This is a genomic window from Sphingomonas endophytica (genome assembly GCF_014199415.1).
Classification (GTDB): Bacteria; Pseudomonadota; Alphaproteobacteria; order Sphingomonadales; family Sphingomonadaceae; genus Sphingomonas; species Sphingomonas endophytica.
The window spans coordinates 1-57,671 of record NZ_JACIJN010000004.1 but is presented as its reverse complement, the minus strand read 5'-3'; the positions used below and the strand labels follow the sequence as shown (position 1 = coordinate 57,671).

The 57,671-nt window shown below is 68.6% G+C and carries 49 protein-coding genes and 2 tRNA genes (1 of these 51 running past the window's edge); 23 read left to right on the top strand and 28 right to left on the bottom strand.

From position 1 onward, the window contains the following. The 3 genes from FHS97_RS07265 to FHS97_RS07255 form a co-directional block, all read left to right on the top strand. Positions 1 to 1,172, top strand: the 3' portion of a protein-coding gene (locus tag FHS97_RS07265) for a Do family serine endopeptidase (protein WP_184035745.1). Its footprint begins 364 nt before the window's first position; the window shows 1,172 of its 1,536 coding nt (coding positions 365-1,536); its start codon lies off the left edge, out of view; the stop codon is at positions 1,170 to 1,172. A gap of 312 nt (positions 1,173 to 1,484) precedes the next feature. Further along, a complete protein-coding gene (locus FHS97_RS07260; RefSeq protein ID WP_184035213.1) occupies positions 1,485 to 3,131 on the top strand; it encodes a helicase HerA-like domain-containing protein in 1,647 nt (548 codons plus the stop codon). A gap of 227 nt (positions 3,132 to 3,358) precedes the next feature. After that, complete coding sequence (locus FHS97_RS07255; protein WP_246346540.1) at positions 3,359 to 3,928, top strand: epoxyqueuosine reductase QueH; 570 nt, start codon at positions 3,359 to 3,361, stop codon at positions 3,926 to 3,928. 172 nt (positions 3,929 to 4,100) lie between these two features. Here FHS97_RS07255 and FHS97_RS07250 read toward each other — a convergent pair whose 3' ends face one another. Together FHS97_RS07250 and FHS97_RS07245 are read right to left on the bottom strand one after the other, a co-directional pair. Further along, on the bottom strand, positions 4,101 to 5,417 hold the full coding sequence (locus FHS97_RS07250) for a sensor histidine kinase (RefSeq protein WP_184035207.1): 1,317 nt from the start codon (positions 5,415 to 5,417) through the stop codon (positions 4,101 to 4,103). Between the two features lies 1 nt (position 5,418). Next, positions 5,419 to 6,096, bottom strand: coding sequence for a response regulator transcription factor (locus tag FHS97_RS07245; protein ID WP_184035204.1), 678 nt, complete (start codon positions 6,094 to 6,096; stop codon positions 5,419 to 5,421). A gap of 136 nt (positions 6,097 to 6,232) precedes the next feature. Here FHS97_RS07245 and FHS97_RS07240 point away from each other — a divergent pair, with 136 nt between their 5' ends. Continuing rightward, a complete protein-coding gene (locus FHS97_RS07240; protein ID WP_184035201.1) occupies positions 6,233 to 8,848 on the top strand; it encodes a sensor histidine kinase in 2,616 nt (871 codons plus the stop codon). A gap of 111 nt (positions 8,849 to 8,959) precedes the next feature. Further along, complete coding sequence (locus tag FHS97_RS07235) at positions 8,960 to 11,056, top strand: malate synthase G (protein WP_184035198.1); 2,097 nt, start codon at positions 8,960 to 8,962, stop codon at positions 11,054 to 11,056. Positions 11,057 to 11,138: 82 nt separating this feature from the next. Here the strand turns inward: FHS97_RS07235 and FHS97_RS07230 are convergent, their stop codons facing one another. The 4 genes from FHS97_RS07230 to acs all read right to left on the bottom strand — a co-directional run bounded on the left by FHS97_RS07230 (position 11,139) and on the right by acs (position 15,943). Further along, positions 11,139 to 12,071, bottom strand: a complete 933-nt coding sequence (locus FHS97_RS07230) for an alpha/beta hydrolase (protein ID WP_425506295.1) — start codon at positions 12,069 to 12,071, stop codon at positions 11,139 to 11,141. Positions 12,072 to 12,121: 50 nt separating this feature from the next. Beyond that, a complete protein-coding gene (locus FHS97_RS07225; RefSeq protein ID WP_184035193.1) occupies positions 12,122 to 13,096 on the bottom strand; it encodes a glycoside hydrolase family 43 protein in 975 nt (324 codons plus the stop codon). Positions 13,097 to 13,157: 61 nt separating this feature from the next. Beyond that, the gene (gene purU / locus FHS97_RS07220; protein WP_184035191.1) at positions 13,158 to 14,009 is read right to left on the bottom strand and encodes a formyltetrahydrofolate deformylase; all 852 of its coding nucleotides are present in this window, start codon (positions 14,007 to 14,009) and stop codon (positions 13,158 to 13,160) included. Continuing rightward, positions 14,006 to 15,943, bottom strand: a complete 1,938-nt coding sequence (gene acs / locus FHS97_RS07215; RefSeq protein ID WP_184035188.1) for an acetate--CoA ligase — start codon at positions 15,941 to 15,943, stop codon at positions 14,006 to 14,008. Before acs ends, purU begins: the two co-directional genes overlap by 4 nt. Before the next feature lie 109 nt (positions 15,944 to 16,052). On the opposite strand from acs, the gene FHS97_RS07210 reads away from it, so the two are divergent. Next, positions 16,053 to 16,136, top strand: a tRNA-Leu gene (locus FHS97_RS07210). 799 nt (positions 16,137 to 16,935) lie between these two features. On the opposite strand, the gene FHS97_RS07205 is transcribed toward FHS97_RS07210, so the two are convergent. The 3 genes from FHS97_RS07205 to FHS97_RS07195 are packed head-to-tail and all read right to left on the bottom strand — an operon-like array spanning position 16,936 to position 18,563. Further along, on the bottom strand, positions 16,936 to 17,382 hold the full coding sequence (locus FHS97_RS07205; RefSeq protein ID WP_184035185.1) for a cytidine deaminase: 447 nt from the start codon (positions 17,380 to 17,382) through the stop codon (positions 16,936 to 16,938). Beyond that, positions 17,375 to 18,049 (bottom strand): GH25 family lysozyme, encoded by a 675-nt coding sequence (locus FHS97_RS07200; RefSeq protein ID WP_184035183.1) that lies wholly within the window; start codon positions 18,047 to 18,049, stop codon positions 17,375 to 17,377. The genes FHS97_RS07205 and FHS97_RS07200 overlap by 8 nt, the downstream gene beginning before the upstream one ends. A 31-nt stretch (positions 18,050 to 18,080) precedes the next feature. Next, positions 18,081 to 18,563, bottom strand: a complete 483-nt coding sequence (locus FHS97_RS07195; RefSeq protein ID WP_184035180.1) for a UPF0262 family protein — start codon at positions 18,561 to 18,563, stop codon at positions 18,081 to 18,083. Positions 18,564 to 18,648: 85 nt separating this feature from the next. On the opposite strand from FHS97_RS07195, the gene FHS97_RS07190 reads away from it, so the two are divergent. Then, positions 18,649 to 20,136: a replicative DNA helicase gene (locus FHS97_RS07190; protein ID WP_184035177.1), complete on the top strand. Its 1,488-nt coding sequence runs from the start codon at positions 18,649 to 18,651 to the stop codon at positions 20,134 to 20,136. Between the two features lie 210 nt (positions 20,137 to 20,346). After that, on the top strand, positions 20,347 to 21,021 hold the full coding sequence (locus FHS97_RS07185) for a porin family protein (RefSeq protein ID WP_184035174.1): 675 nt from the start codon (positions 20,347 to 20,349) through the stop codon (positions 21,019 to 21,021). Positions 21,022 to 21,089: 68 nt separating this feature from the next. Here the strand turns inward: FHS97_RS07185 and FHS97_RS07180 are convergent, their stop codons facing one another. The 9 genes from FHS97_RS07180 to FHS97_RS07140 all read right to left on the bottom strand — a co-directional run bounded on the left by FHS97_RS07180 (position 21,090) and on the right by FHS97_RS07140 (position 33,674). Next, entirely contained in the window at positions 21,090 to 22,565 is a 1,476-nt protein-coding gene (locus FHS97_RS07180; RefSeq protein WP_343053391.1) for a DUF4403 family protein, read from the bottom strand. Between the two features lie 141 nt (positions 22,566 to 22,706). Next, the gene (locus FHS97_RS07175; RefSeq protein ID WP_184035171.1) at positions 22,707 to 23,720 is read right to left on the bottom strand and encodes an inorganic phosphate transporter; all 1,014 of its coding nucleotides are present in this window, start codon (positions 23,718 to 23,720) and stop codon (positions 22,707 to 22,709) included. Positions 23,721 to 23,738: 18 nt separating this feature from the next. Then, positions 23,739 to 24,383, bottom strand: coding sequence for a DUF47 domain-containing protein (locus tag FHS97_RS07170; protein WP_184035169.1), 645 nt, complete (start codon positions 24,381 to 24,383; stop codon positions 23,739 to 23,741). 186 nt (positions 24,384 to 24,569) lie between these two features. Beyond that, positions 24,570 to 26,873, bottom strand: a complete 2,304-nt coding sequence (gene treY / locus FHS97_RS07165) for a malto-oligosyltrehalose synthase (protein ID WP_184035166.1) — start codon at positions 26,871 to 26,873, stop codon at positions 24,570 to 24,572. After that, a complete protein-coding gene (gene malQ / locus FHS97_RS07160) occupies positions 26,870 to 28,732 on the bottom strand; it encodes a 4-alpha-glucanotransferase (RefSeq protein ID WP_184035163.1) in 1,863 nt (620 codons plus the stop codon). The genes treY and malQ overlap by 4 nt, the downstream gene beginning before the upstream one ends. 271 nt (positions 28,733 to 29,003) lie before the next feature. Next, positions 29,004 to 30,692 carry a malto-oligosyltrehalose trehalohydrolase gene (gene treZ, locus FHS97_RS07155; RefSeq protein WP_184035159.1) on the bottom strand — a complete coding sequence of 563 codons (1,689 nt, stop codon included), beginning with the start codon at positions 30,690 to 30,692 and terminating at the stop codon, positions 29,004 to 29,006. After that, entirely contained in the window at positions 30,689 to 32,785 is a 2,097-nt protein-coding gene (glgX, locus tag FHS97_RS07150) for a glycogen debranching protein GlgX (protein WP_246346525.1), read from the bottom strand. The genes treZ and glgX overlap by 4 nt, the downstream gene beginning before the upstream one ends. Positions 32,786 to 32,851: 66 nt before the next feature. Continuing rightward, positions 32,852 to 33,178, bottom strand: a complete 327-nt coding sequence (locus FHS97_RS07145; protein ID WP_184035156.1) for a DUF2934 domain-containing protein — start codon at positions 33,176 to 33,178, stop codon at positions 32,852 to 32,854. A gap of 88 nt (positions 33,179 to 33,266) precedes the next feature. Further along, entirely contained in the window at positions 33,267 to 33,674 is a 408-nt protein-coding gene (locus FHS97_RS07140; protein ID WP_246346524.1) for a DUF4126 domain-containing protein, read from the bottom strand. A 163-nt stretch (positions 33,675 to 33,837) separates the two neighbouring features. On the opposite strand from FHS97_RS07140, the gene FHS97_RS07135 reads away from it, so the two are divergent. After that, positions 33,838 to 35,286, top strand: coding sequence for a methyl-accepting chemotaxis protein (locus FHS97_RS07135; RefSeq protein ID WP_184035150.1), 1,449 nt, complete (start codon positions 33,838 to 33,840; stop codon positions 35,284 to 35,286). A gap of 192 nt (positions 35,287 to 35,478) precedes the next feature. Here the strand turns inward: FHS97_RS07135 and FHS97_RS07130 are convergent. Then, positions 35,479 to 35,554 (bottom strand) — tRNA-Lys (locus FHS97_RS07130). Then, positions 35,555 to 36,043 (bottom strand): 2-amino-4-hydroxy-6-hydroxymethyldihydropteridine diphosphokinase, encoded by a 489-nt coding sequence (folK, locus tag FHS97_RS07125; protein ID WP_184035148.1) that lies wholly within the window; start codon positions 36,041 to 36,043, stop codon positions 35,555 to 35,557. It abuts the tRNA gene before it with no gap. A 23-nt stretch (positions 36,044 to 36,066) separates the two neighbouring features. Between folK and FHS97_RS07120 the strand changes: the two genes are divergently transcribed. Further along, positions 36,067 to 36,723: a uracil-DNA glycosylase gene (locus tag FHS97_RS07120; RefSeq protein WP_184035736.1), complete on the top strand. Its 657-nt coding sequence runs from the start codon at positions 36,067 to 36,069 to the stop codon at positions 36,721 to 36,723. 103 nt (positions 36,724 to 36,826) lie between these two features. On the opposite strand, the gene aguB is transcribed toward FHS97_RS07120, so the two are convergent. Further along, on the bottom strand, positions 36,827 to 37,690 hold the full coding sequence (aguB, locus tag FHS97_RS07115) for an N-carbamoylputrescine amidase (protein WP_184035145.1): 864 nt from the start codon (positions 37,688 to 37,690) through the stop codon (positions 36,827 to 36,829). Positions 37,691 to 37,847: 157 nt separating this feature from the next. Between aguB and FHS97_RS17440 the strand changes: the two genes are divergently transcribed. Then, positions 37,848 to 38,645: a PEPxxWA-CTERM sorting domain-containing protein gene (locus FHS97_RS17440; RefSeq protein ID WP_246346523.1), complete on the top strand. Its 798-nt coding sequence runs from the start codon at positions 37,848 to 37,850 to the stop codon at positions 38,643 to 38,645. Between the two features lie 320 nt (positions 38,646 to 38,965). Here the strand turns inward: FHS97_RS17440 and FHS97_RS07105 are convergent, their stop codons facing one another. Beyond that, positions 38,966 to 40,300 carry a NupC/NupG family nucleoside CNT transporter gene (locus FHS97_RS07105; protein WP_184035142.1) on the bottom strand — a complete coding sequence of 445 codons (1,335 nt, stop codon included), beginning with the start codon at positions 40,298 to 40,300 and terminating at the stop codon, positions 38,966 to 38,968. A gap of 293 nt (positions 40,301 to 40,593) precedes the next feature. On the opposite strand from FHS97_RS07105, the gene FHS97_RS07100 reads away from it, so the two are divergent. The 6 genes from FHS97_RS07100 to FHS97_RS07075 all read left to right on the top strand — a co-directional run bounded on the left by FHS97_RS07100 (position 40,594) and on the right by FHS97_RS07075 (position 44,387). Next, positions 40,594 to 41,280, top strand: coding sequence for a queuosine precursor transporter (locus FHS97_RS07100; protein ID WP_184035139.1), 687 nt, complete (start codon positions 40,594 to 40,596; stop codon positions 41,278 to 41,280). Positions 41,281 to 41,332: 52 nt separating this feature from the next. Beyond that, complete coding sequence (gene argB, locus FHS97_RS07095; protein WP_184035136.1) at positions 41,333 to 42,226, top strand: acetylglutamate kinase; 894 nt, start codon at positions 41,333 to 41,335, stop codon at positions 42,224 to 42,226. Between the two features lie 67 nt (positions 42,227 to 42,293). Then, positions 42,294 to 42,605 (top strand): YggT family protein, encoded by a 312-nt coding sequence (locus tag FHS97_RS07090; protein ID WP_184035133.1) that lies wholly within the window; start codon positions 42,294 to 42,296, stop codon positions 42,603 to 42,605. Further along, entirely contained in the window at positions 42,602 to 42,904 is a 303-nt protein-coding gene (locus tag FHS97_RS07085) for a DUF167 domain-containing protein (RefSeq protein WP_184035729.1), read from the top strand. The genes FHS97_RS07090 and FHS97_RS07085 overlap by 4 nt, the downstream gene beginning before the upstream one ends. Next, on the top strand, positions 42,901 to 43,770 hold the full coding sequence (gene folD / locus FHS97_RS07080) for a bifunctional methylenetetrahydrofolate dehydrogenase/methenyltetrahydrofolate cyclohydrolase FolD (RefSeq protein WP_184035130.1): 870 nt from the start codon (positions 42,901 to 42,903) through the stop codon (positions 43,768 to 43,770). The genes FHS97_RS07085 and folD overlap by 4 nt, the downstream gene beginning before the upstream one ends. Next, positions 43,770 to 44,387: a MarC family protein gene (locus FHS97_RS07075; RefSeq protein ID WP_184035127.1), complete on the top strand. Its 618-nt coding sequence runs from the start codon at positions 43,770 to 43,772 to the stop codon at positions 44,385 to 44,387. Before folD ends, FHS97_RS07075 begins: the two co-directional genes overlap by 1 nt. 84 nt (positions 44,388 to 44,471) lie before the next feature. Here FHS97_RS07075 and FHS97_RS07070 read toward each other — a convergent pair whose 3' ends face one another. Next, entirely contained in the window at positions 44,472 to 46,271 is a 1,800-nt protein-coding gene (locus FHS97_RS07070; RefSeq protein WP_343053389.1) for an AcrB/AcrD/AcrF family protein, read from the bottom strand. A gap of 156 nt (positions 46,272 to 46,427) precedes the next feature. Here FHS97_RS07070 and FHS97_RS07065 point away from each other — a divergent pair, with 156 nt between their 5' ends. After that, entirely contained in the window at positions 46,428 to 46,877 is a 450-nt protein-coding gene (locus tag FHS97_RS07065) for a GtrA family protein (protein WP_343053388.1), read from the top strand. Positions 46,878 to 46,893: 16 nt separating this feature from the next. After that, positions 46,894 to 47,622 (top strand): class I SAM-dependent methyltransferase, encoded by a 729-nt coding sequence (locus FHS97_RS07060; protein ID WP_184035124.1) that lies wholly within the window; start codon positions 46,894 to 46,896, stop codon positions 47,620 to 47,622. A gap of 470 nt (positions 47,623 to 48,092) precedes the next feature. Here FHS97_RS07060 and FHS97_RS07055 read toward each other — a convergent pair whose 3' ends face one another. The 5 genes from FHS97_RS07055 to FHS97_RS07035 form a co-directional block, all read right to left on the bottom strand. Then, complete coding sequence (locus FHS97_RS07055; RefSeq protein ID WP_184035121.1) at positions 48,093 to 48,509, bottom strand: secondary thiamine-phosphate synthase enzyme YjbQ; 417 nt, start codon at positions 48,507 to 48,509, stop codon at positions 48,093 to 48,095. Beyond that, positions 48,509 to 48,880, bottom strand: a complete 372-nt coding sequence (locus FHS97_RS07050; protein ID WP_184035118.1) for a tRNA-binding protein — start codon at positions 48,878 to 48,880, stop codon at positions 48,509 to 48,511. The genes FHS97_RS07055 and FHS97_RS07050 overlap by 1 nt, the downstream gene beginning before the upstream one ends. Next, the gene (locus FHS97_RS07045) at positions 48,880 to 49,551 is read right to left on the bottom strand and encodes a glutathione S-transferase family protein (RefSeq protein WP_184035115.1); all 672 of its coding nucleotides are present in this window, start codon (positions 49,549 to 49,551) and stop codon (positions 48,880 to 48,882) included. The genes FHS97_RS07050 and FHS97_RS07045 overlap by 1 nt, the downstream gene beginning before the upstream one ends. 64 nt (positions 49,552 to 49,615) lie before the next feature. Next, positions 49,616 to 50,683: a LacI family DNA-binding transcriptional regulator gene (locus FHS97_RS07040; RefSeq protein WP_184035112.1), complete on the bottom strand. Its 1,068-nt coding sequence runs from the start codon at positions 50,681 to 50,683 to the stop codon at positions 49,616 to 49,618. Positions 50,684 to 50,742: 59 nt separating this feature from the next. After that, positions 50,743 to 52,824, bottom strand: a complete 2,082-nt coding sequence (locus tag FHS97_RS07035) for an alpha-glucuronidase family glycosyl hydrolase (RefSeq protein ID WP_425506293.1) — start codon at positions 52,822 to 52,824, stop codon at positions 50,743 to 50,745. A gap of 271 nt (positions 52,825 to 53,095) precedes the next feature. Between FHS97_RS07035 and manD the strand changes: the two genes are divergently transcribed. The 4 genes from manD to FHS97_RS07015 form a co-directional block, all read left to right on the top strand. Further along, positions 53,096 to 54,307, top strand: a complete 1,212-nt coding sequence (manD, locus tag FHS97_RS07030) for a D-mannonate dehydratase ManD (RefSeq protein ID WP_184035105.1) — start codon at positions 53,096 to 53,098, stop codon at positions 54,305 to 54,307. A gap of 202 nt (positions 54,308 to 54,509) precedes the next feature. After that, the gene (locus FHS97_RS07025) at positions 54,510 to 55,832 is read left to right on the top strand and encodes an MFS transporter (protein WP_184035102.1); all 1,323 of its coding nucleotides are present in this window, start codon (positions 54,510 to 54,512) and stop codon (positions 55,830 to 55,832) included. Between the two features lie 276 nt (positions 55,833 to 56,108). Beyond that, positions 56,109 to 57,320: an SGNH/GDSL hydrolase family protein gene (locus tag FHS97_RS07020; RefSeq protein WP_184035099.1), complete on the top strand. Its 1,212-nt coding sequence runs from the start codon at positions 56,109 to 56,111 to the stop codon at positions 57,318 to 57,320. A gap of 51 nt (positions 57,321 to 57,371) precedes the next feature. Next, on the top strand, positions 57,372 to 57,671 hold a 300-nt coding region (locus tag FHS97_RS07015), incomplete at its 3' end, for a dihydroxy-acid dehydratase domain-containing protein (protein ID WP_184035096.1).

Sequence of the window (57,671 nt, the reverse complement as noted above, 5' to 3'; positions counted from 1 at the left end):
CCAACAACCACGTCATCGCCCCCGCGGCAAAGGGCGCGACGGTCGAGTCGATCACCGTCACCTTGCAGGACCGCAAGGAATATAAGGCCAAGCTGATCGGCCGCGATCCGACCTCGGACCTCGCGGTGCTCAAGATCACCTCGCCGACCCCGCTGCCGTACGTGAAGCTGGGCGACTCGACGCGCGCGCGCGTCGGCGACTGGGTGGTGGCGATCGGCCAGCCGTTCGGGCTCGGCGGCACCGTGACCGCGGGCATCGTCTCGGCGGTGCATCGTTCGACCGGGCAGCCGGGGCCGTTCGACACCTTCATCCAGACCGATGCCGCGATCAACCAGGGCAATTCTGGCGGCCCGATGTTCAACCTGAACGGCGAAGTGATCGGCATCAACAGCCAGATCTATTCGCAGTCGGGCGGCAACATCGGCATCGGCTTCGCGATCCCGACGACCGAAGCCAAGCCGATCATCGCCACGCTGATGAAGGGCGAGGCGGTCAAGCGCGGCTATCTGGGCGTAGGTATCCAGCGCGTGAACGACGATATCGCCGGGGCGCTCGGCCTGCCGAAGGATCAGGGCGAGATCATCGGCCGCGTTGAGCCGGGTGGTCCGGGTGCCAAGGCCGGGCTGCGCTCGGGTGACGTCGTCGTTGCGATCAACGGCGAGGCGGTGACGCCGGATCGTACCCTGTCGTCACTGGTCGCGAATGCCGCGCCGGGTTCGACGATCAAGCTCGATATCATTCGTGACGGCAAGCGCCAGTCGATCAATGCGACCGTCTCGACCCGTCCCTCCGACGATCAGTTGAAGGTCATCAACGGCGAAGGCGATGATGACGACGGGCTGCCCGACGACGACAGCGGCGCGCAGGCGACGCCGGGGTCGAGTTCGCTCGGCATCTCGGTCCAGCCGCTCACGCCGCAGATCGCGCGCTCGATCGGCGTCGACTCGACCGTGCAGGGCGTGGTCGTCGCGGGCGTCGATCCATCGAGCGATGCCGGGCAGAAGCTGAAGCGCGGCGACGTGATCTCGTCGGTCAATTCGCAGCCGGTCCGCACCGGCGCGGATGTCGCGCGGATCGTCGCGGCCGCCAAGGCGGCCGGGCGTCCGTCGGTGCTGCTCAACCTGACGCGCGGCCGCCAAGTTAATGGCTTCTTGGCGGTAAAGATCAAATAAGTATTTCCGCGCCGTCCCAATATATATATTGGGACGGCGCGGTTTTTTCAGTAGCTGTCCCGGGCTTTACCTGAATATCTGTACCTTTTTTTGTGTTTCTGGCTTCGCTGTCGGGCACATGCAGGCGCCAGGCCAACCCCAGCAGGGAGCATGGCAGCTGGCAATTTGGGCGGAAGCGTTGGGCGCTAACAACGCTAGCGAGGAACATATTGTAAAAGATGTAATCTTTTTCACAATAGATCTCCTTGTTTGCCGGATGGCTAGCCCAAAATGTTGGGTTGCTTTTGGCCTGTCAATTGAAAGTGGTAAGCTATGGTAATCGCTACGTTTGCCAGCCAACTTCTAATTGGCGCGAGCGCAGGCGGAGCTGATCCGCAACGACTCGATCTCACACTGGCCAATCGCCACGGGCTGATCGCGGGCGCGACCGGCACGGGCAAGACCGTGACCTTGCAGGGGATCGTCGAAGGCTTCTCGAACGCCGGGGTCGCGTGCTTCCTCGCCGACGTGAAGGGCGACCTGTCGGGGCTGGCGATGCCCGGCGCGGCGACCGCCAAGACCCATGCCGCCTTTGCCGCGCGCGCCGCCGAAATCGGTCTGAGCGACTGGCGTTATGCCGACACGCCGGTGCAATTCTGGGACCTGTTCGGCGAACAGGGCCACCCGGTCCGCACCACGATCAGCGAGATGGGGCCGTTGCTGCTCGCGCGGCTGATGGGGCTGAACGCGGTGCAGGAGGGCGTGCTGACGATCGCCTTCCACGTCGCCGACGAAGAGGGCTTGCTGCTGCTCGACCTCGACGATCTGCAGGCGATGCTCGCGCATTGCGCCGAGCGCGCCGAGGAACTCACCACCCGCTACGGCAATGTCTCGAAGCAATCGGTCGGCGCGATCCAGCGCGCGCTGCTGCAATTGCGCGCGCAGGGGGCGGAGCATTTCTTCGGCGAGCCGGCGCTGGCGCTGGCGGATCTGTTCGGGACCGACGACAACGGGCGCGGACTGGTCAACATCCTCGCCGCCGACAAGTTGATGGCGTCACCGCAGCTCTATTCGACCTTCCTGCTGTGGCTGCTCGGCGAGCTGTTCGAGTTTCTCCCCGAGATCGGCGATGCCGACAAGCCGAAGCTGTGCTTCTTCTTCGACGAGGCGCATCTGCTGTTCGACGAGGCGCCGCCCGCGCTGCTGGACCGGATCGAGCAGGTCGTGCGGCTGATCCGCTCGAAGGGCGTCGGCGTCTATTTCATCACCCAGAATCCGATCGACGTACCCGACAGCGTCGCCGGGCAATTGGGCAATCGCGTCCAGCACAAGCTGAACGCCTTCACCCCGCGCGACCGCAAGGCGGTGCAGGCCGCCGCCGAGACGTTCCGCGCCAACCCCGGCGTCGATGTCGCGACCGCGATCACCGAGTTGCGCACCGGCGAGGCGTTGGTGTCGTTGCTCCAGCCCGACGGCGCGCCGTCGCCGGTGCAGCGCACGCTGATCCGTCCGCCGTCGAGCCGCGTCGGCCCGGTCACGCCCGAGGAGCGGCGCGTGCTGATCCAGACCGACGCGATCGGGACGAAGTACGACACGCTGGTCGATCGCGCATCGGCCGAGGAACTGCTCGCCGCCAAGACGCAGGAGTCGGCCGCCGCGGCGGCTGCGGCGCGCGCCACGACCGAGGCGGAAAAGGCCGCCGCGGCGCAGGCGAAGGAGGACGCGCGGGCGGCGCGTGAGGCGGATCGCGCCGCGCGTGAGGAAGAGCGCGCCCGCCGGGCGGCCGAGCGCGAGTCGGCGAACGATCCATGGAACCGCGCGATGACCTCGGCCTCGCGCTCGGCGTCGTCGGCGGTCGGACGCGCGGTGGCGAACGAGGTGACCAAGGCGGTGTTCGGCGGCTCGCGGCGCCGGTCGAGCGGCGGCGGGCTGTTGGGGCAGGTGGTGCGCGGCGTGCTCGGCGGGTTGATGCGGCGCTGACAGATCGCCCCGGACTTGATCCGGGGCCCCGCTTCTTCCTCGGGTCGACAGGAAGCGGGATCCCGGGTCAAGCCCGGGATGACGATGAGGTGGCCGTGACCTCGGGTCCATTTTCCGCTAAGGCGGCGCGCATGACGACCGACTACGACCGCCCGCTGCTCACCCCGCCCGACGGGCAGAAGAAGGTGCTGCTCCATTCCTGCTGCGCGCCCTGTTCGGGCGAGGTGATGGAGGCGATGACCGCGAGCGGGATCGACTATACGATCTTCTTCTACAATCCCAACATCCACCCCAAGGAGGAATATATCCTCCGCAAGGAGGAGAATATCCGCTTCGCCGAGAAGCACGACATCCCGTTCGTCGATGCCGACTACGACACCGTCAACTGGTTCAAGCGCGCGCGCGGGATGGAGTTCGAGCCGGAGCGCGGGCTGCGCTGCACGATGTGCTTCGACATGCGCTTCGAGCGGACCGCACTCTATGCGCATGAGCACGGCTTCCCGGTCATCACCTCGTCGCTCGGCATCTCGCGCTGGAAGAACATGGCGCAGATCAACGACTGCGGCGAGCGCGCGGCGGCGCATTATCCCGATATCGCTTACTGGACGTTCAACTGGCGCAAGGGCGGCGGTGCGGCGCGGATGATCGAAATCTCCAAGCGCGAGCATTTCTACCAGCAGGAATATTGCGGCTGCGTCTATTCGCTGCGCGACACCAACGCGCATCGCGTGTCGCAGGGACGCGAAGAGATCCGCCTCGGCGAGCTGTTCTACGGCGAGGAGGCGAAGGCGGAATAGCGGCGCGCGGCGCGTCGGCCCGGGCTTCGACAAGCTCAGCACGAACCCGGAAGGGGCGGAGATTAAGCCCCTCCCCTTCAGGGGAGGGGTTGGGGTGGGGGACTTCACCACACCCGCTACACGCACGAACTTGCCCCACCCCCGGTCCCTCCCCTGACGGGGAGGGGAGAGGTCAGGCCACCGGCACCGCGATCGTCGCGCGCAGCCCCGGCCGCGCATCCTCCAGCGACAGCGTGCCGCCGTGCATCCGGGCGATCGCCTCGACCAGCGGCAGCCCCAGCCCGTGGCCGGGGCAATGGCGGCTCGCATCCAGCCGGCCGAAGCGCCGCAACGCCGTCGCGCGTTCGGCGGCGGGGATGCCCGGACCGTCATCCTCGACGGTCAGCACCAACTGCGCTGCCGCCCGCGTCACCGATACGGCGACCCGCGCGCCCGGCGGGCTATGCGTCAGCGCGTTGCCGACCAGATTGAGCGTCGCCTGGGTCAGCAACTGGCGGTCGCCTTCGACCGCGCCATCCTCGAGCGGCCCGATTGTCAGGACGTGTCCGCTGTCCGCCGCCGTGGCCGCCAGCGTTTCGGCCACATCGCTCGCGACCGCCGCCAGCGCCACGGGCCGGAACGCCGTGCGCCGCTCGCCGCCTTCCACCTCTGAAATGCGCAGGATCGCCGAGAACATCGCGAGCATCTTGTCGCATTGGTCGAGCGCGGCCTCCAGCTCAGGGGTCGGGGTCTCGGCGACGATCAGCGCGAGCCGGCTGCGCAGCCGCGCGAGCGGGGTGCGCAGGTCGTGCGCGACATCGCCGCCGACGTGGCGCAGGCTCTCGACCAGCGCCGCGATCCGGTCGAGCATCCGGTTGAAGGTCGCCGCCTGTCGCGCGAACGCGCCGCTGCCCGGCTCGACGGGCACGCGCTGCGTCAGGTCGCCGTCGATGATTGCCTCGGCGGTGGTGCGCAATTCGCTGATCCGTCGCCGCACGATCGTGCTGAACGACACCGCGCCCGCGACGACGATGATGACGATCAGCCCGAAGCCGAGCGCATAGCTGCGCAGCCACACCGCCGCGAACCCGTCGATCGGTTCGGTCTCGACCAGGGTCACCAGGTGCAGCCCGCCGCCCGCTTCGCGGCGCTGCATCCGGAACGTCGCGGTGCCCGGCAGCATCCCGTCGGCGAGCGTCGAGAAGCCGGGCGGCACGCGCCCGGAAACCGTCACATTGCCGCCGAGCCGCTGCCCCTTGGCATCGAGCAGCTCGAAGCCGAGATCGCCGGTCTCGCGCTGCGCGGACAGGGCCGAGATCCGCGTGAGGATCGCCCCGGCATTGCCGCGCAGCGACTCGTCGAGCAGCGCGCGGCTGACCTCGTCGAGCCGCCGGTCGACCAGCGTTTCGATCGTGTGGCGCGACGCCGAGTAACTGGCATAGCCGGTCAGCGCGGTCGCGGCGCCGAACGCGCCCAGGAACAGCGCGGTCAGCCGCCCGAGCGACGCCATGCTAGGCGCGCAGCATGTAACCGACGCCGCGCTTGGTCGCGATCGGATCGTCGCCGCCGTCTGCGGTCAGCTTGCGGCGCAGCAGCCGCACCTGCGCGTCGACGATGTTGGTGCCCGGCTCGAAATCATAGCCCCAGACGCGCTCGATCAGCATCGCGCGGGTCAGATAGCTGCCGGCATGGCGGACCAGCTCGGCCAGCAGCCCGAATTCGAGCCGCGTCAGGTCGAGCGGTTGCTCGGCGCGCCATGCGCGATGCTGGCCGGGGCTGATGACGATGTCGCCGGCGCGCAGCATGTCGCCGTCGCCGGCCGCGGTCCAGCCGCGCGCGCGCAACAGGGCGTTCAGCCGCGCCTCGATCTCGGCGGCCGGCGTCGGCTTGACGCAATAATCGTCGGCGCCCGCGGTCAGCCCGCCGATCTTCTCCGCCGAACGCCCCAGCGCCGACAGCATCAGCACCGGCAGGTTGTGCCCGGCATCGCGCAACCGCTCGACCACGCGCACGCCGCTAAGTTGCGGCAGCATCGAATCGAGGATCATCGCGTCGAACGCATCGCGCTCAATCGCGGTCAGCGCGCTCGGTCCGGTTTCGGCGATCGTAACGTCATGGTCGCGCTGCGCCAGTTCGGCTTGCAGCGCGGCGGCATATTCGACGTCGTCCTCGACGATCAGCAGCTTCATGGTCGGTATCGCCACGTTGATGATTAGGCGCCGACACTATCCGATCGGCGTGCGCACTGCTATCATGCTTGCGGCGCCAACGGCTTATCTTGCCAAAGTTTAATGTTCGCGCCTTGCTGACGGGATGAAGCCAGTGATGACGCGACCGTTCGGCACCGGGGACATGGCGGACCGGATCCGCGCCTTCGACTGGTCGGCAACCGCGCTGGGTGCGATCGGCGGCTGGCCCTCCGAGCTGGTGACGACGGTCGAGACGATGCTGGCGATGCCGCGCCCGGCGACGCTGTTGTGGGGCGACACGCTGCTGCAGCTCTACAACGACGCTTATGTCGAGATCGCGCGCGAGCGGCATCCGGCGTTGCTCGGCACGCCGGTGGCGGAGGGCTGGAGCGACATCTACGATCAGGCGGTGGCGGAGCGACTGGCGACGGTGCGCGCCGGGCAGGCGGTGTCGCTCACGGGGCGCGAGGTGGCGGTGCGCGCCGCGGACGGACGCTTCGAGCGCCGCACCTTCGACATCATCTGGCTGCCGGTCCGCGACGCGCGCGGGGTGGTGGCCGGGGCATTGCAGCAGCTCGTCGAGGTCACCGATCATCGCCGCGCAACCGCGCAGCTGCGCGACAGCGAGGCGCAGCTGCGGATGATGGCGACGACCGGCAGCCACATGCTGTTCCGGATGAGCGCCGACTGGCACCAGCTGCTGCGGCTCGACGGGCGCGGGATGCTGCCCGATGTCGCGACGCCGATCGACGATTGGGTCGAGCGCTTCATCCCGCACGAGGATCGCGGCGCGGTGTTCGCCGCGATCGCGGCCGCGCTCGACGGGCCGGGGATGTTCGAGCTGGAGCATCGCGTCCGCTGCCCGGACGGCACGATCGGCTGGGTGGCGTCGCGCGCGCTGCCGGTGCTCGACGCCGCGGGGCGCGTCGCCGAATGGTTCGGGACCGGGATCGACATCACCGCGCGCCGCACCGCCGCCGAGGTCGTGCGGCGCAGCGAGGAGCTGCGCCGCATCGCGCTCGACGGCGGCGGGATGGGGGCGTGGCGGGTCGATCTCGCCGCGCGTGAGGTGCGCGGTGACGCGCGCTTCTTTGCCCTTCTGGGGATGCCGCCGGGCGACGCGCCGCAACCGGCCGCCGACTTCCTCGACCGGCTCTCGCCGCAGGCGCGCGAGACGGTCAACCGCTTCGTCACCCGCCGCATCCTGCCCGGCGAGGAGTTCGACGGCGAGCTGGAGGTCGTCGCCGGCGCGACCGCGGGCTGCTGGCTGCGCTGGCGCGGGCGCGCGGACGGGCCGGACACGCGCATCCTCCACGGCGTCGTCTTCGAGGTGACCGGGCAGCGCGAGGCGACCGAGCGGCTGCGCGAGCGCGAGGAATTGCTGCGGCTGTTCGGCGACGCCTCGCGCGACGCCTTGTGGATCCGCGATGCCGGAACGCTGCACTGGCGTTATGTCACGCCCGCGTTCCGGACGATCTACGGACAGCCGCGGCGCGTGGTGCTGAGCGGCGATCATTATCGCAACTGGCTGGCGCTGATCGTGCCCGAGGATCGCGCCGCGGTGGAGGCGGCGATCGCGCGCGTCCGCGGCGGCGAGCATGTCACCGTCGATTACCGCATCCGCTACGCCCCCGACGCCACGACGCGCTGGCTGCGCACCACCGAATTTCCGATCCGCGATGCGGGCGGCCAGGTGGTGCTGATCGGCGGCATCACCGCCGACATCACCGTTTCGCGCCACGCGCGCGAGGCGCTGACGCGCAGCGAGGAACGGCTGCGCAGCGCGGTCGAGATCGGCCGCATCGGGCTGTGGGACTGGAACGTCGCCGGCGACGAGGTCCATTGGTCGGCCGAGCATTTCCAGCTTCAGGGCTATCCGGTCGGCGCGGTCGAGCCCAGCTATGCCGCGTGGCTGGCGCGCGTCCATCCCGACGATCGCGCCGAGGCCGAGACGCGGATGGCCGAGGCGATGCGCGGCGGGCGGCCTTATGCGCAGGAGTTCCGGGTCGTCCACCCCGATGGCGCGATCCGCTGGCATTCGGCGCGCGGCCGCTTTTTCTTCGACGAGGCCGCGCAGCCGGTGCGGATGGTCGGCGCGATCATCGACGTGACCGAGCGGCGCGTCTGGGCGGAGCGGCAGCAGGTGCTGATCGCCGAGCTCCAGCATCGCACCCGCAACCTGATCGGCGTGGTGCAGGCGCTGGCCGACAAGAGCGCGCGGTCGAGCCGCGACGTGCCCGAATTCCAGCAGCGCTTCGGCGACCGGTTGCAGGCGCTGGTGCGGGTGCAGGCGTTGCTGTCGCGGCTGTCTGACGACGACCGCGTCACCTTCGACGATCTGCTCGACGCCGAGATGGCGGCGCTCGACGGCGAGGCGGCGGCGGTGGTGCTCGACGGGCCGAAGGGGGTGCGGCTGCGCTCCTCGACCGTCCAGACGCTGGCGATGGCGCTCCACGAACTCGCGACCAATGCGGTCAAATATGGCGCGCTCGGCGCGGCGGGCGGGCGATTGTCGATCAGCTGGACGGTCGCGCCCGGTGAGGACGGCACGCCGTGGCTGCACATCGACTGGCACGAGACCGGCGTCGCGATGCCGCCCGCCGGCACCGCACCGCTCGGTTCGGGAGAGGGGCGCGAGCTGATCGAACGCGCGCTGCCCTATCAGCTCGGCGCGCAGACCTCGTTCGCGCTGGGGGCGGACGGCGTCCGCTGCCGGATCGCGATCCCGGTCTCGCGCCGTGCCGCAGCCTGACCACGGCGGCGGGGTCGGGCGTTCCTCCCCACGGCAAGGCGTTTCGCCGCTTTGTCCGCTACCGACCGGGGCGCGGGCCGTTTATGGCCGTTGGCCAGGAGGATATCGACGATGACCGACCCTTATGCGGCGCGCGCCGGGCTGTACGTCGCACCCGCACTCGCCGCCTTCGTCGAGGAGCGCGCTCTGCCCGGCACCGGCATCGCCGCCGACGCCTTGTGGCGCGGACTGGCCGCGCTCTATGCGCGCTTCGCGCCCGAGAATGCCGCGCTGCTGCGTCAGCGCGACACGATGCAGGCGCAGATCGACGCCTGGCATCGCGACCGCGCCGGGCAGCCGCACGATGCCGCCGTCTGTCAGGCCTTCCTGCGCGCGATCGGCTATCTGGTCGCCGAACCCGCGCCGTTCACGATCGCGCCCGGCGTGGTCGACGACGAAGTAGCGCGCGTGGCCGGACCGCAACTGGTCGTCCCGATTCTCAACGCGCGCTTCCTGCTCAACGCCGCCAATGCGCGCTGGGGCAGCCTGTACGACGCGCTCTACGGCACCGACGCCGTGCCGGGCACGCCCGCCGGTCCGGGCTACGACCCCGCGCGCGGCGCGCAGGTGATCGACTGGGCGCGCGCTTTCCTCGACGATGCGGTGCCGCTCGCGCAGGGGAGCTGGCGCGACTGGACCGGGGACGCGCCGGCGCTGGCCGACCCGTCGCAGCTCGCCGGGCGCGCGGGCGACAATTGGCTGCTGCGTCACCACGGGCTGCACATCGAACTGGTGATCGACCGCACCCACCCGATCGGCCGCACCGACCGCGCCGGGCTCGCCGACGTCGTCCTCGAATCCGCGCTGACCACGATCTGCGATCTCGAGGATTCGGTGGCCGCGGTCGATGCCGCCGACAAGGTCGCGGCCTATGCCAATTGGCTGGGGTTGATGCGCGGCGATCTGGAGGCGACGTTCGAGAAGGCCGGGCGCGCCGTCACCCGCCGCCTGAACGACGACCGCCGCTATGTCGCACCCGATGGAGATCCTTTCTCGCTGCCCGGACGCAGCCTGTTGTTCGTCCGCACCGTCGGGCATCTGATGACCACGCCGGCGCTGCTGCTCCCGGATCGCAGCGAGGCGCCGGAAGGGATCCTCGACACGGTCGTCACCAGCCTGATCGCGCTCCACGACCTGCGCGGCGCGCGCCGCAACGCGCGCGCCGGGTCGATCTACCTCGTCAAGCCGAAGATGCACGGCCCCGACGAGGTGGCGTTCACCGACCGGCTGTTCGACGCGGTCGAGGATCTGCTCGGGCTGGCGCGGCACACGATCAAGGTCGGCGTCATGGACGAGGAACGCCGCACCAGCGCCAATCTCGCCGCGTGCATCCACGCGGTGCGTGCGCGGATCGTCTTCATCAACACCGGCTTCCTCGATCGTACCGGCGACGAGATTCACACGTCGATGCTGGCCGGGCCGATGGTCCGCAAGGCGGAGATGAAGGACGCCGCATGGATCGCGGCCTATGAGGATCGCAACGTCCAGATCGGGCTGGCGTGCGGCTTCGCGGGGCGCGCGCAGATCGGCAAGGGGATGTGGGCCGCGCCCGACCGGATGCGCGACATGCTGGCGCAGAAGGTCGCGCATCCGCGCGCCGGCGCGACCACCGCCTGGGTGCCGTCGCCGACCGCCGCGACGCTCCACGCCACGCATTACCACCGCCTCTCCGTCGCCGCGCGGCAGGCGGCGCGCGCGGCCGAGCCGGTCGCGCCGCTCGACGCGCTGCTGTCGATCCCGCTCGCGGGCGGGCGGCGCTGGTCGGCGCAGGAGATCGCCGACGAGCTCGACAACAATGCGCAGGGCATTCTCGGCTATGTCGTGCGCTGGATCGATCAGGGCGTCGGCTGCTCCAAGGTGCCCGACATCCACGACATCGGCCTGATGGAGGATCGCGCGACGCTGCGCATCTCGTCGCAGCATCTCGCCAACTGGTTGCATCACGGGGTCGCAACCGTGACGCAGGTCGAGGGTGCGTTGACGCGCATGGCGGCGCGCGTCGATGCGCAGAACGCCGACGATCCGAACTATCGACCGCTCACGCCCGACAGTCTCGCGAGGCAGGCGGCGCGGGCGCTGGTGTTCGAGGGGCAGGCACAGCCGAACGGCTATACCGAACCGCTGCTCCACCACTTCCGCCGCCGCGCCAAGGCGGAGGGGGCGTCCTGACGTCGTCCTGATCCGCGCCTGTTGGCGGCGGACGACGAAGCGTCGCCCCGGCTTGCGGCCGGGGCGACGGCGCAGGCGAAGCTCATGGCTTCTTCGCGAGCACTCCGTGCATCGCCAGCCAACGCACATAGGCATCGAACCAGCCGGTGCTGGTCGTCGGCTTCTGGTACATGCCGAAGCCGTGCCCGCCCTGTTCGTAGAGGTGGAACTCGACCGGCCGCTTCGCCGCGCGCCATTTGTCGACCAGCCCGATCCCGTCATTGGCGAAGAACGGATCGTCCGCCGCCAGCGCGACGAACAGCGGCGGCGCATCGGCCGGCACGTCGACGGCGCCGAGCGGGCCGTAGATGTTCGCGACGAACGCCGGCTTCGCATCCTGCCCGGCAAGCGTCGTGGCCATCGTCAGCATCGCGCCGGCCGAGAAGCCGATCATCCCGATCCGGTCGGGGTCGACCCGCCACTCCGCGGCGCGGCGGCGGATCAGCGCGAACGCCGCGCGCGCATCGGCGATCTGCGGGCCGAGCCGCGCGGTCATCGCGGTCGGATCGACCCGCGGGCGCGGCGCGGAACCGCCGAAGATTTCGGCCATCGACCTCTCGAACCCCGGCATGTCGGCAGGGGTCTGGTTCAGCCGGTACTTGAGCACGAACGCGGCGACGCCGCGCTTGGCGAGCGCCCTGGCGACGTCCCAGCCTTCGTTTTCCATCGACAACGTGCGGAACCCGCCGCCGGGCGCGACCACCACCGCCGCGCCGGTCGCGGTGCCGGAGGCGGGGAGGAACGGCGTCAGCGTTGCGACCGTCACGTTGCGCGTGAAGGTACTGCCATATTGGCGGTGCCACGCTTCCTTGTTCGGCGCGTCGGGCAACGGCCCGGTGTCGAGCGTGATCGCGTCGGGCTGCGCCGGCGCCGCGATCGGCGTCATCTGGTCCTTCTGCGCCGTCGCCGGCACCGCGAACGTGCCGATCGCGATCGCGCCGAGCAGCGCCATCGACCGGGCCCTTGCCTTCAACATCCTTCCCTCCATGATTGGTATCGTTATCATCTTGTTCGACAGCGAGGCGTCTAGCGCGACACGCCGGCCTCGGTCTGCACCACCGGCTTCATCGTGCCGTCCGGATTATAATGGAGCCGCTCGCCCGTCACGGCGCGTCGTCCGATCGAGCCGTTCAGATCGCCAATCGCGAGCGTCGCATTGTGCAGGAACAGGTACCAGTTCTTCTTATACTCGACGATGCCGGGATGGATCGTGAAGCTGTACTTGCCCGATCCGGTCAGCTCGCCACGATAGGTCCACGGCCCCTTGAGCGACGGCGCGGTGGAATAGGACACTTTCTCGTCGCGGTGCTTGCTGCGGTCGAGCGAGGCGTAGGTGAGATAATACAGCTTGCCGCGCTTGTGCAGCCACGGCCCTTCCTCGAAATGCGGCGGCGTGATCTCGGTGATCGGTCCGTCTATCTCGATCATGTTGGGCTTCAGTCTGGCGATGTAGCATTGCCGGTTGCCCCAGGCGATCCACGTCGTCCCGTCATCGTCGGTAAGCACGGTCGGATCGATATCTTCCCAGCTGTGCGTGCCCTTCGGCGTCATCTCGTTGGTGATCAGCGCCGCGCCCTTGGCGTCGCGGAATGGGCCGGTCGGCGTGTCGGACACCGCCACCGCGATCGCCTTGCCGGGGTGAGTCTTGTCGTGCTCGACCGCGGCGTAGAAATAGAATTTGCCGTTCTTCTGGATGACCTGCGACGCCCAGGCATCGGCCTTCGCCCATTTGAAGTCGGCGACCTTCATGATCGCGCCGTGATCGGTCCAATGTTTGAGGTCGGTGGTCGAATAGACCAGCCATTCCTTCATGTTGAACATTTCGTCGCGCTGCGCTTCGTCATGCCCGACATACAGGTACAACCGGTCGCCGACGACCAGCGGCGCGGGATCGGCGGTGAATTTGTCGCGGATGATCGGGTTCGATCCGGGCGCGTCGCTCGCCCCCGCCAGCATCGCCAAGGCCCCGATGGCGCACGCCATCCGCCGAAACCCGACCATCGCTCTCTCCCGCCGTTTCGCGGCAAGATAGCGCTAACGCCGCGGCGCTGTCACCCCCGTCTCAGCGAAAAACCACCGTGCGCCGGCCGTTCAGCAGCACGCGTCCGTCGAGGTGCAGCCGCACTGCCTCGGCGAGCACGCGGCGTTCGATATCGCGGCCCTTGCGGACCAGATCGTCGGGCGTGTCGGCATGGCCGATCGGCTCGACGTCCTGCGCGATGATCGGCCCCTCGTCGAGATCGGCGGTGACGTAATGCGCGGTCGCGCCGATCATCTTCACCCCGCGCTCGTGCGCCTGATGATAGGGTTTCGCGCCCTTGAAGCCGGGGAGAAAGCTGTGGTGGATGTTGATGCAGCGCCCCGCCAGCCACGCCGCCATCTCGTCCGACAGCACCTGCATGTAGCGCGCGAGCACGACCAGCTCCGCGCCGGTCTGCTCGACCAGCGCACGCACCGCCGCCTCCTGCGCCGGCTTGGTGTCGCGCGTGACCGGCAGATGATGGTACGGCACCGCGCCGACATCGACGGTCAGCGCGTCGCGCGGATGGTTGCCGACCACGCCGACCACGTCCATCGGCAGCTCGCCAAGCCGCTGGCGGTAGAGCAGGTCGCCGAGGCAATGGTCGAACTTCGACACCATCAGCAGCACGCGCGGCAGCCGCGCCTTGGGCTGGAGCGTCCAGTCGGCACCGATCTCGGTCGCCACCGGCGCGAAGGCGTCGCGCAGCGCCGTCGCGTCGCTGTCGGCGAGCGCGAAGACGACGCGCATGAAGAAATGCTCGTTCAGCTGGTCGTCGAATTGCTGCGCATCGATGATGTCGCCACCGCGCTCGGCAAGGAAGGTGGCGACCCGCGCCACCAGCCCCGGACGGTTGCGGCACGACAGCCGCAGTACGTAGACGTCGTTCGTCACTTGCCGTGCTCCACGCGTTCGGCGACCAGCGTGTCGACCACCGAGGGATCGGCGAGCGTCGACGTGTCGCCGAGGCTGCCGGTGTCGTTCTCGGCGATCTTGCGCAGAATGCGGCGCATGATCTTGCCCGAGCGCGTCTTGGGCAGGCCGGGGGCGAACTGCAGCGCATCGGGGCTGGCGATCGGCCCGATCTCGCCCCGCACCCATTGCCGCAGCTCGGTCCGCAAGTCCTCGGACGGTTCGACGCCGCTGTTGAGCGTCACATAGGCGTAGATGCCCTGACCCTTCACCTCGTGCGGCATCCCGACCACCGCCGCCTCGGCGACCTTGGCGTGCGCGACCAGCGCCGACTCGACCTCGGCGGTGCCCATGCGGTGCCCGGAGACGTTGATGACGTCGTCGACGCGGCCGGTGATCCAGTAATAACCGTCCTCGTCGCGCCGGCACCCGTCGCCGGTGAAATATTTGCCGGGATAGGTGCTGAAATAGGTCTGGAAGAAGCGGTCGTGATCGCCCCACAACGTGCGCATCATCCCCGGCCAGCTGTCGGTGAGGCACAGATTGCCCTCGGCCGCGCCGTCCAGCACCTTGCCCTCGGCATCGACGAGCTGCGGCTGCACGCCCGGCAGCGGCTTGGTCGCGGAACCCGGCTTGAGGTCGGTGGCATAGGGCAGGGGCGAAATCAGGATTCCGCCGGTCTCGGTCTGCCACCAGGTATCGACGATCGGGCAGCGCCCGCCGCCGACGACGCGGTGATACCAGGTCCACGCCTCCGGGTTGATCGGCTCGCCGACCGTGCCGAGCAGCCGCAGCGACCCGCGGTCGTGGCGCGTCACCCAGTCGTCGCCCTCGCGCATCAGCGCACGGATCGCGGTCGGCGCGGTGTAGAGGATGTTGACGCCCAGCCGGTCGATCGTCTCCCACAGTCGCCCATGATCGGGATAGTTCGGCACCCCGTCGAACATTACCGTGGTCGCGCCGTTGGCGAGCGGGCCATAGACGACATAGCTGTGCCCGGTGACCCAGCCGATGTCGGCGGTACACCAGTAGATTTCGCCGTCGCGATAATCGAACACGTCGCTGAAGGTCTTCGTCACCCACAGCAGATAGCCGCCGGTGGTGTGGAGCACCCCCTTCGGCTTGCCGGTCGACCCGGAGGTGTAGAGGATGAACAAGGGATCTTCGGCGCTCATCGGCTCGGGCGCACATTCGTCGCCGACGCCGTCCAGCGCCTCGTGCAGCCAGATATCGCGGCCTTCGGTCATCGCCACATTGCCGCCGGTGCGACGGATCACGAGCACGTGCTCGACGCTCGGACAGTGCGCGACCGCCTTGTCGACGTTCGCCTTGAGCGGGATGCGCTTGCCCCCGCGACAGCCCTCGTCGGCGCAGATCACCAGCTTCGAGTCGCAATCCTGGATGCGGTTGGCGAGGCTGTCGGGGGAGAAGCCGCCGAACACGATCGAATGGATCGCGCCGATCCGCGTGCAGGCGAGCATCGCCGCCGCGGCTTCCGCGATCATCGGCAGGTAGAGCGTGACGCGGTCGCCCTTCGCGACGCCCAGTGACTTGAGGACGTTGGCGAAGCGGCACATGTCGCGATGCAATTCGCGATAGGTGAGCGTCTTCGTCTCGCCGGGCTGGTCGCCTTCCCAGATGATCGCACTCTGGTCGCCGCGCGTTTCCAGATGGCGGTCGACGCAATTGGCCGAGACGTTGAGCACGCCGTCCGCGAAGCAGCGGATGCGGAAAGCGGCCTCGTGGAACGACGAATCCTTGACCTGCGTGAAGGGCTCAATCCAGTCGAGCCGCCGGGCTTCCTCGCGCCAATAGCCGTCGGGGTCTTCGACCGAGCGCTGCCACGCGGCGGCGGCGCGCGCGGCGTCGATGCTGTTCTCGGTGCCTGCGGGGGCGGGGTACACGCTATCGCTCATGCAGCTCTCCTATGGCGATGTGCGATGACGCCTAAGCGGGTGATGGGTCAAGACAGCGACAGCTAGCCAGCGCCGAAATGCTGTCCTATAGCGCCGCCGGTCGCACGCTGCGGGCGTGGCGAAATGGTAGACGCAGCAGACTCAAAATCTGCCGTAGCAATACATGTCGGTTCGAGTCCGACCGCCCGCACCACCACCAAACAAAAACGCCGGTCGCCCCTGCGCAGGCAGGGGCCCATCTCTGTGTCGTGCTGCGCGGCGGCGGTCACGGGAGCGGCGGTGCATGTGTCGACCATCCCACCCGGACGGTACAGCGACCGGCCCCTGCCTCCGCAGGGGCGACGGCGTTTGGGGCGGGTCGCAGGTGAATCCCAAATACCGTCGCCCCTTGCGAAGGCAGGGGCCCATGTCTGTGTCGTGCTGCGCGGCGGCGGTCACGGGCACGGCGGTGCATGTGTCAGCCACCGCACCCGGACGAAGCAGAGATAGGCCCCTGCCTCCGCAGGGGCGACGGCGTTTGGGGCGGGTCGGAGGTTAATCCCAGATACCGTCGCCCCTGCGCAGGCAGGGGCCCATGTCTGTGTCGTGCCGCGCGGCGTCGGTCACGGGAGCGGCGGTGCATGTGTCAGCCACCGCACCCGGACGAAGCAGAAATAGGCCCCTGCCTCCGCAGGGGCGACGGCGTGTGGGGCGGGTCGCAGGTGGATCCCAGATACGGTCGCTCCTGCGGAGGCAGGGGCCCATGTCTGTGTCGTGTTGCGCGGCGGCGGTCACGGGAGCGGCGGTGCATGTGTCAGCCACCGCACCCGGACGAAGCAGAGATAGGCCCCTGCCTCCGCAGGGGTGACGGCATTTGGGGCGGCCCCCCGCCCAATCTCCGCCGTCATCCCGGGCTCGACCCGGGATCCCGCTTCTTCTTCCCCGTGCCCGAGAAAAGAAGCGGCGCCCCGGATCAAGTCCGGGGCGACAGAACTGGGTTTACTCCCCGGACCTCAAGAAATCCCCAGATCCCCCGGCCCGAACGCATCGGGCAGCAAGTCGCTCAGCCGGTAGCTCGCCATTTCGCCTCCTTCGGCGCCCGCGCAATGCACCGCCAGATCGCGTCCGCCGATCTGCGCCGCCTCGTTGAGCACCTGCCGGCAGCGCCCACACGGCCGCACCGGCTGATCGCCTCGCGCGCGCCCCGCCGCATCCATCGCCCCGCCGATCACCCCCACCGCGACCACCTCGCGCAGTCGCCCCTGCGCGGAGACGGTCGCGATCGCCACCGTCTCTGCGCACAGCGACAGGCCGTAGCTGGCGTTCTCGACATTCGCCCCCGTCACGATGCTGCCATCGGTCAGCAGCACCGCCGCGCCGACCGCGAAGCGTGAATAAGGTGCATGGGCATGGCGCGCCGCCTCGCGCGCGGCGGCGATCAGCCGGGGGGCGTCACTCATCCTTGAAGGCTCCTTCTGTCGCCACATCCCAGTCGACCGGGCCATCGACCCCGTCGACGCCGCGCATGTCACTGGCGCGCCACACCGACCATGGCCGCGTGCCATAGCCGGGCTTGAGGAAATTGCCCATCGCCCACCACTTACGGTCGAACGCCTCGGTCAGCCGGTAATCGTCCTCGACCCTGCCCGAAATGCGCAGCACCACCGGCTTGCCCATATGCGCCTCGATCCGCTCGATCATCGCGCGCACCCCCGCGATCAGCGCGGCGCGCTCCGGGCGGTCGGGGCAGGTCTCGTCATAGTCGAACGCGATCGCGGCGGGCAGCGCCTTCAGGTCGCGCGGCACGACGGTGTTGAACACGTCGCCCTGCACGCGCGGCGACTGGCAGAAGGAGAAGACGTGCACCGCGCCGCGCTTCAGCCCGACCTTGGCCATCGCATCCCAGTTCGCCTGGAAGTTGCGGTCGCGCGTCGTGGCACCGACCGTCGCCACGGCATAGCCGAAGCGTGCGCCCGACGCACCCTTGAGCACCGGCCAGACGATCGTGCCGGTATTTTCGGACACGTCGACGCCCTGCACCGGATATTTCTCGCCCCCCGGTGCCCAGCGCACCGCGAGCCGCCACCCTGCCACGCCGGCCAGCGCCAACGCGGCCAGAACCAGCACGAGCCGTCCCAAACCCCACATAATCCGTCACTCAAGCCTTGATGTGCAGCACGCAGATCAGCGTGAACAGCCGCCGCGCCGTGTCGAAGTCGATATCGATCTTGCCGTCCAGCCGCTCGCGGAGCAGCGCGGCGGCGTCGTTGTGGATCCCCCGCCGCGCCATGTCGACCGTCTCGATCTGCGCGGGCGTCGACTGGCGGATCGCCTGGAAGTAGCTGTCGCAGATCGCGAAATAGTCGCGGATCGGCCGCCGGAATCGCGCCAGCCCCAGCACCAAAGTCTCCAGCGCCGTGCCGTCCTCGCGCGCGATGTGGATCGCCAGCCGCCCTTCCTCGACGCCCAGCTTGACGCGGTACGGCCCGGCATAATCGTCGGGCTGTGCGCGTTGCGGCGCGAAGTGATTGTCCTCGATCAGGTCGAAAATCGCGATCCGCCGTTCCTGCTCGATATCGGCCGAGCGCCACAGGATCGTGCGCTCGTCGAGTTCGATGTCGATGATCCGCGGATCGGCCATCCGTGTCCCGTTAAAGCCGAAGTCGCGCCGCGACAACGTCGATCCCCGGTTATGCGACGCGGCCGGATCGACTATAGCCGGGGAAATGGCGACTCTGGCATTCCCGCAACCGGCTTCGGCCGAACCCGTTCACCTGCCCCGCAACGTCGAGGCCGAGGCCGCGATGCTCGGTGCGATGATGATCGACAACCGGCTGGCCGACGACATCGTCGACCGGCTCGAGCCGATGCACTTCTACGAGCCGGTCCACGGCCGGATCTTCGCCGCTATCAAGTCGCTGCGATCGCAGGACATGCTCGCCACGCCCGTCACGCTGCGCCCGATGTTCGAGGCCGACGAGGGGATCAAGGAGCTGGGCGGGGTCGCCTATCTCGCCAGCCTGACCGGCTCGGGCGCGGGGCTGATCGGCGCGCGGCAATTCGCGACGCAGATCTACGATCTCGCGATGCTGCGCACGCTCGTCTCGGTCGGCCATTCGATGGTCGACCGCGCGATGGACACCAGCGAGGAGGTTAATCCGCGCGCGCAGATCGAGGCTGCGGAGGAGGAACTCTACCGCGTCGCTGCCGATGGCGGGGCGGAGAACAGCGTCAAGAGCTTTGCGCAGGCCAGCACGATGGCGGTCAAGATGGCCGAGAAGGCGCTCAACTGGGGCGGCAATCTCTCGGGCGTCACCACCGGGCTCGATTCGGTCAATTCGAAGATCGGCGGCATGCACCACAGCGATCTGATGATCCTCGCCGGGCGTCCCGGCATGGGCAAGACTTCGCTCGCCACCAACATCGCCTTCAACGCCGCGCAACGCTGGATGCGCGACATGCGCGACGGCATCCCGCCGTCGAAATCGGTCGGCGCGAAGGTCGCGTTCTTCAGCCTCGAAATGAGCGCCGACCAGCTCGCGACGCGTATCCTCGCCGAACAGTCGCGCATCAGCTCCGAGGCGCTGCGCATGGGCAAGATCAGCAAGGCCGAGTTCGAGCAGCTCGCGGCGGCGGCGGCCGAGCTGGAGACCTTGCCGTTCTTCATCGACGATACCGGCGGCCTGACGATCGCCTCGCTCCACACGCGCGTCCGCCGGCTCCAGCGCCGGCATAACAACGAGATCGGGCTGGTGGTAGTCGACTATCTCCAGCTGCTGACCGGCTCGGGCAAGGGCGACGGCAATCGCGTGCAGGAAATCTCGGAGATTTCGCGCGGGCTCAAGACGCTAGCGAAGGACATGAACGTCCCGGTGCTCGCGCTGTCGCAGCTCAGCCGTGCGGTCGAAAGCCGCGAGGACAAGCGCCCGATGCTCTCGGACCTGCGCGAATCGGGGTCGATCGAGCAGGACGCCGACATGGTGTGGTTCGTGTTCCGCGAGGATTATTACACCGCGCAGCGCGAGCCCAAGCGCCCGATGGAGGGCGACGAGGCCAAGGTGTTCGAGGATCACGCGCGCTGGGCCGCGGACATGGAGCGCGTCTACGGGCTCGCCGAGTTGATCGTCGCCAAGCAGCGTCACGGCGCGACCGGCAAGGTGGTGCTCAAGTTCGACCCGACGATCACGCGCTTCTCGGATTATGCCGGCTTTTAGGAGCGTTCACCCGGTATCGTGCCGGACCTGCTGCGGGGAGATCGACGTGGGCAGCGGCTGAAAACCAAAGCCGCTCAACCCCCTCGCCCGCAACGCGGCCGCAATGAGCCACGTTACCATCGCGCTAACCCATATCAGGGAAGACCCGGCGCGCCCGATCGCGCATGGACGGTCGCGCGCCGCCGGGGGGCGGCCATCATGGGGGATGAGATGAAGACGATGTGGACGGTCGCCGTTGCGGCCGGACTGATGCTGGGCGCCGCGCCGGCACTGGCGCAGAACGCCGATGGCGGCACGCATGTCCGTGCGGCGGTGACCGCGGGGACGATGGGGATCGGCCCGGAAGTGGGGGTGCGCTTCAACGATCACCTCGGCGTGCGCGCCGCGGCGGGGTTCCTGAGCGGCAGCGGCCATGCCGAATCCGATGGCAACAGATATGACGCCAAGGCGCGCCTGCAATCCTATGGCGCGATGGTCGATGTCCATCCGTTCGGCGGCGCGTTCCGCCTGTCGGCCGGTGCGCGGATCAACCGCACCCGCGTCGATCTCGGGCTGACCCCGAGCGGCGACGTGACGGTCGGCGAGGAGGAATATACCGCAGCCGAGATCGGCCGGCTCACCGGTCGTGCCGCACCGAAGAAGGTCGCGCCGGCGGTGTCGCTCGGCTGGGCGGGGCAGAACCGCCGCGGCTTCTACTTCGGCGCGGAACTGGGCGTGCTGTTGCAAGGCGCGTTCAAGCTGGAGCAATTCCGCGCGACCGGCACGTTGCGCGACGATCCCGCCTTCCAGGCCGCGCTGGAGCGCGAGCGCGTGTCGCTCCAGAAAGATGTCGACAAGGTGAAGGTCTGGCCGATCGCGCAACTGGCGCTCGGCTGGCGGTTCTAGACCGTTTCACTCCGTCACCGCGGATTAGGTCCGAGGTGACGGACAGACGGACCGGGAACGGCGGATCGTCACCGCGGCCGATAGGCGATCCGCGCCACGCCCTCGGCGCGGACCGGCAGGAACAACCCGGCACCGGTCACCTGCAACCGCCCGGTCGTCACGCGCGTCACGTCGGTCGACAGGAAGAAGTCCCCCTGCTGTCGGGCACCGATCGCCGCCTGCGCCTTGGCGAGCACCTGCTGGTAATCGGGCGCGAAATCGTGCTGCAACGCCAGCGCCACCGCCTGTTGCACCTGGGTCGCGTCGAGCAGGCTGACGATCAGGTCGACCGCATCCGAGTCGGTGTCGGCCGCCAGCTGCACGTCGCGCGCGCGCACCAGCTGCGAATTTTCCTCGTTATACGGCTGCGCGGTCAGCCACGCCTCGCCGCTGGTCGCGGGGAAGCGCCGGTCGCGCGGCACCACCCGCGCGGTGACGCCCACCGCAAGCCGGTTGTTGCTGGTGGCATAGACCGTCACCCTGCCGAAATCGACGTCGACCGCGCCGACGCCGGTCAGCGAGATGCCCTTCGCCGCCAGCTTGCGCAGCGTTCGCAACACCACTGGCTCGAGCTGGGCGTAATCGGCCAGTACCGGGATGAAGAACCGCAAGCCGGGCTGCCCCGCGACCCGTGACGGAGGCGGCAGCGGCGTCGGCGCGGGATCGGCGGGCCGCTTGCCGACGAACGTCTGCGTCAGGGCCTCGGCGGCGAGCGTCAGTTGCAGTTCGCGCCCCGCGACGCGATAGCCGCCGACTCCGAGGGCGCGCGGTGCGATCCGCATCCACGCCGGCGGGTTGCGCTTGCTGAGTTCGATCACGGTGAAGCCGTGCCGCCACGCGCCGTCGAGTTGCGCGCGCAGGTCGAGCCGCGCCACCTCGCCGGGCAGGTCGCGCTCCAGCTTCGCGACGACGCGCTTCAGTTTCTGGTCGGCGCGGCTGGTGAAGGTGATCCGCTGCCCGGCGATCTCGATCCCCGGCGGCTCGCGCCAGTCATAGGCGAGGTCGAGCGTCGCGCGCGGTTGCCAGTTGCCGACAATCGCGAGCTTGCCGGTGGCGTGGACCAGGGCGCGGGCGGTCACCGTCTCGCCAAGCACGCCGCCGATATTGCGGACATGGATCACGGCGGACACCGGCATGGTGATGTCGAGCCGCTCGCCGCGCCCGGACACGCGGATGGTGCCGCGCGTGACCTGCCCGACCAGCCGGCAGCCGAGATCGGGCGTTACCTTGACCTTGCCGATCCCGAGGTCGACGCGCTTGCCCTTGACGCATTTGTCGCGATGCTCGTCGATCGTCCACAGCACCCTTGGCGTGCGCTTGTCGAGCCCGCGCTCGAGCTGGTCGAGCCGTGCGGTGACGGGAACGACGATCGTCGAGGTCTGGTCGGGGAAAGGCGCGATCGCGCTTTCGACGCGCGGCGGGGCAGGGGAGGGCTCATGCCGCGCGCAACCCGCGGCGAGCAGCACGAAAAAGAGCAACACGCGCCGCACGCCGGTCTCCGTCACCTGATTGATGTTACCAATCCGTAACGGCCGGATTTGATCCATGTTGCCGTTCGTCATCGCGAGCGCAGCGAAGCAATCCAGGGCGCCGTGGTCCGGCCCTGGATTGCTTCGCGACGCTCGCAATGACGGAAAGCTTGGTTCCTAGAACAGCAAGGTCGTCGAATAGACCAGCGCACCGACCACGGCCGAGGCCGGGATCGTGATGACCCATGCGACGACGACATTCTTGGCTACCCCCCAGCGTACCGCGGAGGCGCGCCGCGACACGCCCGCGCCGATGATCGACCCGGTGATCGTATGCGTGGTCGATACCGGGATGCCGAGCGTCGAGGCGCTGAACACCACGATCGACCCCGCCAGCGACGCGCTGAACCCCTGATGCTGCGAGAGCCGCGTGATCCGCGAGCCCATCGTCTCGATGATCCGCCACCCGCCGGTCATCGTGCCCAAAGCGATGGCGATATAGCAACTGATCGCCACCCAGTGCGGCACCTCGAACGGCCCGCTCAGATAGCCGGTCGAATAGAGCAGCACGGTGATGATCCCCATCGTCTTCTGCGCGTCGTTGAGCCCGTGGCTCAGCGAATAGGCAGCCGACGACAGCAGGTGCAGCGCGCGGAAGCTGCGCTCCGCCTGCGGCGCGGTCGAGCGGCGCAGCGCCCAGCTCGACACCAGCATCACCGCCATCGCGAGGAACATGCCGATCATCGGCGACAGCACGATCGCGAGCAGCGTCTTGTTGAGCCCGGCCCATTTCACCCCGGTGATCCCGGCGTGCGCGACCCCCGCGCCGACCAGTCCGCCGACCAGCGCATGGCTGCTCGACGAGGGGATACCCTTCAGCCAGGTGATGACGTTCCACGACATCGCCCCGCCCAGCGCGCCGAAGATCACCGCAGGGGTGATGACGTCCTGATCGATCAGGCCCTTGCCGATCGTCTCGGCGACGGCGTGGAGGCTGGGGACGGCGAGCGTCAGGAAATAGGCCGCGAAATTGAAGAAGGCGGCGAACGCCACCGCCTGCACCGGCGACAGCAGCCGCGTGGCGACGACCGTCGCGATCGAATTGGCGGCGTCGTGCAGGCCGTTGAGGTAATCGAACGCCAGCGCGACCAGGATCAGGCCGACCAGCAACGGAAAGGCGAGTTCGTGCATGGGTGCGTCGACCGGGCGTCAGGCGTGGTCGATGACGATGCCGTCGATCTCGTCGGCGACATCCTCGAAGGCATCGAGGATCCGCTCCAGATGCTTGTAGATTTCGCGCTCGACCACGAAGCGCAGCGTGTCGCTCTTGCCATATTGCTCCAGCGAGCGGCGCAGCCCGGCGGCGTGGCAATCGTCAGCGCGGCCTTCCAGCCGGATCAGCTGCTCGGTCAGCTCGTGCAGCCGCGGGCCGTTGCGGCTCACGTCGCGCAGCAGCGGCATCGCCTCGACCGCCAGCCCGGCGGCGTCGACCGCCACCTGCGCCATCTCGCGCATTTCGGGGGCATATTCGGTGAGCCCATACAGGTCGATCGCGGCCGCCGCGGCGTACATTTCGTCGATCGTGTCGTCTAGCGCGCCGATCAGCGCGGTGATCGCACCGCGGTCGAAGGGGGTCAGGAAAGTCGCACGGACGCTTTTCAGCACGTCGCGCGTGATCTCGTCGGCCTCATTCTCGCGCTTGTTGATCTCGACGAGCAGCGCGGAACGATCCGGCCCGCCCTCCAGCAACTGCGCAGTGGCGTGCGCGGCGGCGAGACCGATCGCGGCATGTCCCTCGAATTGCTCGAAGAAGTTGCCGGTTTTCGGCAACAGTCGCTGGAACCAGGCGAACATCAAACTCCATCCCGAACGTTTCTTGAGGATATCTGCGTCGTTCCGGACACGATCATGCCCGAACGCCGAGCCGGCCCGTGCACGTCATGTAAGACAATTCCATGACTCCGGAGTCGCGGCGAGCGCATTCCGTCTCCCGTGCCGTCCGCCGCCGTTCCCGGTCGGAACGGCGTCCGGGAAACCGGCTCAGCCGCGCTCGTACCAGATCGCCTCGCTGCCGAACAGCGTTGCGGCGTCGGTGCGGTGACCCGAGGCGAAAACGATCCGCGTGTCGCCACCGGCCCGGCGGCCACCGAGCGCGACGGCGACGCGCAGTACGCGCCCGTCGTGGCGCCGCTCGAACGCCAGTAGCCGCGCCGCGTCGGGTCCGTCGACCTGTGCCGGTGCGTAATCGCCATCGGCGAATAGCGCGGGATCGTCGCGCCGCAGCCGCAACAGATCGGCGATCAACCGCAGCTTGGCCGGAGCGTCGCCCGCCAGCGCCACGCGCCGCGCGTCGTAATTGACCGGGCGGCGGTTGTCGGGATCGACGAGGCTGAGGTCGGCGAACTCGGTGCCCTGATACAGATCGGGCACTCCCGGCACGGTGTAGCGGAGCAACACCTGCGCCAGTGCATTGTCCTGCGCGGTCGCGTCGAGCATCGCGACGGTGCGCGCGATCAGCGCCAGCGCTTCGGCATCGCCGGGCAGCGCCTCGACCAGCGCCGCGGCTGCTGCCTCATAAACTTCGTCGGGCGCTTCCCACGAGGACCGCAGCTTCGCCTCGCGTAGCGCCTTCTGCTGCCACGCCGTCACGCGTTCGACGAAGTCGGCGGTCGCACCGCTTTCGGGCCACGCGCCGACGAGCGTCTGAAACAGCATATAGCGGTCGGCATCGTCGACGCCGCCGTCGTCGCGCTCCAGCCACGCCAGCGCCGCCGCGCGCCACGCCGCGGGGTGCGCGCTGATCGCCGCGAGCCGCGCGCGCGTGTCTTCACCGCGCTTGTGGTCGTGAGTTGCGGTGGTCAGCATCGCGTGCGGCACGTCGCGGGCGCGCGCTTCCATCAGCGCGTGGAAGTCGCCCGGGGTTATTCCCATCCGTTCGGCGTCGAAGCCGACATCGTTGCGCGACAGCAGCCGGCCGTAGCGATAGAAGCCGGTGTCCTCGACCGCCTTGGCAGCGATCGGCGCGGAGAGTTGCTGGAAGCGCCGCACCGCCTCGGCCGTTTCCGCCGGACCGTCGCCCGCCAGCCACGCCAGCACCAGATCGACGACGTGCGTCTCGCCCGGCGGGATCAGCTCGGCGACGCGCGCGCGCGCTTCCGCCCGGATCGCGGCGTCGCTGGCGGGCGCGTCGGGGCCATAGGTGCGATAGACCGGGAACACCCATAGCAATCGCTCGATCGCGCGGCGCAGCATCGCGGCGGTGATGCCCTCCGGCGCGACTGCGTGGAAGGCGGCGACGCACGCATCGAGCTGCCCGCTGAACTGCCACGACAGCAGGTCCTGTCGCGCCTGGAATTCCTCGGGCTCGAACGACGCGCTGCGTCCGCTAATCTCTTCCCACAGGCTACCGAGCGGCTCGGCGCCGGCGGGATCGTGGAGCAGGCTGGCGACCTGTTCCATGAAGTCGTAGCCGCTGGTGCCGTCGACCCCCCACCCGAGCGGCTGCGGCTCACCGGCGGCGAGGATCTTCTCGATCACGATCCACGCGTTATCGCCGAGCCGTGCCCGCAGCGCGCGGCAATAGCCGATCGGATCGGTCAGCCCGTCGACGTGGTCGACGCGCACCCCGTCGATCAGCCCCTCGTCGTGCAGCCGGAAATAGAGCGCGTGTGTCTTCTCGAACACCGCCGGGTCCTCGATCCGCACGCCGGCCAGCTCGTTGATCGAGAAGAACCGTCGCCAGTTCAGCTCATCGTTGGCGACCCGCCAGTAAGCGAGCCGGTAATGCTGGCGGGCGAGCAGTTCTGCGAGCGGGAGCGCGTCGGCCGTATCCTGATCCGCGTCGCGCACCGGAAAGCGATGTTCGCCATAAGCGACGATCGTCCAGCGCGCACCGTCACGCTCCAGCGTGAGGTCGCCGTTCGCCAGCGTCTCGGACAACGGCGCGCCGAGCACCGGCAGCACGACCCGCTCGCGCCAGTCGATGTCGAACACCGCGGCATGCGCGCTGTCGGGACCGTGCATCAGCACGTCCTGCCACCACGCGTTGCTGTCGCCCGCGACACCCATGTGATTGGGGACGATGTCGATGATGATCCCCATGTCCCGCGCTCGCAGCGCCGCGACCAGCGACCGGAACGCCGCCTCGCCGCCCAGTTCGGGGTTGATCGTCGTCGGGTCAACCACGTCATAGCCGTGCGTCGACCCGGGCGCGGCGGTGGTGACCGGCGAGGCATAGACGTGGCTGATGCCCAGATCGTCGAGATACGGCACCAGCGCCTCGGCATCGGCGAAGGTGAAGTCCTTGTGGAACTGGAAACGATAGGTGGCGCGGGGGGGCGTCATGCGTGTCTCTCCGCGTTGAGCAGGGCGATCCGGCGCGCGACGTCGCGGCGCGCGAGCAGGGCGGGGGTGGACGCATCCATCCGCCGCCGCCAGTTGGGATGTTCGTCGATCGTGCCGGGCAGATTGGGCTGTTCCTCCAGCGCCAGCAGATCCTCGAGCGGCACGATCGCGAGCGGGCAGGGCGCGCTGGCGACATGCGCGATCATCGCGTCGACCGGCGGCGCGGCGGGCGGGTCGCCGGGTTTGTCCATCGCCTGCCACAAGGCGGCGCGCTCGGCTGCACGGCGCGCGCGATCCGCGCCGCTGCGGCCGAGCTGCTCCGCCCAGTCGATATCGCGCGCCTTCCACCAGCCGGCGAGCGTCGGGGTGTCGTGCGTGCCGGTCATCGCCACCGCCGCCTCGTCCCATTCGGCGGACGGCACGAACCCGCCCTCGGCATCGCGCTCGAACGGCAAGACGCGCATGCCCAGCATGCAGCGCGCCGCCAGCGTGTCGCGGAACCCGGCGGGCACGGTGCCGAGGTCCTCGGCGATCACCACCGCGTCGGCGCGGTGCGCCTCGATCGCGACGATCCGGCGCAGATGCGCGCCCGGCATCCGCAGATACGCGCCCTCGCTGGCGTCCGCGCCCGCCGGAATCACCCACAGCCGCTCCAGCCCAAGCGCATGGTCGATGCGAATCCCCCCGGCATGCGCGAGCGCGACGCGCAGCGTCTCGATGAACGCGCGGAAGCCGGTGCGCTGCAGCGCGAACGGGTCGAGCGCGGTGATCCCCCAATTTTGCCCGTCCGGCCCGAGCGGATCGGGCGGCGCACCGACCGTCAGCCCGGTCAGCAACTCGTCGCGCGCGCTCCACGCATGGCTGCCCCCGGCGTCCATCCCGACCGCGAGATCGGCGACGATCCCGGTCGTCATGCGCTCCTTCGCGGTGCGCTGCGCGGTCGCCAGCCCGAGGTCGACGAGCCATTGCAGGAAGGCGTAGAAAGCGACTTCGCGCTCATGCTCGGCGGCGAAGCGGATCACCGCCTCGCCGTTCGGATCGTGATAGGCGGCGGGCCAGTCCTGCCAGCCATGCCCGCCCAGCGCCGCGTGGAGCGCATCGAACCGCGCATGCGCCTCCAGCGCCGCACCGCGCTGCCGCCGATGGGTACGCGCCGCCGACAAGGCGCCCTCGCTCGCCAGCTCGAACGCGGTGCGCAATTGCGCGATCCGCTCGCGCGCCGCCTGCGGCCAGTCGATCAGCGGCGTGGCGCGGGCAGGGGGCAGCGGCAATCCGATCAGCGCCGGGTCGGCGAGCAGCACGTTGTGGAACAGCCGCGTCGACGGCGAATAGGGGCTGAAGCGCGTCGGGTCAGCAGGGAACAAAGCGTGGGTGGGGCTGATCGCCAGCGCCTGCGCCCCAACGCGCGCGAACGACGCGGCCGCCTCGACCAGCGCACCGGCATCACCGAACGCGCTGTCGGTGCTCGCGCGGAGGCTCGGCACCTGCACCGCGACGCCCCAGCCGCGCTTCGGCAGCGCGCACCGCCGCGGCGCGATCGCCAGCGTATATTCGCGCCCACCGGCATGGAGTCGGTGATAGCCGACGCGCTCGACCGGCGGCAGCGTCCCATCGGCAGCGATCGTCAGCGCGAGCCGGTTGCCGTCGTCGAGCAGCAGCTCGGCGTCGCCTGTCACGCCAGCCGGGAGGTCGATCGCGCGCCCGGCATCGGCGGAGAGGAAGGGGACACCGGGGGAGGTGGTGTCGAGGCAGCCGAGGATCGCCTCCAGCACCTCATCGGCGACGCGCTGCGGCCGGCCATCGGCATCTTCCCAGTCGCGCGAGAGGCCGGCGGCGGCGGCGCGTTCGGAGAGTGTCATGCGAGGAGACCGGTCTGAAGAACCGGCACTACCCCACCAAGCCACCACCCCGGCGCACGCCGGGGTCCAGTTACGGAACGCCCATGCAAGATCGCCGAGGCCCCCCAACTGGGCCTTGGCGTCCGCCGGGGCGGAGATGAGTGCGCGCCCATCTCCGCCGTCACCTCGGCGAAAGCCGGGGTCCAGAGCCAAGCAGCACCACGGATGTTACGTACGCGGCTGGACCCCGGCCTTCGCCGGGGTGACGGATGTGAGGGAGTCGCCGACCTCTTCACGCTTCGATCCACGCCACGAACCGCTCACCCTCGACAAACAGCGGGTCCGCCCCGCCCGGCAGCGTCGCGGGCGTATCGCCCAGATCGATCGCGACCCCCAGCGTCGTCCCGTCGCCGAGCCGCCAGCGCGCGACCACCGCCGCTTCGCCGAGCACCTGCGCCCCGACCGACATCGCGCCCGCCAGATGCGGCACGATGCGCTCGCCCCGCAAGGTCAGCAGTTCTTTATAGAATGTCCGCCATTCGACCGCTTCAGGGCCCGGCCGCGGCACCGACGCCTCGAACGTCGTCACGGCATTGGGGTCGGGAATGTGCGCCCGCGCCTCCGGATCGGCGAAGGCGTCGAACTTGGCGAATTCCTTGCGCCGCCCCTCGCGCACCGCATCGGCCAGTTCGTCATGGAAATCGGTGAAGAACAGGAACGGCGTCTCGCTGCCCTCTTCCTCACCCATGAACAGCAACGGCACCTGCGGGCACAGCAGCAGGAGCGCGGTCGCCGCGCGCAGCTTCGCCTTGTCGGTCAGCGCGATCAGCCGCTCGCCCAGCGCGCGGTTGCCGACCTGATCGTGGTTCTGGAGGAACGCCACGAAGCGCGTCGGCGACAAATGCGCGCTCGCGCTCCCGCGCGGCTTGCCGTCGTGGTTGGCCGACGCTTCGCCCTGATAGATGAACCCTTCGGCCAGACACCGCGCCAGTCGCTCGGCCGGTCGATCCGCGAAGTCGGCATAATAGGCACTGGTTTCGCCGGTCAGCAGGACGTGCATGACGTTGTGGAAGTCGTCGTTCCATTGTGCATCGAACCCGCCGTCGCGCAGCCGCGCGGCGTCATTCTCTTCATTTTCCAGCACCAGATGGACGTGCCGCCCGGGCAGCGCGGCGCGGATCTCCGCCGCCATCGCGTCGAGGAACGGCGGATTGCCGATCGCGTGCACTGCGTCGAAGCGCAGCCCGTCGATGCGATAGTCGCGCAGCCACATCAGCGCATTGTCGACGAAGAAGCGCGCGACCGGCGCGCGCTCCACCGCCACCGCGCCGCCCCATGGCGTATGGACCTCGGCATCGAAGAAGTCGGCGGCATAGGCGCCGAGATAATTCCCGTCCGGTCCGAAGTGATTGTAGACCACGTCGAGGAACACGCTGACGCCCAGCCCATGCGCGGTATCGACCAGCCGCCGCAGCTCGGCCGGCGACCCGTAATCCTCCTGCACCGCATAGGGCAGCACGCCGTCATAGCCCCAGCCGCGCGTGCCGCCGAACGCGCCGACCGGCATCAGCTCGATCGCGGTGATCCCGGCCGCGGCGATCGCCGGCAGCCGCTCGATCATCCCCGAAAAACCGCCCAGCGTCCCGGCATGGCATTCGAGGATCACCATCTCGTGCCATGCGCGGCCCCGCCAGTCGGGGTGTTGCCAGTCGTAGCGCGTCTCCGGGACCACGCTCCACCCATGCACGCCGCCAGACTGGAGGCGGGACGCCGGATCGGGCACCGCCTGTTCGCCGACCCGGAAGCGATAACGCGTGCCCGGTCCCTCGGCCCGGTCGAGCGCGTACCAGCCGTCCGCGCCGCGCGCCATCGCCGCCGCGTCGGCACCGTCGATCTCCAGCGTCACGCTCGCGGCATCGGGCGCCCACAGATGGAAGCGCGTGCCGCCGCCCGCCAGCGGTTCCGGGCCCCAGCGGGTCACGCTGCGCTCGTCCACGTCACCAGCACCGCGCCCTGCGGCGCGACCTCGTAGCTGTTGTCGATCTCGATCTCGCCCTGCTCGGGCTTCGCGCTGTCGATCAGCACGATCCGCTTGACCTCGGGCGGGGGCAGGGTGAAGGTCACCGGATCACCCGAGGCGTTGAGCAGCAAGGACACCGCCTCGATCTCGCCGCCTTCGGTGCGAGCCGCACGACGCATCATCAACGCGCGCCCGTCGGGGTTCTGCCAGTCCTCGGGCGACAATTGCTCGCCGCGCTCGTCCCACCATTCGATATCGTTGACCCCGCCCGCGGCGGTTTCCTGCCCATAGAGGAAGGTCGGGCTGCGCAGCACCACGAACCGCCGCCTGAGTTCAGCAAGCCGCCCGGTAAAGTCGATCTGCGCCTGACCTTCGGGCGTGTTCGCTGCCTTCCAGTCGAGCCAGCTGATCTCGTTATCCTGGCAATAAGCGTTGTTGTTGCCCTGCTGCGTCCGCCCGAACTCGTCGCCTGCGACCAGCATCGGCGTGCCGAGCGAGGTCATCAGCGTCGTCAGCATCGAGCGCATTACCCGCCCGCGCGCATCGTTGATCGCCGCGTCGTCGGTCGGCCCCTCGACGCCCCAGTTGCACGAGGCGTTGTGCGAATGGCCATCGCGATTGTCCTCGCCATTCGCCTCGTTGTGCCGCTCCTCGTACATCACCGTATCGGCGAGCGTGAAGCCGTCATGCGCCGCGAGCAAATTGACGCTCGCCCACGGCCGCCGCGCGCGCCGGTCGAACAGGTCGCCCGACCCGGCGAGCCGCGCTGCCAGATCGGGGCGCTTGCCCGGCTCGCCGCGCCAATATTCGCGCACCGTGTCGCGATACTTGTCGTTCCATTCCGCAAAGCCCGGCGGGAAATTGCCGAGCTGATAGCCGCCGGGCCCGACGTCCCACGGTTCGGTGATCAGCTTGAGCCGCCCGAGCACCGGGTCCTGCCGCAGCACGTCGAAGAACGCCGAGCCGGGATCGAAGCCATGCTCCTCACGCCCGAGTGTCAGCCCGAGGTCGAAGCGGAAGCCGTCGACGCCGAAGCTGGTCGCCCAGTAGCGCAGCGAGTCGGCGACCATCTGGATCACGCGCGCCTTGCTCATGTTGAGCGTGTTGCCGGTGCCGGTATCGTTGATCGTGTAGCGCGGGTTGTCCTTGACCAGCCGATAGTAGCTGGCGTTGTCGAGCCCGCGCCACGACAGCGTCGGACCCTTCTCGCTGCCCTCGCAGGTGTGGTTGTAGACGACATCGAGGATCACCTCGATCCCGGCCTTGTGCAGCCGGTGGACCGCGCGGCGCAGCTCGTCCTGATGCTCGGTCGCCATATAGCTCTGCTCGGGGGCGAAGAAGCCGAGCGTGTTATAGCCCCAGTAATTGCGCAGGCCCTTTTCCTGCAGGAAGCGGTCCTGCGTGAAGGTGTGAATCGGCAGCAGCTCGATCGCGGTCACGCCGGTGCGTTGCAGATGCTTGATGACCGCCGGATGGCCGAGCGCGGCATAGGTGCCGCGTTCGCGCGCCGGGACCAGCTCCATCAGCTTGGTCAGTCCCTTGACGTGCGCCTCGTAGATCACCGTTTCCGACCACGGCGTGTTCGGCCGCCGATCGCGCGACCAGTCCCAATGATCGTCGACCACCATTGCCTTCGGCATCGCCGGCGCGCTGTCGCGCTTGTCGAACGACAGATCCTCCTTGCGGTGCCCGATGCGATAGCCGTGGAGCGCGTCGGTCCATTTGATCTGCCCCTGGATGCGGCGCGCATAGGGGTCGAGCAGCAATTTGTTGGGGTTGAAACGATGCCCTTCCTCGGGCGCATAGCGGCCATGCGCGCGCAGGCCGTAGACCAGCCCCGGCCCGACATCGGGCAGGTAACCGTGCCACACCTCGTCGGTGCATTCGGTCAGCGGCAGCCGCTTCAGCTCGCGCTTGCCCGCGCTGTCGAACAGGCACAGCTCGATCGCGTCGGCGTTGGCGGAGAAGACCGCGAAATTGACCCCCTCGCCATCGAACGTGGCGCCGAGCGGATAGGGCGATCCCGGCAGGAGCCGGTCCGGCAAGTCGTGCAACGATGTGCTCCCGTCAGGAGGAAATGGGGCGCGGAAAGGTTGGTGGCGCGCCCGCGGGCGCGCAGGTCAGTTGGTGCGCTTGCGCCGTACGGCGGGCTTCTTTGCGGGCACCGGCTTGGCGGCAGCGGCCGCGGGCGCCAGCTTTTCAGGGGCGGCGGGCTTGTCGGAGGACGCGTCGGCCGCGCCGGCGGGCTGTTCCGGTGCCGCGAACGGCGCCCCCGCGGCAGCGGCATCGCCGGCCTGCGGATCGGGCTCATCGGCTACCGGGCCTTCACCCGCGAAGGCGCGCTCGGCCTCGTCCCAATGCGCCTGATCGCGGCCGTGCGGCTCGCCTTCCTGCTGCCACAGCCGATAGGCGTGCTCGCTGATTCGCGTGTGACGATCGTCGGCCATGCGCTTTCCCCTGTTGATCCCTGACCGCCAAAACTCCCGAACGCGCGGATCGTCGCAACCCCGTTCAAGAAAAAGCCAATCAGCCGGTTCAGCGCCGCGCGAGCGCCAGCGCGGAGGCCACCGCCAGCCCGTCCTCGATCAACCCGCTTGCGGTCTGGCCCCATCGCCGCGTTGCGGCCTGTCGCAGTCGGAAGGTGAGGTGCGCCGCCGCGATCGCCGCCGCCGCGCCGACCAGCGCGCCCGCCACGCGATCGCCGCGCCGCGCGCACGCCGCGCCGGCGATCGCGCCGCTCACCAACCGGCCAGCGATCCCGGCCGGCACGATCCGGTCCGGCGCGGCCCGCTGTTTGTCGCCGGCCAGTTCGCCCGCCGCGAGCAGCAGCGACCCGGCCGACAGCACCGGCGCGCGCGTGCCGCCGCGCGTGGCGGCGAGCGCGGCCAGCGGCGTCATCGCGCGCGCACCCGCCACCGCACCCATCAGTACCGACCGTAACATCACTTCCATCTCCGCAAGTCCGGCGTCCTAACCACATAGTCGCTGCGAAGTTGCACCGGGTGTCGGCGCAGCGTTGATCTGGATCATTTATATAATGTTTAGCGCCGGTTGCTAATGTCCGATCGTGCTCAGCAATGCGTCGGGTGCGTGCGGAGAGAAAGCGATGATTACCTGGTTTCGTGATGTGGCGCCGGTCCGGGCGAAGTTTCTGACGCTGGCCGTCATCTATGTCGGCCTGTCGCTCGTTTCGATGGCCGCGACCGGCGCGCTGGCGTTCGGCCTGCTCGCGGCGACGCCCGCGCTGGCGATCGCCGCCGTGTCGGTGGTGCTGGTCGCGATCGTGGCGCTCGTCTCGCGCACGTTGGTCTGCGAGCCGTACGTCAACACCGTGGTGCGGATGGAAGCGCTGGCGCGCGGCGACTTCGACAGCCCGATCCGCTACACCGCCTCGCGCGACTGCGTCGGGCGGATGACCAAGGCGATGGAGGTGTTCCGCGGCAATGGCCAGGCGCTCGCCATCTCGTCGGCGGCGCAGCGCAAGGTCGTCGAGGCGCTCGGCACCGGGCTCAGCCGGCTGGCCGACAACGATCTGACCTGTCAGATCGAGCAGCCGTTCACCAGCGACTATGAAGCGCTTCGCCACGACTTCAACCGTGCGATGCTGGCGGTGTCGACGGCGATCGCCGCGGTGACGACCGCCGCCAACGGCATCAACAGCGGCGCGGCCGACATCCGCCAGGCATCCGACGACCTGTCGCAGCGTACCGAGCAGCAGGCCGCCTCGCTGGAGGAGACCGCCGCGGCAATGGACGAGATCACCACCACTGTGCGCGAGACCGCCGCGGGTGCGCGCCGCGCCAACGATGCGGTCGGCGATGCGCGCGCCGAGGCGGAAAGCTCCGGCGACGTCGTGCGGCGCGCGGTCGACGCGATGGGCGGGATCGAGCGCGCATCGTCGGAAATCAGCGAGATCATCAGCGTCATCGACGGGATCGCCTTCCAGACCAACCTGCTGGCGCTCAACGCCGGGGTCGAGGCGGCGCGTGCGGGCGACGCCGGCAAGGGCTTCGCGGTGGTCGCCAGCGAAGTGCGTGCGCTCGCCCAGCGTTCGGCGGATGCGGCGAAGGACGTCAAGACCAAGATCAACGCCTCTTCCGAGCAGGTCGAGGCGGGCGTGACCTTGGTCAGCGAGACCGGCAAGGCGCTCCAGCGGATCATCACGCGCATCGGCGAGATCAGCACGCTCGTCTCGACGATCGCGCAATCGGCCGAGCATCAGGCGACCGGTCTGCAACAGGTCAATACGGCGGTGTCGGAGATGGACGGGGTCACGCAGCAGAATGCGGCGATGGTCGAGGAAGCCACCGCCGCCGCGCGCAGCCTCGCCGAGGAGGCCGCGCGCCTGACCGGCGAAGTGGCGCGCTTCCGCACCGGCGCCGCGGCCACGCGTCCCACGCCTGGTGCGGTTAGCGCGCCAGCCTCGCCCGTCCACGACTTGCAGGCACGCGCGGCGCAGGCCGGGCGCGACCTCGCGCGCACCGCGCGCCGCCCCGTCACCGGCACGCGTGGCACCGCGCTGGCGGTGGCAGACGAGGAATGGTCGGAATTCTAAGGCGCAGGGCGGCCTGTTGTATCCTGCGACGGGTCTCGCCCGAGCCCGGCCTGCGGAGCGCCGCCCCGACCGACGACGCGGCTTCGCCGCGGCGGGCACCAGCTGCCGGGATCCCGCTTCCGACGCCACTCGCAACGAAAGCGGGACCCCGGATCAAGTCCGGGGTGACGCGAAAAGGAATAAGGTTCCGCGTGGTGGGTCCGCCGGGGCTCGAACCCGGGACCTCTCGATTAAAAGTCGCTTGCTCTACCGACTGAGCTACGGACCCTCACGCGGATCGAAGCCGGTTAGGGGCGGCGCGCGCGCGGGTCAACCGGGCATGACGCTGGCGCAGCGTCAGCGCGCTGCCCGGCGCGCGCCAGTCGGGGGCGATCGCCGCCGCCGGGCCGAGCACGAACGCGCGGGCTTGGAAGGCCGGATGCGGGATCGTCAGCCCCGGCGACCGCCATGCGCCGCCCGACCACAGGATGATGTCGAGGTCGATCACCCGCGCGCCCCAACGCCGCCCGCGCCGCCGCCCGAACGCGCGCTCGATCGCCTTCAGCCGCGCGAGCAGAGCAGGCGGCGTCTCGTCGCTCGCGATCAGCACCGCGCTGTTGGCGAAGGTGCGCGTCGACGGCCCGAGCGGCGCGCTGGCAACGATCGGCGCCGCGTGCCCGCCCAGTAGTCGCAGCGCCGCCGCCACCTCGTCGCGCGGCCGCCCGTGCCGCCCGCAGCGATTCGATCCCAGCGCGACGAGAAAGATTGATGCAGGCATCCGCAAGCGCCTATCGCACCGTGATGAACTTCGCACCCTCCGCGCTGCCCGCAACCGAACCGCCGCTCGATTGCCCGCGCTGCCCGCGCCTCGTCGACCTGCGCCACGAACTGCGCGCGCAACATCCCGAATGGTGGAACGCGCCGGTGCCGGCGTTCGGCGACCCGCAGGCGTGGCTGGCGATCGTCGGGCTCGCGCCGGGCATGAAGGGCGCGAATCGTACCGGCCGCGCGTTCATCGGCGACGGCGCCGGCGCGCTGCTCTACGGCACGCTCGTCAAATTCGGGCTCGCGCACGGCAATTTCACCGGCAGCCGCGAGGACGACATCACGCTCGACGGCGCGATCATCCTCAATGCGGTCAAGTGCCTGCCGCCGGGCAATGCGCCGACGCCCGAGGAAGTGCGCACCTGCCGCACGTTCCTGTCCGATCAGGCGACGACGCTACCGACCGCGCGCGTCTACATCGCGCTCGGGCAGGTCGCGCACCAGTCGGTGGTCAAGGTGCTTGGCGGCAAGCTGCCCAAGGCGCGTTTCGAGCACGGCGCGGTCCATCGCGTCCCCGACGGGCGCGTGCTGATCGATAGCTATCATTGCTCGCGCTACAATCAGAACACCGGGCGGCTGACCGCCGAGATGTTCGAGAGCGTGTTCGCCAAGGCGCTGGAACTGCGGCCCTGACTGCGTCATCCCGGCCTTGAGCCGGGATCCCGCTTCTTTTGCAACGTCGGCCAAGAGCGTGGCCCCGGATCACAGCCGGGGCGACGAGATGCGTCAAACGGCCTCATATATCCTGCACCAGCCGCCCGTACAGCTCGGGCCGCCGGTCGCGGAAGAAGCCGAACGCCGCCCGGTGTCGCCGCACGCGGTCGAGGTCGAGCGTCGCGACGATCACGCCCTCTTCCTCGCGGTCCAGCTCGGCGAGGATGTCGCCGCGCTCGTCGGTGATGAAGCTGGTGCCGTAGAAGGTCTGGTCATGCTCGACGCCGACGCGGTTGGCGGCGATCACCGGCACCACGTTCGACACCGCATGGCCGACCATCGCGCGCCGCCACAGCCGCGCGGTATCGAGCGACGTGTCGTGCGGCTCGCTGCCGATCGCGGTCGGATAAAACAGCACTTCCGCGCCCATCAGCATCATCGCGCGCGCGGTTTCGGGATACCATTGGTCCCAGCAGACGCCAACGCCCAGCTTCGTCTGGTGCCCTTGGGCACGCGGACCGTTCCACACCTTGAACCCGGTATTGCCGGGACGGAAATAGAATTTCTCCTCATAGCCCGGTCCGTCCGGGATATGGCTCTTGCGATAGACGCCCTGCACCTCGCCGTCGGGGCCGATCATCGCCAGCGAGTTGTAATGGTGCGGTCCGTCCAGCTCGAAGAAGCTGGTCGGGATGTACACCTTCAGCGCCTCGGCCAGCGCCTGCATCGCGAGCACCGCCTTGTGCTCGGTGACCGGTGCGGCATTGGCGAACAGCGACTCGTCCTCGACGCGGCAGAAATACTCGCCCTCGAACAGCTCAGGCGGCAGGATCACCTGCGCGCCGCGGCCATGCGCCTCGCGCACGGCGTCGGACACTTTCGCGATGTTCGCGTCGATGTCGGCGGAGAAAGCGAGCTGGAGCGCGGCAACGGTGATCTCGGTCATGCCGGCGCATTTAGGGGGCAAGCGCGCCCGATTCCACTCTTGTCGGTAAGTGTCTGGAACTGTTTCGATCAGGGACAAGGTCGTTTTGCAAGCCGATTGCGGTCCTGATCCAGATAAGGGAAGGCTGATTTCGACAAGTGAAGGGGAAATCAGGACAATGACTCGTTTCGCGCATCTCGCGATCGCTACCGGCGCGCTGTTCGCCGCCATGCCGGCGCAGGCCGCCGATTTCGTCATCAGCACCGCGACGGGCACGTCGAACGGCAAGACGATCACGGACGGCACCGCGTACAACACGGTCAACTATGCCGTGAAGTCGTCGGACGGCAAGTCGACGCTGAACGTGCGCGCGACCGCGTGGACGCTGCTCACGAACGGCGTCTATCAGACTGCCACCATCGCATCGTGGGGCGCCAACGGGCTGGGCATCTACCAGACCAACGAAAGCGGCACCAACACGCACCAGATCGACAATGTGAACGGCTGGGAATTCCTGGTCTTGCAGTTCGATCAGGCGGTGTCGCTGCAATCGGCGGTGCTGACCCCCTTTGCGCTGGGCACCAACCGCTACACCGACAATGACGCGTTCATCGCGCGCGGTTACTCGGGCTTCGGCACGGCGATGAACGCTACGACGCTGAAGTCGCTCGCTGACGGGCTGAACATGAACACCGGCAAGCAGTCGGGCGACGCCTGGTTCAACAGCGACAGCACCAACTATTCGGGCAACAAGCAGACCTACAATCTCTCGCCGAGCCAGGGCGGGAACGTCTGGGTCATCGGCGGTTCGTATCGCGGTCCCGACGGCCTCAACGACGCGTTCAAGCTGAACTCGATCGCGGTGACCAGCGCGGTGCCCGAGCCGACCACCTGGATGACGATGATCCTCGGCTTCGGCATGATCGGTGCCGCAGCGCGCCGCCGTCGCAGCAGCAGCAAGGCCGCGCTGGCCTGATCCTGCGCCGAACCTTTTGCGTGCGGAAGGCCGCCGGAGCGATCCGGCGGCCTTTTTCGTATGCGTTATGCCTCAGTCGCAAGCCGTCGTCCCGGACTTGATCCGGGACTCCGCTTCTTCGCTCGGCTGTCGGGTAAGAAGCGGGACCCCGGGTCACGCCCCGGGGCGACGACGATCGAAGACCGGTTCGACCACGCAATCGCTGTCCTACACCGTCCAACATCTGGCAGGGTGCGCGACGAAGAGCGCTTCGCTTCCGCGACGCCCACGCGCGCAAGCACCGTTCTGCGCAACCTTCGCCAACATCGGCCGCCCCGGGCTCAGCCGATCAGCAAGCCCGCCAGCGCCGCGCTCATCAGATTGGCGAGGCTGCCCGCCGCCAACGCGCGCAGTCCCAGCCGCGCGATCGTCGGGCGCTGGTTGGGGGCGAGGCTGCCGGTCACCGCCATCTGGATCGCGATCGAGCTGAAATTGGCGAAGCCGCACAAGGCGAACGTCACCACCGCGATCGTGCGCGGCGACAGCGCCGCCGCCTGCTTGCCGAGATCGATGTACGCGACGAACTCGTTGAGCACGATCTTCTCGCCGAACAGTCCCCCGGCGATCCCGGCCTCGTTCCACGGCACACCCAGCAGGTACATGACCGGCTGGAAAACATAGCCGAGCAGCCCCTGGAAGCTCAGCCCCGGCATCCCGATCAACTCGCCGGCCGCGCCCAGCAGCCCGTTGGCGAGCGCCACCAGCGCGACGAACGCCAGCACCATCGCGCCGACCGCCACCGCCAGCTTGACGCCGGTCTGCGCGCCCTGCGCGGCGGCCATGATGAGATTGGCGGGCTTTTCCTCGTCATGCGTCGCATCGGGCAACGGTTCGCCCGGCGTGCCCTCGGGCAGCAGCGCAGCGGGACCGCGCCCGCTGATCCGCGCCTCGGCCAGCGCGATCTGCCGCTGCTCGTCGGGCAGGTCGCCCAGCGGCAGCTCGCCCTCTGGCGGTACGACGCGGTCGGGCATGATGATCTTGGCCATCAGGATCCCGCCCGGCGCGGCCATGAAGCTGGCGGCGAGCAGATAGTCGATGCTGATCCCCATCGAGGCATAGGCGGCGAGGATCGTCCCCGCGACGCCCGCCATTCCGCTGGTCATCACCGTGAACACCTGCGCCGGGGTCAGTCCGGCAAGATAGGGGCGGATCACCAGCGGCGACTCGCTCTGCCCGACGAAGATATTGGCGGCCGCGCACAGGCTTTCGACCTTGCTCGTGCCGATCACCTTCTCGATCGCGCCGCCGATCCAGCGGACCACGAACTGCATGACGCCCAGATAATAGAGGATCGACACGAGGCTGGCGAAGAAGATGATGACCGGCAGCGCCGCGATCGCGAAGCTCTGCCCGCCGACCGTCGGGCTGGCGAGATTGCCGAACAGGAACTCGGTGCCCTTCTGCGAATAGCCGAGCAGCGCCGCGACCCCCGCCGACGCCCCGGCCAGCGCGGAGCGCCCCGGCGTCCAATAGAGCACGATCACCGCGATCGTCGCTTGCAGCGCAAAGGCGCTGGCCACGATCCGGAGCCGGATCGCACGCCGGTCGGCCGACAGCAACGTCGCGAGCAGCAGGATGACGGCAATGCCCGCCAGGCCGATGAGAGTCCGTTGCATTTTTCTTCTTCGCTGTCGAAGTTCCGCGCCATGACATGCCCGCCGGCGGATCGCCAGCCAAGATCGGGTGTCATCCCTCCGTTCGCCCTGAGGAGGGGCTGAGCGAAGTCGAAGCCTGTCCTGCGCAACGCGGCAGGCGGCGTCGAAGGGCCCCGTCTCGAACGGTGCGTGCCGCAGCGATGCTTCGAGACAGCATTTCGACAAGCTCAATGCTTCCTCAGCACGAACGGACTCGGCTATCTCACGGGCAATCGGTCATTGCCCGCCCCGCTGCCGCCCCGTACACCGCCGCGATGGAAGACCCCGACCATCGCCCGATCGCCAGCCGCGCGATCTCGCCCTCGCTGTTCGCCTTCTCGATCTTCTACGGCGGGATGGTCTGCATCGCCGGGGTGCTCGGCAACAAGCAGGTGTCGCTCGGCCCGATCTCGCGGCTCGGGCCGCTGGTCGGCTTGCCGCCGCTCGCGGTCGAGGCGGGGATCTTCGCCTTTCTGCTGCTGGTCGTCACCTCCAGCGCGGTCGCCGAGCTGCACGGGCAGAAGATCGCGGGGCGGCTGGTGCTGATGGGGTTCGTGCCGCTGCTCGTGTCGATGGTGCTGACGCTGGTCGTGCTCGTCCTGCCCGCCGCGCCGGAGATGGACGCCGGGCATCTGGCGGCGTTCAACCAGATGATGGGCGCGACGCCGTGGATCTGGGCGGGCGGGATCGTCGCCTATGGCCTTTCCCAGACGCTCAACGTCACGATCTTCTCGTGGCTGAAGGGGCGGGAGGGCGGCAAATTGCTGTGGTTCCGCGCCGCGACCGCCAGCGCGCTCAGCCAGATCGTCGATTCGATCCTGTTCATCTCGATCGCCTTCGGGCTGTCGGCGGTCGGCTGGCTGATGGCGGGGCAGATGCTCGCCAAGGTCGTGCTGTCGGTGGCGCTGGTGCCGCCGCTGATCTACGCGCTGGTGGCGATCGGGCGCCGGCTCGACGCCTGAGCGTTTCGCCCCGGCCTTTTCCCCGGCGCGCCCCGCCGCTATGGCGCCGCTCATGACCGAACCGAACCTGTCGCCCGCCTTGAAGGCCGAAACGTTGGTCGAGGCGCTGCCGTATCTGCAACGCTATGCCGGCAAGACCTTCGTCGTGAAATACGGCGGCCATGCGATGGGCGATCCCGAGGCGCAGGCCGATTTCGCCGAGGACGTGGTGCTGCTCAAGGCGGTCGGGATCAACCCGGTCGTCGTGCACGGCGGCGGGCCTCAGATCGGACGGATGCTCAAGCGGCTGGGCGTGGAATCGCGCTTCGTCGATGGCTTGCGCGTCACCGATGCCGAGACCGCGCAGATCGCCGAGATGGTTCTGGCGGGCTCGATCAACAAGGAGATCGTCAGCTGGATCGGTCGCGCCGGGGGCCGTGCGGTCGGCATTTCGGGCAAGGACGCCGGGCTGGTGCAGGCCGAGAAGGTCGGCCGCAGCGACCCCGATCCGTTGCAGGGGATCGAGCGCAAGGTCGATCTCGGCTTCGTCGGCGAGCCGGTCGCGGTCGATCGCCGGATCATCGATTCGCTCAGCCGCGACGGGATCATTCCGGTGATCGCGCCGATCGGCATCGGTGCCGATGGCCATACGTACAACATCAACGCCGATACGATGGCGGGCGCGATCGCGGCGGCGCTGGGCGCGTCGCGCTTCTTCCTGCTGACCGACGTGGCAGGCGTGCTCGACAAACAGGGGCAGCTGGTCACCGACCTGAACCCCGCCGCGGTCGCCGAGCTGCGCGCGGACGGCACCATCTCCGGTGGGATGATCCCCAAGTTGGAGACGTGCGTCGCGGCGGTCGAGTCCGGCGTCGACGCGGCGGTGGTGCTCGACGGGCGCGTGCCGCACGCGATGTTGCTCGAAATCTTTACGAAACGCGGTGCAGGCACGCTGATCCGCAAATGAGCGGCAGCCTTTCGATCCGCCCGCCGGTGCTCTACATTACCGGCACACCTATTGGGAGACGCCCGGCGTGCTGACGACCACCATCATCCAGATCCTGCAGGTGATCCTGAACCTCGTCTGGTGGATCATCATCGTGCAATTCGTGCTGTCGCTGCTGATCTCGTTCAACGTCGTCAACACCTCGAACAACTTCGTCCGCTCGCTGTACGAGGGGCTCGATCGGCTGACCGAGCCGATGTACCGCCCGATCCGCCGGATGCTGCCGAACACCGGCGGGATCGACTTCGCGCCGGCGGTGGTGTTGGTGCTCATGGCGATCATCAACATCGTCCTCAACAATATCGCTATCAGCGCGATGACCGGCGGCGCGGCGATCTGAGCGCGTGGCGCGAGACGGCAGACGGGATCGCGATCGCGGTGCGCGTCACCCCGCGCGGCGGACGTGACGCGCTGCTCGCCGGAACCGACGAGCATTTTGCGGCGCGCCTCTCCGCCGCGCCCGTCGACGGCGCGGCGAACGCGGCGCTGATCGTGCTGATCGCCAAGCATTTCGGCGTCGCGAAGCGCGACGTCACGCTGATCGCCGGACAGACCGCGCGCCTGAAGCGGCTGGCGATCACGGGCGATCCGCAGGTGCTGGCGCGCGCCGCCGCTTCGCTCTATGCGACGGCCTCATGACAGCGCGCCTCATCGACGGAAAAGCCTTTGCCGCCCAATTGCGCGGCCGTGTCGCCACCGCGGCCGCCGCCTTCACCGAACAGGCGGGGCGCAAACCCGGCCTTGCGGTGGTGCTGGTCGGCGAGGATCCGGCCTCGTCGGTCTACGTCCGCTCCAAGGGCAAGGCGACGCTTGCCGCGGGCATGGAGAGTTTCGAGCATCGCCTGTCCGCCGACGTGTCCGAGGCGGAGCTGATCGCTTTGGTCGATCGCCTCAACGCCGACGAGACGGTTGACGGCATCCTCGTCCAGTTGCCGCTGCCGAAGCATATCGACGAGCGCGCGGTCATCACCCGTATCGATCCCGACAAGGACGTCGACGGCTTTCACCCGGTCAATGCCGGGCGGCTCGCGACCGGGCTCGACGGGCTGGTGCCGTGCACCCCGCTCGGCTGCCTCATGCTGCTCCAGGACATCCACCCGCATCTGGCGGGACTGGAAGCGGTGGTGATCGGCCGCTCGAACATCGTCGGCAAGCCCATGGCCGCGCTGCTGCTCCAGCAGAGCTGCACCGTCACCACCGTTCACAGCCGCACGCGCGATGTGATGGGGCATGTCCGTCAGGCCGACATCGTCGTCGCGGCGGTCGGCATCCCCGGCTTCGTCCAGCCGGAATGGATCAAGCCCGGCGCGACCGTGATCGACGTCGGCATCAACCGCACCGGCGACGGGCTGGTCGGCGACGTCGACCCGCGCGCCGTCGAGGTTGCGGGCGCGATCACGCCGGTGCCCGGAGGCGTCGGGCCGATGACGATCGCGGTGCTGATGCGCAACACGCTCGTCGCCGCCGGGCGGCGCGCCGGCATCGCGGTCGATCCGGCGCTCTGATGGTCGAGCTGTTCGTCTCGTCGTTCATCACGCTGTTCGTCATCATCGATCCGCCCGGCTGCGCGCCGATCTTCGCCGGGCTGACCGCCGGCGCGACCGCCACGCATCGTCGCGCGATGGCGATCCGCGCGGTGATGGTCGCGGCGGGGATTTTGCTGGTCTTCGCGCTGGCGGGCGAGCCGCTGCTCCACGCGCTCGGGATCGAGCTGGCGTCGTTCCGCATTGCGGGCGGGGTGATGCTGTTCCTGATCGCGCTGGAAATGGTGTTCGAGAAGCGCACCCAGCGCCGTGAGGACCGTGCCGCCAAGATCACCGAGGAAGAGGCCGACGACGTCTCGATCTTCCCGATGGCGATGCCGATGATCGCCGGGCCGGGATCGATCGCATCGGTCATGCTGCTCACCGCGCGCAGCCACGGCATCGAACAGACCGCGGTGGTGATGGCAGCGCTGGCGGCGAACCTGCTGCTGATGTTGATCTCGCTGCTCGCCGCGGGGCCGCTGATGCGTGTGCTGGGGGCGAAGATCGAGGCGGTCATCACCCGCCTGCTCGGCGTGCTGCTCGCCGCGCTGGCGGTGCAGTTCGTGATCGACGGGGTAATGGAGCAGTTGCGCTGACTCGGTCATTGCGAGCGTTGCGAAGCAATCCATAGCCGGATCACGACGCCCTGGATCGCGTCGCCAGCTCGCAATGACGAGCGCTTATTCCACCCTAAACGCCCGGAACGGTGAGCCCTTTCTGATCGGCAGCGGCACCAGCCAATCGAAATGCTCGCCCTTCGCCAGCCGGTCGTAGAAGCCGCCGCGGGCCTTGGCGCGATAATTGGTCGATTCGGCCATGTCCGGGCACACCAGCAACATCGTCGCGCCGTGCCGCTTCATGATCGCGCGCGCGGCGGCGGGCGTACCCATGAAGGCATGGTGGACGTCGAGGATCGCATCGCCGTTGCGGTGATACGGTCCGGCGATCGCATCGTGATGCGTCAGCGTGATAAGCCGTGGTCCCAGGTCGACGAAGGTAAAGACGGTCTGCGCCGGATAGCGGTCGAGCGGCTGCATCGCCGGGATCGTCAGGCAGCGCCCGGTCGCCTTGTTGACGCGGCGGACATAGGCGCTGGGGCGATCGACCTTGAAGCGGTCGATGATGATCTGGGTGAAGCTGCCCGAGACGATCACGAACAGCGCCGCCGCCGCCGCCGCCTTTGCCCACCAGTAACGCGGCGCGATCAGCCACGGCCCCGCCATCCACGCCAGCGCCGCGGCGCCAGGAATTGCAAGGAGTTGCGCCGCGGGTCCGGCGCGCGCCTGCCACAGCAGCATCAGCGCCGCGAACGCGCCGAACAGCGCCACGCACGCCCAGCCGCGCAGCGTCGGCTGCCGGCGTGCTCGCCAAGTCGCGAATAATGCGCCGAACAATCCGATCAGGGGGAGGGTGACGATCGGCAGCGCGACGCGCAGCGGGTGGCGATAGATCGGCTTCGCCTCGCGCACCTGCGACAGCCAGCTCGTGTAGAGTTCGTTCGATACCTGCTCGGGCCGGCCGAGGCATTGCGGGAAAGCAAGCGCGAAAAAGGCGGCGACGACCGCACCGGCGGCGACTGCCAACAGCAGCCGGATCAGCGGCTTGCGCGGCGAAACGACCGCGAGCGCCAGCAGCAGCCCGCCCGCCAGCACCACCGTCGAGGCATAAACCGGGGTCAGCGCGTCGCAGCGATAGACGCGGTTCGCGTAGGAGGTGAACGCTGCGAAACCGGCCGCCACGCCGCCCGCCAACGACAGCGCGTAGAGCGCCAGCCGTTCCCGTTCCGCCCGCTCCCAGACCCAGGCGAGCGCGATAATACCCCCCGCCATCGCGGCATAGGGCAGCATTTCCAGCCCGATCGTCAGCGAAATCGCGGTCGCGGTGCCGACCAGTGCACCGCCGCGCCCGCGCCGTGGATCGCACAGTCCCGCGACCGTCACCGCGAGCATCGCCAGCTGCCAGCCATGATGGTCGATCCGGTCGGGCATGAACATGCCGAGCGCGACATTGGTGGCGAGGAACAGCGCGATCCCCAGCGGCCATGCCAGCGGATGCACCAGCCGGCGCAGCGTCGCGCCCAGCGCCACCAGCACCACCGCCAGCGGCAGCAGCGGCGCGATCCCGCACGCCAGCCGCTCGGCCTCCGCCACCCCGACGAACGGGCGCAGCAGCACGATCAGCCCGGCGATCGGCAGGTCGACAAGCCGCGACCAGTGGATGTTGAACCCGCCGGGCGGGTTGAGCCGGTAATTGCGCAGGTCGAACCAGCCCTGGCCATCCAGCAGCGCGCGGACCTGCATCAGCCGCATGTTGTCGTCGGTATCGCCCAGCGACAGCCAGTGGATCGCCGCCCAGCGCTGCCAGACGTACCAGATCGCGATCCCCGCCCAGGCCAGCAACGTCAGCCGGAGCCAGTGGCGGTCGAGCGTCCGCGCGGCCCGGTCTTGCGTGGCGGGCGGCAACAAATGGTTGGTCAACACTTTCCCTTCACGCCGCGCCGTAAGGGGCGGCCCGTCGATCCGGCGGTGCTTAGGACGGGGGCGAAGAAACGGCAACGGGCGTCCCGCGCCCGCACGCACGCGGCCATTGCCAGCACCGGCGTGCGGCCCTAGTCGGGCGACGAAAGGGGCAAGTCAGTGGCGACGTTGCAGACACACGGCAGGATCGAGCAGTTGCGCGCGCTGTTCTGGCAATTGGTGCGCTTTGGGCTGACCGGGGGCGCGGCCACCGCCATCTATGCCGCTGTCTATTGGCCGATCGCCACCTATGCGCAGGCGCGCTGGCCGCTCGAACATCGCAGCGTCTGGCCGTTGATCGCCAACGTGCTCGGCTATCTGGTGTCGATGGTGGCTGGCTATGTCATCCACAGCCGCTGGAGCTTCCGCGACGTCGGCGCGCGCGACAAGGTCTCGCGCACCGGCGGCCGCTTTCTGGTCGTCACGCTGGTCAGCTTCGCGCTCAACACCTTCTTCGTATGGTTTCTGACCGGGCCGATGCACGGCGCGACCTGGTGGCCGCTCGTCACCAACGTGTTCGTCACGCCGATGGTGACGTTCGTCCTTTATCGTTTCTGGGTGTTCGCTTGAACAAGAGTAATCGCTGATGGACCGTCGCGTCTATGATCGCATGGCCGAGCATGATTCCACCCATTGGTGGTATCGCGCGCGCCGCGACATTCTCGCCGACTATCTGGCCCGCGAAGCCAAGCTGCCGGTGTCGTCGCACATCCTGGAGATCGGCTGCGGCACCGGGCACAATCTGCCGATGCTGGCGGCGTTCGGCGAGGTCGACGCGATCGAGATCGACCCGGCGGCGCGCGCGATCGCCAGCCAGCGGCTCGGCAAGCCGGTCGGCGACGCGCCGCTCCCCGCGCTGCCCGGCGTGCCGCGTGGCCATTACGATCTGATCGCGGTGCTCGACGTCGTCGAGCATATCGAGGACGACGTCGCCGCGCTGGCGGCCATGCGCGAATGTCTGGCACCGGGCGGCAAGATCCTGATCGCGGTGCCCGCGCACCAATGGATGTGGAGCGCGCACGACGTCGTGAACCACCATCACCGTCGCTATTCGAAGAAGACGTTGCTCGGCGCGATCCACAAGGCCGGGCTCCGGGAGCGCGGGCTGACCTATTTCAACTCGCTGCTGTTCCCGCTTGCCGCGGCGGCGCGGGTCGCGGGCCGGCTGACCGGGCGTGACGACAGCGACGACTCGCCACCGGCTGCGCCGCTCAACGCCTTGTTCGAGCGAATCTTCGGGTTTGAGCGGCATCTGGTCGGGCGCGTGCCGATGCCGATCGGCGTGTCGATCCTGACGCTGGCGGAGCCGAGCTAGGCGAACCGGCGTCTGGTGCGACCGGCCTGAACCGATCCTTTTGCCGGGGTGACATGTCGGCTTCGAGCGTCGCCCCTGCGGAGGCGGGGGCCTGTGGCTGTCGATTTTGTGTGGTGGGCTGACACACGAGCGGCGCGCTTTGTGTCGGCGGGGCACCCGGACGATACAGACATGGGTCCCTGCCTGCGCAGGGACGACGGTTATGGCGGGGAGGTTCGTCGCCGATCACGCGCGGTGCGATCGTGCGGCGGCGTCGCGCGCTCGTCACTTTCCTCCTCCTTGCCATTAATCCGGCGTCAAAATCGATTTCGTCATGACCAGCCGTCGCCCCTGCGGAGGCAGGGACCCATAGCTGTCGAGTTTGTGTGGTGGGCTGACACGGGAGCGGCGCGCTTTGTGTCGGCGGGAGCCACCGGACGATGCAGACTTGGGTCCCTGCCTGCGCACGGGCGACGGGCATGGCGGGGAGGTTAGTCGCCGATCACATGCAGCGCGAGTGTGCGGCGGTGCGGCGCGGCGCGGTGCTCGAACAGGTAGAGCCCCTGCCACGTGCCCAGCACCATCCGGCCGTCCGCCACAGGGATGCCAAGCGAGACGTTGGTCAGCGCGGTCTTCAGATGCGCCGGCATGTCGTCCGGACCTTCGTCGTCATGTTCATAGTCGCGCGATTCGGGCGCGAGCCGCTGGAAGTAGCGTTCGAGATCGCGCCGTACCGCCGAAGCCGCATTCTCGTTGATGAGCAGCGAGGCGGAGGTATGCCGACAGAAGACGGTCAGCAGGCCGTCGGCGATCCGCTGCGCGGCCAGCCACCCCGCCACCGCGTCGGTCACCTCGACCAATCCCGCCCCGCGCGTCGGAATCGTCAATTGCCCGTGCGCCTGCCGCATCAGAACAGCCGTCCGCCGTTCGGGACGGGAATGCCGGGATGCACCAGAACGACCTTTCCGTCGCCATCGGGAAAGCCGAGGGTGAGCACCTGCGACATGAACTTGCCGATCTGGCGCGGGGGAAAGTTGACCACCGCCGCGACCTGTCGCCCGACCAGCCCGGTGCAGTCGTAATGTTCGGTGATCTGCGCCGACGACCTTTTCACCCCGATCGTCGCGCCGAAGTCGATCGTCAGCTTGAAGGCGGGCTTGCGCGCCTCTGGGAAGGGCTCGGCCGCGACGATCGTCCCGACCCGCACGTCGACCGCCAGAAAATCGTCGAACCCGATCTCCGGTGCGGGCGGGGCGGCGGGATCGTGGGTGGCGTGCATCAAAAGTCCGGATTCTCGTAATAGCTGGGCGGTTCGATCCCGCTGATCCGCTCGGCGAGCAGCGGCCGGAAGCTGCGGCGGCTCTTGAACGCCGAATACCATGACTTGGTCAGCGCATGGCCGGCCCAGTCGATCCCGCCGAGATAATCGGCGACCGAGATCTGCGCCGCCGCGGCGAGGTCGGCGAGGCTGATCGTCGAGCCCGCGATCCATTTGCGATGATCGAGCAGGAAGTCGATGTAATCGAGGTGGCCGACCGCCGACTTCATCGCCTCGCGCAGCCGCGACGCGTCGGGGGCCATGCGGTGCGCGATGCGCTTGATCATGCGTTCGTCGAGCAGCGGCTGGGTGACGTCACGGTAGAAATGCGTGTCGAACCACGACACCAGCCGCCGGATCTCGGCGCGGTTGGCGGCGGTGCCGTTGATCATCGCGACCCGCTCGACCGTTTCCTCGAAATATTCGCAGATCGCCATCGAATCGACCAGCACGACGCCGCGCTCGTTGTCGGTCATCACCGGGGTCTGACCGGCGGGGTTCATGTCGATAAAGGCGTCGCGCCGCTCCCACGGGTTCTCGCGCATGAGCTGATAGCCCACGTCCTTTTCGTTGAGGAGCGTGCGGACCTTGCGCGTGAACGGACACAGCGGGAACTGATAGAGCTGCCACATATATCCGCGCTGTTAGGCAGACTTGGGGTCGGGGGGAAGCGGCTTCGTCGCGCGCGTGGGACGATCAGCCCGTCGCGCGCGGGCGGCGGCGCGGCACCGCGTCCGACTGCCGCCGGATCAGCGCGTATTCGACCAAGACGTGCGGATGATCCTCGCTGCCGCCAGCGCGGCGCTGGCGGATCTCGCGCATCAGCAGGTCGACCGCGGTGCGCGCCATGTCGCTGACCGGCTGGCGGATCGTGGTCAGCTCCGGCCAGACCGTCGTCGCCAGCGCCGAATCGTCGAAGCCGCAGACGGTGAGGTCGCCGGGCACGTCGAGGTCGCGGCGGTGCGCGATCGCGACGGTCGCGGCGGCCATGTCGTCGTTGCTGGCGAAGATCGCGGTCGGCGCGTCGGACAGGTCGAGCAATCGCTCCGCGGCGTCGAGGCCCGAGCGATAGCCGAAATCGCCCGCGGCGATCAGCGTGTCATCGGCGTCGAGCGCCATGTCGGCCACCGCGTCGCGATAGCCGGCGAGCCGCTCGCCGGTCGCGCTCTGGTTGGCGGCGCCGGTGACGAAGCCGATCCGGCGGTGACCGAGCGCGCCGAGATGGCGGGTCATCTCGTAGGCGGCCTTGCGATCGTCGATGCTGACCGACAGCGCCCATTCCGGCGCACGCCCGGTCGAGACCGCGACGACCGGCACGTCGCGCTCGCGCAGCATCGCCAGCACCGTCTCGGCGTCGCCGAGCGGGGGCGGGAGCAGCAGGCCGTCGACGCGCCCGTTGAGCAGATGCTCGATCGCGGCCACCTCGCCACCCTCGGCGCATTGCTCGACAATGATCTGGCCGTTCTGGCGGGCGGCCTGATCGAGGCAGCCGACGAGAAATTCGCTGAAGTAGAACAGGCTGGTCGTGGTGTGCAGCACGCCGAGCCGGAAGTCCTCGCCCCCCGCCAGCATCCGTGCCGCCGCCGAGGGGGCGTAGCGCAACGCGGCGATCGCTTCCTCGACGCGCTCACGCGTGGCGTCGCGGACGCTGCCCTCGCGGTTGATGACGCGGCTGACCGTCATCGGCGACACGCCCGCGCGTGCCGCGACGTCGCTGATCGTCGGGGCGTTGCGCTGGCGGCGCGATCCGCGCGGTTCGTTCATGCCGGACAGTCCATGCGCACGGTTCTTGGCGACCGCGGGCGGCGTCGGCAAGCACGAGATTAATCGTGATGACCCGGAACGTAGCGAAAGGACTGCGCCTTGTACCACGCCAGATCGTGCGCGGGCGGCGCGACCCCGGCGGGCAGCGCGCGGCCGTTGACCGACATCCAGTAAGCGAGGCTGGCGTCGCGCCACCAGCGCGCCTCGCGCTCCTGCACCGCCAGATAGGTGGCGGTCTTCTGCCAGCGCTCGGCATCGACCTGCGCGCGCACGCCGTCCCATTGCCTGCGCATGTCGCCGACATAGGTGACGCCGCGATCGTAATGCGCGACGAGGTCTTCCCACAGCGTCCGGCCCGACGCCATCTTCCGGTCCCATCCGACATGGTGGAACCACAAAAGGTCGCGCTCGGGCGTGGTCTTCGGATCGGCGAAGCGCTTCGCGACCGGCGGCGCATATTGCGCGACGGCGTCGCTGCCGGTCTTCGTCCGGTCGAAGCCGATGCCGGCGCGGTCGGCCTTGTGGTAATAGACCGGGTTCCATTCGGGGCGCTTGAGATCGGCGACCCACGGCCCCGGCCCGTAATGGTGCCCGGTCGCCATCAGATGCGCGAGCCCCAGCGCGCCGGTATAATCGACCACCGCCTCGCGCGAGCCCATCATCATCGCGACCGCCGTGTCGACCACCCGGCGATCGGTGCCGAACGTCTGCTGCGCCCATTCGCGCGCGATCGGCTCGGCCTTGAGCGTCGGGTCCCACGCCATGCGACCGAACGCGTACCAATTGGCCTGGTTGAAGGTCGAGCCCGACCAGTCGCGGTCGCGCCCGATATTGGCGACGCCCGCCATGCCGGTCAGGCGATGTCGCTCGCTGCTGCCGTCGACGACCGACGCGACCGTCTCGTCGCCGCGACCCGTTTTCGCCGACAGCACTTCCTCGAACAGCGGGCCGAGATAGGCGAGGTGGGTCGCGAAGCCGAGATATTCCTTGGTGATCTGGAATTCCATCACCAGCGGCGTCTTCGGCATCGCGCCGAACAAGGGATGGAAGGGCTCGCGCGGCTGGAAGTCGATCGCGCCGTTCTTGACCTGCACCAGCACATTGTCGGCGAAGCTGCCGTCGAGCGGCTTGAACTCGGTATAGGCCTGTTTGGCGCGGTCCTCCGGGTCGGTCTCGGCATAGACGAAAGCGCGCCACAACACGATGCCGCCGTGCGGCTTCACCGCGGCGGCGAGCATGTTCGCGCCGTCGGCATGGCTGGCACCGTAATCACGCGGGCCGGGCTGGCCCTCGCTGTTCGCCTTCACCAGGAAGCCGCCGAAGTCGGGGATTGCGCGGTAGATCTCGTCGGCCTTCGCCTTCCACCACGCGGCTACCTGCGGGTCGCGCGGGTCGGCGGTCTTCAGCCCGCCCAGCTCGATCGGCGCCGAGAAGCGCGCGGAGAGATAAACCTTGATCCCCCATGGCCGGAAGACATCCGCCAGCGCCGCCGCCTTGGCGATGTAGCGCGGGGTCAGGCTGTCCGCCTTGGCGTTGACGTTGTTGAGCACCGTGCCGTTGATGCCGATCGAGGCATTGGCGCGCGCATAATCGGTGTAGCGCGGATCCTTGAGGTCGGGGAGCGTCCACCAGTCCCACAGCGACACGCCGGCATAGCCGCGCTCGACGGTGCCATCGAGATTGTCCCAGTGGTTGAGGACGCGCAGCTTGACCTTGGGGGTGCTGGTCAGCGTCGCCTTGGCTGCCGTCCCGCCGGTCGCGAGGTGGCGGAGCAGCGCGAACGCGCCGTACAGCGCGCCGCGATCGCTGTTGCCGGCGACCAGCAGCGTCGGCCTGCCGTCGAGCGTGACGGGGCGGACCAGATAGCCCTCGTCGCCGAGCGGCGCGAACGGCAGCCGCAGCGCCGCGACGCCGGGATCGGCAGCGGTGGCGACCATGACCGTCATCCCCGCGGGCAGTACGCGCGACAGCTCGGCGGCGGCGAGGCGCAGCGTTGCGGTATCGCCGCGGATCGCGACCGTCGTCGCGGCCGGTGCGGCCGCCGGGGCGCGCAGCCACAGCCGATATCCGTCGTCGGCGTGCGCGGTGCCTGCCATCAGCAGGGCGAGCGCGCCCAGCCATCCCGAACGTGCCTTCATCATCGCTCCCGCTACTTTCGACGGCATTGACAACGCCGCTTCTTCATCGTCATGGTAACGCTATCAGCAGAAATTCACAAGTCGCGGCGGCAGACCGGGCATATCTGGAGAATGGGTGCGTGATCGCCTTTGTCGACCAATTAGGGTCATCGCGCGCTGCGCCTGAGCGCGCCCCGCGCTTCCCTAGATGCCGCCACTTGCGCAGACTGATCGCGAGCGGGCGCGACGGTCGCGCCGACCCGACCGTCGCGCCCGACATCGCCTGAGGGAAGCCATGCCGATCATCACCGACGCCCGCGTCATCATCACCTGTCCGGGGCGCAATTTCGTCACGCTCAAGATCACCTGCGACGACGGCACCACCGGAGTCGGCGACGCGACGCTCAACGGGCGCGAACTGGCGGTCGCCGCCTATCTGTCCGAGCATGTCGTGCCGTGCCTGATCGGGCGCGACGCGCACCGGATCGAGGATGTCTGGCAGTATCTCTACAAGGGTGCGTACTGGCGGCGCGGGCCGGTGACGATGACCGCGATCGCGGCGGTCGACGTGGCGCTGTGGGACGTCAAGGGCAAGCTCGCCGGATTGCCGGTGTACCAGTTGCTCGGCGGCGCGAGCCGCGAGGCGTGCATGGTCTATGCGCACGCCAACGGCACGACGATCGAGGACACGATCAACGTCGCGCTGGCCGAGCGCGACAGGGGCTACAAGGCGATCCGGCTGCAATGCGGGGTGCCGGGGCTCGCCTCCACCTATGGCGTCGCCAAGCCTGGGCAGCGCTACGAGCCCGCCGATGCCGCGCTGCCGAGCGAGTCGGTGTGGTCGACCGAGAAGTATCTGCGCGTGGTGCCCGAACTGTTCGCGGCGGCGCGCGAGGCGCTGGGGCCGGACGTGCATCTGCTCCACGATGTCCACCACCGGCTGACGCCGATCGAGGCCGGGCGGCTGGGGCGCGATCTCGAGCCGTATCGGCCGTTCTGGATCGAGGACCCGACCCCCGCCGAAAACCAGGACGCGTTCCGGCTGATCCGGCAGCACACCACGACGCCGGTCGCGGTCGGCGAAGTGTTCAACTCGATCTGGGACTGCAAGGCGCTGATCGAGAACCAGTTGATCGATTATGTGCGCGCGACGATCGTCCATGCCGGGGGGATCACGCACCTGCGCCGGGTGGCGGCGCTCGCCGACCTGTATCAGGTCCGCACCGGCTGCCACGGCGCGACCGACCTGTCGCCGGTGACGATGGCGGCGGCGCTGCACTTCGGGCTGTCGATCCCGAACTTCGGAGTGCAGGAGCATATGCCGCACACCGCCGAGACCGATGCGGTGTTTCCGCATTCGTACCGCTTCGAGCAGGGCATGATGCATCCGGGCGACGCGCCGGGGCTGGGGGTCGACGTGGATGAGCAATTGGCGGCGGGGTATGAATACAAGCGCGCCTATCTGCCGGTGAACCGGCTGGAGGATGGCACGCTGTGGAGCTGGTGAGGGTGACGTCTGTATCTGGCGTCCGCTCGCGAACAAACACCACCGTTCGCCCTGAGGAAAGGCCGAGCTTGTCGAAGCCTTGTCTCGAAGGGCTCGCGCGGGGCGGTGCTTCAAGACGGCATTGGGACAAGCTCAATGCCTCCTCAGCACAAACGGGCTTGGGGAAAGCCGCGCTGCGGCAGGTGAGGAAAATATACGGCTCATGAGCGACTTCACCCAAGCCGCGCAGCATGCGCCCGACACCGTCGCGCACGAAGTACCGCGCCCCAAGGGCCGCATTCGCTGGATCATCTGCGCGCTGTTGTTCGCCGCGGTGGTGTTGTCCTACGTCGACCGGCTGGTGCTGGGCGTCCTCAAGCCGCAGCTGACCGAACTCTACAATTGGACCAACACCGGCTACGGTGACGTCACCGGCTATTTTCAGGTCTTCTACGGGATCGGCTTCCTGATCTTCGGGTGGCTGATCGACCGGATCGGGCCGAAATACGGCTATCTGCTCGCGATGGGCAGCTGGACGCTCGGCCATTTCGCGCAGACGCTCGTCACCTCGACGACCGGCTTCGTGATCGCGCGCATCCCGCTCGCGTTCGGCGAGGCGGGGACCTATCCTTCGGCGCTCGCTGCCGCGTCGCAGTGGTTCCCCAAGAAAGAGCGCGCGCTCGCGATCGGCATCTTCAACGCCGGGGCGAATGTCGGCGCGGTCGTAACGCCGCTGCTGATCGGGTTCATCGTCGCCGGGTTGCTGCTCGACTGGCGCTGGGCGTTCATCATCACCGGGTTGTTCAATCTGGTATGGCTGTTCGCGTGGTGGCGACTGTACCACAAGCCTGCCGAGCATCCGCGGCTGACGACCGAGGAGCGCGCGTGGATCGAAACCGAACCGGCGGTCGATCAGGGCCGTGCCGGCTTCCTGCGCGTGCTGCGCCATCGCGAGGCCTGGGCCTATATGGCGGGACGCTTCCTGATCGATCCGGTGTGGTGGACGTTCCTGTTCTGGCTGCCCGACTTCTTCAACAAGCAATATGGCTATGATCTGAAGAGCTTCGGTCCGCCGCTCGTCGCGATCTACATCCTTGCCGATCTCGGCGCGATCGCGGGCGGCTGGTATTCGTCGCACCTGCTCAAGCGCGGGGTGGCGACGGGCCGCGCGCGTAAGCGGGCGATGTTCGCTTGCGCCTTGTTCGCGTTGCCGGTGATGTTCGCGGGGCAGGCGAGCAACATCTGGATCGCGGTGTTGCTGATCGGGCTGGCGTGCGCGGCGCATCAGGGCTTCTCGACCAATTTGTTCGCGTTGCCGGGCGACCAGTTCCCGCGCTTTGCGCAGGGCACGCTGATCGGGCTCGGCGGCTTCGCCGGTGCGGTCGGCGGGTTCATCGCGTCCAAGTCGCTGGGGCTGCTGCTCGATACCGTCGGCAGCTACGGGCCGTTCTTCGTCGCGTGCGGGGTGGCGTATCTGGTGGCGTTGCTGGTCTTCCACCTGCTCAACCCGCGCTATCGCGACGTTCGTCTGACGCAAGCCGGTTGACGGAAGCGGATAAGTTCTTGATACCGCTATCAACACCATGCGAGCATGTTCTCGGATCAGGTGCGACCGGCATGAACGGTCAGGGAGAGGAACGATGTCGATCATCACGCCCGGCCCGAAATGCGCCGCTCATGACGTCGTCGTTCCGCGACCGCCCGGCAACAACCCGCTTTTCTGATTGCGTTAGGCGCGCCGTTTTTCTCCCCTTTATGCGGCGCGTCGACTCTCGGGGCCGGTCTCTTCGCGAGCCCGGCCCTTCTTTCTTCCGGAGCGACCATGCGATCCTCGTTCGTCCTAGCCGCTGGGCTGCTGAGCCTCACCGCCACCCCCGCGACGGCGCGGTCCTGTAGCTGGCAGGCGGCATGGGCCTCGGCGCAGATGACGCCGGAGGGCAACAACGTCCTCCCCGCCGACGCGCTGCGCGACGCGACGCTGCGCCAGATCGTCCGCCCGTCGCTGGGTGGCGCGCGGGTGCGGGTGCGCTTCTCGAACGCTTATGGCCGCGCGCCGCTGCGCATCGCTGCGGCGAGCATCGCGCGCTCGGCGGACCTTGCCAGCGCGCGGGTGTCGCCGGGCAGCCTGCGCGCCTTGTCGTTCGGCGGCGCGCGCGACGTGATCGTGCCGCCGGGCGCGGAATGGTGGAGCGACGCGGTCACGCTGCCGGTCACGGCGTTCGACGATCTGGCGGTATCCGCTTATTTCCCCACCGCGCCCGACGGCCAGACCTCGCATCCCGGATCGCGCGCGACGTCGTGGATCGCCAAGGGCGACGTGACCGGTGCGACCGATCTGTCTGGGGCGACCGGCACCGATCACTGGTTCCAGCTCTCCGGCGTCGAGGTCGAGCGCTGCGCCGCGCCGAACGGGGTGGTGGCGTTCGGCGATTCGATCACCGATGGCTATGGCGTGAAGCCCAACACCAATGCGCGCTGGACCGATGGGCTCGCGCGGCGGTTGGGCGGGGCGGCGGCAGTGCTCAACCTCGGGATCGGCGGCAACCGGCTATTGCTCGACGGGCTGGGGCCGAATGCGATGGCGCGCTTCGACCGTGACGTGCTGGGGCAAGCCGGGGCCAAGCACCTGATCGTGCTGGAGGGCGTCAACGACATCGGCGTGCTGACCCGCGAACAGCCCGCGACCCCGGAGGCGCACCGTGCCCTGGTGGCGGCGGTGACGGGGGCGTTTGCGCAGATGGTGGCGCGCGCTCATGGCAAGGGGATGACGGTGCATCTCGCGACGATCATGCCGTTTTCGAGCAACGCTTATTATCACCCCGGCGCAGCGAGCGAAGCGGACCGGCAGGCGATCAATGCATGGGTCCGCACCCCGGGCAACGCCGATCGCGTGATCGACTTCGACCGGCTGATGCGTGATCCGGCGCGGCCCGACCGGCTGTTGCCCGCCTATGACAGCGGCGACGGGCTGCATCCGAGCATTGCCGGTTATCGCGCGATGGCGGAAGGAATTTCGCTGGCGTCGTTGCGCTGAGCGATGCTATTTGTCCGACTATATACCTGACTCGTTCTGGAGCCCGCCTGCATGACCGCCCCCCACGATCCGACGAAGCTGCGCAGCCGTGCGTGGTTCGACAATCCGGCGAACATCGACATGACGGCGCTGTATCTGGAGCGCTATCTGAACTTCGGGCTGACGCTGGAGGAATTGCAGTCGGGTCGCCCGATCATCGGCATCGCGCAGACCGGCTCGGACCTGTCGCCGTGCAACCGTCACCATCTGGTGCTGTCGGAGCGGGTGCGCGAGGGCGTGCGCGAGATGGGCGGGATCGTGCTGGAATTCCCGGTGCATCCGATCCAGGAAACCGGCAAGCGCCCGACCGCC

Coding starts and splice junctions, on each gene's coding strand:
- FHS97_RS07025 (WP_184035102.1), top strand. CDS start 54,510: ATGAGCGACTTCACCCAAGCCGCGCAGCATGCGCCCGACACCGTCGCG.
- folD (WP_184035130.1), top strand. CDS start 42,901: ATGACAGCGCGCCTCATCGACGGAAAAGCCTTTGCCGCCCAATTGCGC.
- acs (WP_184035188.1), bottom strand. CDS start 15,943: ATGAGCGATAGCGTGTACCCCGCCCCCGCAGGCACCGAGAACAGCATC.
- FHS97_RS07050 (WP_184035118.1), bottom strand. CDS start 48,880: ATGCACGCCACCCACGATCCCGCCGCCCCGCCCGCACCGGAGATCGGG.
- treY (WP_184035166.1), bottom strand. CDS start 26,873: ATGACGCCCCCCCGCGCCACCTATCGTTTCCAGTTCCACAAGGACTTC.
- FHS97_RS07225 (WP_184035193.1), bottom strand. CDS start 13,096: ATGGTCGGGTTTCGGCGGATGGCGTGCGCCATCGGGGCCTTGGCGATG.
- FHS97_RS07185 (WP_184035174.1), top strand. CDS start 20,347: ATGAAGACGATGTGGACGGTCGCCGTTGCGGCCGGACTGATGCTGGGC.
- FHS97_RS07230 (WP_425506295.1), bottom strand. CDS start 12,071: ATGTTGAAGGCAAGGGCCCGGTCGATGGCGCTGCTCGGCGCGATCGCG.
- FHS97_RS07195 (WP_184035180.1), bottom strand. CDS start 18,563: ATGGCCGATCCGCGGATCATCGACATCGAACTCGACGAGCGCACGATC.
- FHS97_RS07055 (WP_184035121.1), bottom strand. CDS start 48,509: ATGCGGCAGGCGCACGGGCAATTGACGATTCCGACGCGCGGGGCGGGA.
- FHS97_RS07255 (WP_246346540.1), top strand. CDS start 3,359: ATGGAGGCGATGACCGCGAGCGGGATCGACTATACGATCTTCTTCTAC.
- FHS97_RS07260 (WP_184035213.1), top strand. CDS start 1,485: ATGGTAATCGCTACGTTTGCCAGCCAACTTCTAATTGGCGCGAGCGCA.
- FHS97_RS07040 (WP_184035112.1), bottom strand. CDS start 50,683: ATGAACGAACCGCGCGGATCGCGCCGCCAGCGCAACGCCCCGACGATC.
- FHS97_RS07045 (WP_184035115.1), bottom strand. CDS start 49,551: ATGTGGCAGCTCTATCAGTTCCCGCTGTGTCCGTTCACGCGCAAGGTC.
- FHS97_RS07120 (WP_184035736.1), top strand. CDS start 36,067: ATGAACTTCGCACCCTCCGCGCTGCCCGCAACCGAACCGCCGCTCGAT.
- FHS97_RS07145 (WP_184035156.1), bottom strand. CDS start 33,178: ATGGCCGACGATCGTCACACGCGAATCAGCGAGCACGCCTATCGGCTG.
- malQ (WP_184035163.1), bottom strand. CDS start 28,732: ATGACACTCTCCGAACGCGCCGCCGCCGCCGGCCTCTCGCGCGACTGG.
- FHS97_RS07100 (WP_184035139.1), top strand. CDS start 40,594: ATGGAAGACCCCGACCATCGCCCGATCGCCAGCCGCGCGATCTCGCCC.
- FHS97_RS07170 (WP_184035169.1), bottom strand. CDS start 24,383: ATGTTCGCCTGGTTCCAGCGACTGTTGCCGAAAACCGGCAACTTCTTC.
- FHS97_RS07135 (WP_184035150.1), top strand. CDS start 33,838: ATGATTACCTGGTTTCGTGATGTGGCGCCGGTCCGGGCGAAGTTTCTG.
- manD (WP_184035105.1), top strand. CDS start 53,096: ATGCCGATCATCACCGACGCCCGCGTCATCATCACCTGTCCGGGGCGC.
- FHS97_RS07105 (WP_184035142.1), bottom strand. CDS start 40,300: ATGCAACGGACTCTCATCGGCCTGGCGGGCATTGCCGTCATCCTGCTG.
- aguB (WP_184035145.1), bottom strand. CDS start 37,690: ATGACCGAGATCACCGTTGCCGCGCTCCAGCTCGCTTTCTCCGCCGAC.
- FHS97_RS07140 (WP_246346524.1), bottom strand. CDS start 33,674: ATGTTACGGTCGGTACTGATGGGTGCGGTGGCGGGTGCGCGCGCGATG.
- FHS97_RS17440 (WP_246346523.1), top strand. CDS start 37,848: ATGACTCGTTTCGCGCATCTCGCGATCGCTACCGGCGCGCTGTTCGCC.
- FHS97_RS07205 (WP_184035185.1), bottom strand. CDS start 17,382: ATGAGTGACGCCCCCCGGCTGATCGCCGCCGCGCGCGAGGCGGCGCGC.
- FHS97_RS07060 (WP_184035124.1), top strand. CDS start 46,894: ATGGACCGTCGCGTCTATGATCGCATGGCCGAGCATGATTCCACCCAT.
- folK (WP_184035148.1), bottom strand. CDS start 36,043: ATGCCTGCATCAATCTTTCTCGTCGCGCTGGGATCGAATCGCTGCGGG.
- FHS97_RS07250 (WP_184035207.1), bottom strand. CDS start 5,417: ATGGCGTCGCTCGGGCGGCTGACCGCGCTGTTCCTGGGCGCGTTCGGC.
- FHS97_RS07075 (WP_184035127.1), top strand. CDS start 43,770: ATGGTCGAGCTGTTCGTCTCGTCGTTCATCACGCTGTTCGTCATCATC.
- FHS97_RS07190 (WP_184035177.1), top strand. CDS start 18,649: ATGGCGACTCTGGCATTCCCGCAACCGGCTTCGGCCGAACCCGTTCAC.
- FHS97_RS07020 (WP_184035099.1), top strand. CDS start 56,109: ATGCGATCCTCGTTCGTCCTAGCCGCTGGGCTGCTGAGCCTCACCGCC.
- FHS97_RS07245 (WP_184035204.1), bottom strand. CDS start 6,096: ATGAAGCTGCTGATCGTCGAGGACGACGTCGAATATGCCGCCGCGCTG.
- FHS97_RS07235 (WP_184035198.1), top strand. CDS start 8,960: ATGACCGACCCTTATGCGGCGCGCGCCGGGCTGTACGTCGCACCCGCA.
- FHS97_RS07175 (WP_184035171.1), bottom strand. CDS start 23,720: ATGCACGAACTCGCCTTTCCGTTGCTGGTCGGCCTGATCCTGGTCGCG.
- FHS97_RS07035 (WP_425506293.1), bottom strand. CDS start 52,824: ATGATGAAGGCACGTTCGGGATGGCTGGGCGCGCTCGCCCTGCTGATG.
- FHS97_RS07240 (WP_184035201.1), top strand. CDS start 6,233: ATGACGCGACCGTTCGGCACCGGGGACATGGCGGACCGGATCCGCGCC.
- argB (WP_184035136.1), top strand. CDS start 41,333: ATGACCGAACCGAACCTGTCGCCCGCCTTGAAGGCCGAAACGTTGGTC.